48 protein-coding genes and 1 pseudogene are annotated in these 56,981 nt (G+C 73.2%); 21 read left to right on the top strand and 28 right to left on the bottom strand.

The genetic code is table 11. From position 1 onward, the window contains the following. Window positions 1–50: 50 nt before the first annotated feature. Window positions 51–1,676, top strand: coding sequence for an alpha/beta hydrolase (locus ACZ6NC_RS02610; RefSeq protein WP_465728165.1), 1,626 nt, complete (start codon window positions 51–53; stop codon window positions 1,674–1,676). A gap of 179 nt (window positions 1,677–1,855) precedes the next feature. Here ACZ6NC_RS02610 and ACZ6NC_RS02605 read toward each other — a convergent pair whose 3' ends face one another. Beyond that, window positions 1,856–2,404 carry a TIGR03086 family metal-binding protein gene (locus ACZ6NC_RS02605; protein WP_465728163.1) on the bottom strand — a complete coding sequence of 183 codons (549 nt, stop codon included), beginning with the start codon at window positions 2,402–2,404 and terminating at the stop codon, window positions 1,856–1,858. A gap of 112 nt (window positions 2,405–2,516) precedes the next feature. On the opposite strand from ACZ6NC_RS02605, the gene ACZ6NC_RS02600 reads away from it, so the two are divergent. The 7 genes from ACZ6NC_RS02600 (at window position 2,517) to ACZ6NC_RS02570 (ending at window position 10,992) form a co-directional block, all read left to right on the top strand. After that, window positions 2,517–2,858, top strand: coding sequence for an ArsR/SmtB family transcription factor (locus ACZ6NC_RS02600; protein WP_465728161.1), 342 nt, complete (start codon window positions 2,517–2,519; stop codon window positions 2,856–2,858). After that, complete coding sequence (locus ACZ6NC_RS02595) at window positions 2,855–3,295, top strand: SRPBCC family protein (protein WP_465728159.1); 441 nt, start codon at window positions 2,855–2,857, stop codon at window positions 3,293–3,295. The genes ACZ6NC_RS02600 and ACZ6NC_RS02595 overlap by 4 nt, the downstream gene beginning before the upstream one ends. 186 nt (window positions 3,296–3,481) lie before the next feature. Further along, complete coding sequence (locus ACZ6NC_RS02590) at window positions 3,482–4,654, top strand: FAD-dependent oxidoreductase (RefSeq protein WP_465728157.1); 1,173 nt, start codon at window positions 3,482–3,484, stop codon at window positions 4,652–4,654. A gap of 307 nt (window positions 4,655–4,961) precedes the next feature. Then, window positions 4,962–6,626: a sensor histidine kinase gene (locus ACZ6NC_RS02585; protein WP_465728155.1), complete on the top strand. Its 1,665-nt coding sequence runs from the start codon at window positions 4,962–4,964 to the stop codon at window positions 6,624–6,626. Further along, a complete protein-coding gene (locus ACZ6NC_RS02580) occupies window positions 6,623–7,300 on the top strand; it encodes a response regulator (protein WP_465728153.1) in 678 nt (225 codons plus the stop codon). Before ACZ6NC_RS02585 ends, ACZ6NC_RS02580 begins: the two co-directional genes overlap by 4 nt. Window positions 7,301–7,554: 254 nt before the next feature. After that, window positions 7,555–8,331: an ABC transporter ATP-binding protein gene (locus ACZ6NC_RS02575; protein WP_465728151.1), complete on the top strand. Its 777-nt coding sequence runs from the start codon at window positions 7,555–7,557 to the stop codon at window positions 8,329–8,331. 93 nt (window positions 8,332–8,424) lie between these two features. After that, window positions 8,425–10,992 carry an ABC transporter permease gene (locus tag ACZ6NC_RS02570; protein WP_465728149.1) on the top strand — a complete coding sequence of 856 codons (2,568 nt, stop codon included), beginning with the start codon at window positions 8,425–8,427 and terminating at the stop codon, window positions 10,990–10,992. Window positions 10,993–11,066: 74 nt separating this feature from the next. Here the strand turns inward: ACZ6NC_RS02570 and ACZ6NC_RS02565 are convergent, their stop codons facing one another. From ACZ6NC_RS02565 to ACZ6NC_RS02550, 4 genes are read right to left on the bottom strand one after another with little or no spacing between them, the layout of a single operon-like run. Then, entirely contained in the window at window positions 11,067–12,254 is a 1,188-nt protein-coding gene (locus tag ACZ6NC_RS02565) for an ABC transporter ATP-binding protein (protein ID WP_465728147.1), read from the bottom strand. A gap of 34 nt (window positions 12,255–12,288) precedes the next feature. Beyond that, complete coding sequence (locus ACZ6NC_RS02560; RefSeq protein ID WP_465728145.1) at window positions 12,289–13,119, bottom strand: carbohydrate ABC transporter permease; 831 nt, start codon at window positions 13,117–13,119, stop codon at window positions 12,289–12,291. Next, the gene (locus tag ACZ6NC_RS02555) at window positions 13,116–14,009 is read right to left on the bottom strand and encodes a carbohydrate ABC transporter permease (RefSeq protein ID WP_465728317.1); all 894 of its coding nucleotides are present in this window, start codon (window positions 14,007–14,009) and stop codon (window positions 13,116–13,118) included. The genes ACZ6NC_RS02560 and ACZ6NC_RS02555 overlap by 4 nt, the downstream gene beginning before the upstream one ends. A 47-nt stretch (window positions 14,010–14,056) precedes the next feature. Further along, a complete protein-coding gene (locus ACZ6NC_RS02550) occupies window positions 14,057–15,334 on the bottom strand; it encodes an ABC transporter substrate-binding protein (protein ID WP_465728143.1) in 1,278 nt (425 codons plus the stop codon). Window positions 15,335–15,899: 565 nt separating this feature from the next. Here ACZ6NC_RS02550 and helR point away from each other — a divergent pair. Then, on the top strand, window positions 15,900–18,059 hold the full coding sequence (gene helR / locus ACZ6NC_RS02545) for an RNA polymerase recycling motor ATPase HelR (RefSeq protein WP_465728141.1): 2,160 nt from the start codon (window positions 15,900–15,902) through the stop codon (window positions 18,057–18,059). A 110-nt stretch (window positions 18,060–18,169) separates the two neighbouring features. On the opposite strand, the gene ACZ6NC_RS02540 is transcribed toward helR, so the two are convergent. After that, complete coding sequence (locus ACZ6NC_RS02540; RefSeq protein ID WP_465728139.1) at window positions 18,170–19,069, bottom strand: LysR family transcriptional regulator; 900 nt, start codon at window positions 19,067–19,069, stop codon at window positions 18,170–18,172. Between the two features lie 143 nt (window positions 19,070–19,212). Here ACZ6NC_RS02540 and ACZ6NC_RS02535 point away from each other — a divergent pair, with 143 nt between their 5' ends. Next, window positions 19,213–19,722 (top strand): nuclear transport factor 2 family protein, encoded by a 510-nt coding sequence (locus ACZ6NC_RS02535; protein ID WP_465728137.1) that lies wholly within the window; start codon window positions 19,213–19,215, stop codon window positions 19,720–19,722. 183 nt (window positions 19,723–19,905) lie between these two features. After that, on the top strand, window positions 19,906–21,072 hold the full coding sequence (locus ACZ6NC_RS02530) for a low temperature requirement protein A (RefSeq protein WP_465728135.1): 1,167 nt from the start codon (window positions 19,906–19,908) through the stop codon (window positions 21,070–21,072). A gap of 20 nt (window positions 21,073–21,092) precedes the next feature. Here the strand turns inward: ACZ6NC_RS02530 and ACZ6NC_RS02525 are convergent, their stop codons facing one another. From ACZ6NC_RS02525 to ACZ6NC_RS02455, 15 genes are all read right to left on the bottom strand, one after another. Further along, complete coding sequence (locus ACZ6NC_RS02525) at window positions 21,093–21,812, bottom strand: FkbM family methyltransferase (RefSeq protein WP_465728133.1); 720 nt, start codon at window positions 21,810–21,812, stop codon at window positions 21,093–21,095. Then, window positions 21,809–23,116 carry a phytanoyl-CoA dioxygenase family protein gene (locus ACZ6NC_RS02520; RefSeq protein ID WP_465728131.1) on the bottom strand — a complete coding sequence of 436 codons (1,308 nt, stop codon included), beginning with the start codon at window positions 23,114–23,116 and terminating at the stop codon, window positions 21,809–21,811. The genes ACZ6NC_RS02525 and ACZ6NC_RS02520 overlap by 4 nt, the downstream gene beginning before the upstream one ends. Beyond that, complete coding sequence (locus ACZ6NC_RS02515; protein ID WP_465728129.1) at window positions 23,113–23,853, bottom strand: hypothetical protein; 741 nt, start codon at window positions 23,851–23,853, stop codon at window positions 23,113–23,115. The genes ACZ6NC_RS02520 and ACZ6NC_RS02515 overlap by 4 nt, the downstream gene beginning before the upstream one ends. Before the next feature lie 131 nt (window positions 23,854–23,984). Beyond that, on the bottom strand, window positions 23,985–24,965 hold the full coding sequence (gene apyS / locus ACZ6NC_RS02510) for a RiPP biosynthesis methyltransferase ApyS (RefSeq protein ID WP_465728127.1): 981 nt from the start codon (window positions 24,963–24,965) through the stop codon (window positions 23,985–23,987). Then, window positions 24,958–26,928, bottom strand: coding sequence for a RiPP biosynthesis radical SAM protein ApyD (gene apyD, locus ACZ6NC_RS02505; RefSeq protein WP_465728125.1), 1,971 nt, complete (start codon window positions 26,926–26,928; stop codon window positions 24,958–24,960). The genes apyS and apyD overlap by 8 nt, the downstream gene beginning before the upstream one ends. Continuing rightward, on the bottom strand, window positions 26,919–27,884 hold the full coding sequence (locus ACZ6NC_RS02500; RefSeq protein WP_465728123.1) for a hypothetical protein: 966 nt from the start codon (window positions 27,882–27,884) through the stop codon (window positions 26,919–26,921). Before ACZ6NC_RS02500 ends, apyD begins: the two co-directional genes overlap by 10 nt. Next, the gene (gene apyH, locus ACZ6NC_RS02495; RefSeq protein ID WP_465728121.1) at window positions 27,881–28,732 is read right to left on the bottom strand and encodes a multinuclear non-heme iron-dependent oxidative enzyme ApyH; all 852 of its coding nucleotides are present in this window, start codon (window positions 28,730–28,732) and stop codon (window positions 27,881–27,883) included. Before apyH ends, ACZ6NC_RS02500 begins: the two co-directional genes overlap by 4 nt. Before the next feature lie 71 nt (window positions 28,733–28,803). Beyond that, window positions 28,804–29,001, bottom strand: a complete 198-nt coding sequence (gene apyA, locus ACZ6NC_RS02490; protein ID WP_465728119.1) for an aminopyruvatide family RiPP — start codon at window positions 28,999–29,001, stop codon at window positions 28,804–28,806. 231 nt (window positions 29,002–29,232) lie between these two features. Next, complete coding sequence (locus tag ACZ6NC_RS02485; protein WP_465728117.1) at window positions 29,233–30,633, bottom strand: cytochrome P450; 1,401 nt, start codon at window positions 30,631–30,633, stop codon at window positions 29,233–29,235. Between the two features lie 280 nt (window positions 30,634–30,913). Further along, the gene (locus tag ACZ6NC_RS02480) at window positions 30,914–33,280 is read right to left on the bottom strand and encodes an FUSC family protein (RefSeq protein WP_465728115.1); all 2,367 of its coding nucleotides are present in this window, start codon (window positions 33,278–33,280) and stop codon (window positions 30,914–30,916) included. Window positions 33,281–33,619: 339 nt separating this feature from the next. Further along, window positions 33,620–34,090 carry a hypothetical protein gene (locus ACZ6NC_RS02475; RefSeq protein WP_465728113.1) on the bottom strand — a complete coding sequence of 157 codons (471 nt, stop codon included), beginning with the start codon at window positions 34,088–34,090 and terminating at the stop codon, window positions 33,620–33,622. Window positions 34,091–34,413: 323 nt separating this feature from the next. Beyond that, entirely contained in the window at window positions 34,414–35,688 is a 1,275-nt protein-coding gene (locus ACZ6NC_RS02470; protein WP_465728111.1) for an aminotransferase class I/II-fold pyridoxal phosphate-dependent enzyme, read from the bottom strand. 164 nt (window positions 35,689–35,852) lie between these two features. After that, window positions 35,853–37,079: an FAD-dependent monooxygenase gene (locus ACZ6NC_RS02465; RefSeq protein WP_465728109.1), complete on the bottom strand. Its 1,227-nt coding sequence runs from the start codon at window positions 37,077–37,079 to the stop codon at window positions 35,853–35,855. 35 nt (window positions 37,080–37,114) lie between these two features. After that, window positions 37,115–40,006, bottom strand: a complete 2,892-nt coding sequence (locus ACZ6NC_RS02460) for a BTAD domain-containing putative transcriptional regulator (protein WP_465728107.1) — start codon at window positions 40,004–40,006, stop codon at window positions 37,115–37,117. Window positions 40,007–40,031: 25 nt separating this feature from the next. Further along, window positions 40,032–40,811, bottom strand: coding sequence for an SDR family oxidoreductase (locus ACZ6NC_RS02455; RefSeq protein ID WP_465728105.1), 780 nt, complete (start codon window positions 40,809–40,811; stop codon window positions 40,032–40,034). Between the two features lie 266 nt (window positions 40,812–41,077). On the opposite strand from ACZ6NC_RS02455, the gene ACZ6NC_RS02450 reads away from it, so the two are divergent. The 3 genes from ACZ6NC_RS02450 to ACZ6NC_RS02440 all read left to right on the top strand — a co-directional run bounded on the left by ACZ6NC_RS02450 (window position 41,078) and on the right by ACZ6NC_RS02440 (window position 44,337). Next, a complete protein-coding gene (locus ACZ6NC_RS02450; RefSeq protein ID WP_465728103.1) occupies window positions 41,078–42,133 on the top strand; it encodes a magnesium and cobalt transport protein CorA in 1,056 nt (351 codons plus the stop codon). 106 nt (window positions 42,134–42,239) lie between these two features. Beyond that, a complete protein-coding gene (locus tag ACZ6NC_RS02445; RefSeq protein ID WP_465728101.1) occupies window positions 42,240–43,817 on the top strand; it encodes a phytoene desaturase family protein in 1,578 nt (525 codons plus the stop codon). A 139-nt stretch (window positions 43,818–43,956) separates the two neighbouring features. Beyond that, window positions 43,957–44,337 carry a hypothetical protein gene (locus ACZ6NC_RS02440; protein WP_465728099.1) on the top strand — a complete coding sequence of 127 codons (381 nt, stop codon included), beginning with the start codon at window positions 43,957–43,959 and terminating at the stop codon, window positions 44,335–44,337. Window positions 44,338–44,545: 208 nt separating this feature from the next. On the opposite strand, the gene ACZ6NC_RS02435 is transcribed toward ACZ6NC_RS02440, so the two are convergent. The 6 genes and pseudogenes from ACZ6NC_RS02435 to ACZ6NC_RS02410 form a co-directional block, all read right to left on the bottom strand. Further along, a complete protein-coding gene (locus ACZ6NC_RS02435) occupies window positions 44,546–45,037 on the bottom strand; it encodes an FBP domain-containing protein (RefSeq protein ID WP_465728097.1) in 492 nt (163 codons plus the stop codon). A 161-nt stretch (window positions 45,038–45,198) separates the two neighbouring features. After that, window positions 45,199–45,654 carry a hypothetical protein gene (locus ACZ6NC_RS02430; RefSeq protein ID WP_465728095.1) on the bottom strand — a complete coding sequence of 152 codons (456 nt, stop codon included), beginning with the start codon at window positions 45,652–45,654 and terminating at the stop codon, window positions 45,199–45,201. Window positions 45,655–45,861: 207 nt separating this feature from the next. Continuing rightward, window positions 45,862–47,442 (bottom strand): S41 family peptidase, encoded by a 1,581-nt coding sequence (locus tag ACZ6NC_RS02425; protein ID WP_465728093.1) that lies wholly within the window; start codon window positions 47,440–47,442, stop codon window positions 45,862–45,864. A gap of 13 nt (window positions 47,443–47,455) precedes the next feature. Next, window positions 47,456–49,036: an amidohydrolase family protein gene (locus ACZ6NC_RS02420; protein ID WP_465728091.1), complete on the bottom strand. Its 1,581-nt coding sequence runs from the start codon at window positions 49,034–49,036 to the stop codon at window positions 47,456–47,458. After that, window positions 49,036–49,803, bottom strand: coding sequence for a uracil-DNA glycosylase family protein (locus ACZ6NC_RS02415; protein WP_465728089.1), 768 nt, complete (start codon window positions 49,801–49,803; stop codon window positions 49,036–49,038). The genes ACZ6NC_RS02420 and ACZ6NC_RS02415 overlap by 1 nt, the downstream gene beginning before the upstream one ends. Before the next feature lie 286 nt (window positions 49,804–50,089). Then, a pseudogene (locus tag ACZ6NC_RS02410) lies at window positions 50,090–50,221 on the bottom strand (TetR/AcrR family transcriptional regulator); the annotation flags it as partial. On the opposite strand from ACZ6NC_RS02410, the gene ACZ6NC_RS02405 reads away from it, so the two are divergent. Beyond that, complete coding sequence (locus ACZ6NC_RS02405) at window positions 50,196–50,720, top strand: TetR/AcrR family transcriptional regulator (RefSeq protein ID WP_465728087.1); 525 nt, start codon at window positions 50,196–50,198, stop codon at window positions 50,718–50,720. The pseudogene ACZ6NC_RS02410 and the gene ACZ6NC_RS02405 overlap by 26 nt on opposite strands. A gap of 498 nt (window positions 50,721–51,218) precedes the next feature. Beyond that, entirely contained in the window at window positions 51,219–51,614 is a 396-nt protein-coding gene (locus ACZ6NC_RS02400) for a transglycosylase family protein (protein ID WP_465728085.1), read from the top strand. Between the two features lie 305 nt (window positions 51,615–51,919). Here the strand turns inward: ACZ6NC_RS02400 and ACZ6NC_RS02395 are convergent, their stop codons facing one another. Next, the gene (locus ACZ6NC_RS02395; RefSeq protein WP_465728315.1) at window positions 51,920–52,435 is read right to left on the bottom strand and encodes a GNAT family N-acetyltransferase; all 516 of its coding nucleotides are present in this window, start codon (window positions 52,433–52,435) and stop codon (window positions 51,920–51,922) included. Between the two features lie 108 nt (window positions 52,436–52,543). Here ACZ6NC_RS02395 and ACZ6NC_RS02390 point away from each other — a divergent pair, with 108 nt between their 5' ends. The 5 genes from ACZ6NC_RS02390 (at window position 52,544) to ACZ6NC_RS02370 (ending at window position 56,883) form a co-directional block, all read left to right on the top strand. Continuing rightward, a complete protein-coding gene (locus tag ACZ6NC_RS02390; protein ID WP_465728083.1) occupies window positions 52,544–52,987 on the top strand; it encodes an SRPBCC family protein in 444 nt (147 codons plus the stop codon). Window positions 52,988–53,189: 202 nt separating this feature from the next. Next, on the top strand, window positions 53,190–54,146 hold the full coding sequence (locus ACZ6NC_RS02385) for a GlxA family transcriptional regulator (protein ID WP_465728081.1): 957 nt from the start codon (window positions 53,190–53,192) through the stop codon (window positions 54,144–54,146). A 151-nt stretch (window positions 54,147–54,297) separates the two neighbouring features. Continuing rightward, on the top strand, window positions 54,298–55,296 hold the full coding sequence (gene gap, locus ACZ6NC_RS02380) for a type I glyceraldehyde-3-phosphate dehydrogenase (RefSeq protein WP_465728079.1): 999 nt from the start codon (window positions 54,298–54,300) through the stop codon (window positions 55,294–55,296). Between the two features lie 247 nt (window positions 55,297–55,543). Further along, window positions 55,544–55,894 (top strand): PadR family transcriptional regulator, encoded by a 351-nt coding sequence (locus tag ACZ6NC_RS02375; RefSeq protein ID WP_465728077.1) that lies wholly within the window; start codon window positions 55,544–55,546, stop codon window positions 55,892–55,894. Beyond that, window positions 55,891–56,883, top strand: coding sequence for a hypothetical protein (locus ACZ6NC_RS02370; protein WP_465728075.1), 993 nt, complete (start codon window positions 55,891–55,893; stop codon window positions 56,881–56,883). The genes ACZ6NC_RS02375 and ACZ6NC_RS02370 overlap by 4 nt, the downstream gene beginning before the upstream one ends. The last annotated feature ends 98 nt before the right edge of the window (window positions 56,884–56,981 follow it).

Here is a 56,981-nt window from a genome sequence, read left to right as displayed (position 1 = left end):
TCCAGCCAGCCTTCTGGATGTGCCATTGCACATATCACATTATGCTCCTCATGAGAAAAGCCGTAGCCCTGCTCTCGGCGGCCGCAGCCGTCGTCGCTTTCGGCGGAGCGTCCGCCAGTGCCGCATCCGACACACCCGCCCCCGAGGACGTCGGCCAGGGGAAGCTCGTCTGGAGCTCCTGCGACGACGCCGCCACGCCCGCGCTGCAGTGCGCGATGCTCGACGTACCGGTGGACTACGCCGACCCGCACGGCCGCAAGATCAAGATCAAGGTGAACCGCCTCCCCGCCACCGCGCCGAAGGAGAAGCAGCAGGGCCCGATCCTGCTCAACCCCGGCGGCCCCGGGGACTCCGGACTCTGGATGCCCGCCTACATCTCCGGGCAGATCCCGCAGGACGTCGCCTCGACCTACGACTGGATCGGCTTCGACCCGCGCGGCACCAACGGCAGCGATCCCCATGTCGTCTGCGACGCCCACTACTTCGACGGGGAACGCCCCGACTACCAGCCGAGCCAGGGCACGTCGAAGGCCTGGCTGGCGAAGGCGGCCGGGTACGCCGCCGACTGCGCGGCCGACTGGTCCTGGCTGCTGCCGCACATGACCACCGTCGACAACGCGCGCGACATGGACAGCATCCGGCGGGCCCTCGGCGTCCGGCAGATCAACTTCTACGGCGGATCCTGGGGCACGTCGCTGGGCTCCACGTACGGCCAGCTCTTCCCCTCGCACGTGCGGCGGATGGTGCTGGACAGCATCGTCGGCCCGACCATCAGCTGGTACGACCACAACATCCTGCAGGACAAGGAACACCAGCGTCGCTTCGACGCCTTCGCGGCCTGGACGGCCAAGGCCGACTCCACCTACCACCTGGGCACCGACGCCGCCGCGGTCAAGAAGGCGTACGACCAGGTCGAGGCCGCCCTGCGGACCGACCCGGTGGACGCCGCCCCGGCCGCCGGGAAGATCGGCCCGGCCGAGTTCGAGGACACCTTCTACGGCGGCGGCTACAACTTCCTGCGCTGGCCGCGGATGGCCACCGTCCTCTCGGCCTACCTCACCCAGCACGACACCCGGCCGCTGAACATCGCCTACAACCGCTACGCGGCGCCCGGCGGCGACGACGGGGCCTTCCCGGCCTACAACGCGGCACAGTGCACCGAGAACGCCTGGCCGCGCGACTGGGAGTTCTGGAAGAAGGACCAGGCCAAGGTCGACGCGGTCGCGCCCTTCTACACGTACAACAACATGTGGTACAACGCCGCCTGCATGTTCTGGCCCTACCAGGGCAACCCGGCGGGCCGGACGAAGATCACCGGCAAGGGCCTGCCGCCCGTCCTGCTCTTCCAGGCCACCGAGGACGCCGCCACCCCGTACGAGGGCGGGCTCGCCATGCACGACGCGCTGCCCGGCTCGAAGTTGGTCGTCCAGACCGGCGGCAGCTTCCACGAGATCCTCTTCCACGGCAACGCCTGCCTGGACGACACCTTCACCGCCTACCTCCGCGACGGCAGCCTCCCCAAGGGCGGCGGCCGCATCGCCAAGACCTGCGCCCCCGAGCCCGAGCCCGACCCCGTCTACGTGACCCCGCCCCCGGCCCTCACCGGCAGGACCGCCACCGCCCCCACTCCCCTCGCGCCCACCGACCCCGAGGCCGTCCACGGCGTCCTCCGCTGACCGACGGCACACCCCGCGCGCCCGCCGGCGGAGCGCCGTCGGCGGCCGCGCGGGGCCGTCCGGGCCAGCGCGCGCGAGCGAACGGCGCACGGCGGCGGTGGCTGGGAGGTGAGTAAAGGTCGGTGGGTCGGCCCCGGGCGGGCTGCCCACCGACCTTCCGTTATGGGGCAGTTGATGGGTCAGCCGATCCAGCTCGGGCTGCGGCCGCTGAGGGCGAGCGCGCGGTCGAAGGCGGAGGCGTCGACCGGGGCGGTGACGGCCGGGCCGTAGTCGCCGTTGGCGCGGGCCTGGTCCGCGATCTGCTCGACCACGCCGAGCAGCACGGTGGCGGCCTCCTCGCCGACCGGGAACGGCAGGCCGGCCGCGCGGGCCAGGTCCCAGCCGTGCAGGGCGAGCTCCTCCAGGGTGATGGCGGCGGCGACGCTCGCGGGGAGGGTGCCGGAGCCGAAGTCGGTCTCGCCGGTCATCGCGTCCGGCCGCAGCCAGGCCGCGGCCGCGCGCTCGGCGCTGGCCGCCACCGCGGCGGGCTCGGTGACGGGGGTGGGCTCGCCGCTGCGGGGGAGCTTGGCGGCCGCGCGCTCGGCATCGGGGAACACGCCGCCGAGGTGGGCGAGCAGCTCGGCGACGGTGTACCGCTCGCACGGGGTGGCGGCCGCCAGCCGGTCGGCCGGGACGGCCTCGGCGGTGCGGGCGAACAGGGTGGCGAACTCGGTCATTGCGGTCTGCATGGCGGGGTCCTCGGTGCTCTGGGGCTCGTCGAGTCTCGGGCCCATTGGTTAAGTCGAGACTAAAATGACAACGAGCGGAGCGCAAGCTGAAGCCGTGACTAAAATGACAGCCATGGAAGCGGTCCAAGCGATAGCCGAACCCCGACGGCGCGAGATCCTGCGGCTGGTCTGGGAGGACGAGCTGTGCGCGGGCGACATCGCCGAGCGGTTCGAGGTGACCTTCGGCGCGGTCTCCCAGCACCTGAAGGTGCTGCGTGAGGCGGGCCTGGTCACGTTGCGCCAGGAGGGTCGCAAGCGGTACTACCGGGCCGACCGGGAGGCGATGGGACCACTGGCGGCCTACCTGCAGTCGATGTGGGCCGACAAGCTGGACGCGCTCGCCGAACTGGCGGAAGCAGCGGAAGCAGCGGAAGCGGCCGAACGGGCCGAGGAGTCGAAGGGGACCGGCGGATGACGACCGATCAGGTGGTGCTGGAGCGACGGATCGCCGCCCGCCCGGAGACGGTGTTCTCGTTCTTCACCGACCGGGAGAAGTGGCTCTCCTGGATGGGCAAGGACGGCGAATTCTCCTTCACCCCGGGCGGGGCGTACCGGACCAGCATCAACGCCGACCACCGCGTCGCCGGCGAGTTCCTGGCCGTGGACCCGTACCACCGGGTGGTCTTCACCTGGGGCCTGGTGGGCGGTGCCATGGGGGTGCCGCCCGGGGCCAGCACGGTCGAGGTGACCCTCGCCCCCGACGGCGAGGGCACCCTGCTCACCCTGGTCCACCGCAACCTGCCCCCCGAGGCCTGCGCCCCGCACTTCGAGGGCTGGACCCACTACCTGGACCGCCTGGTCGCGCGCGCCGAGGGCGGAGACCCGGGGCCGGACAAGTGGCAGGAGCCGTAGGTCCCTGTTCCGGACCGAAAGCGCGCGACGATACCGGCCGGACTGCGACACGAATGGTCGGACACGCCTAGAATTCCGACCCGAGCGAGGAGTTCGACCCGAGAAGTTCGACCCGAGCGAGGAGTTCGACCCGCCCCGAGCCGTCCCGGCCGGTGGCGGGGACAACACGTCCGAGGGGGACGCGAGTTGACCCGGATCCTGGTCATCGGCGGCGGCATCGCCGGGGCGGCAGCCGCCCTGGCGCTCCACAAGGCGGGCTTCGACGTCACCGTCCACGAGGCGCACCCCGACACCGGGGAGGACATCGGCGCCTTCCTGACCCTGGCCACCAACGGCATGCGCGCGCTCGCCCAGTTCGACGCGGCCGGACACGTCGCCGCGCTCGGCTTCCCCGTCACCGTCATGCACGTGATCGACCAGCACGGCGCCGAGCTGGCCACCGCCCCGCTCGGCGAGCCCGACAACCCGCTCACCCGCTACCGCTGCCTGCGCCGCGCGGAACTCGGCACGGCCCTCCGGTCCGAGGTCCGCCGACGCGGCATCACGATCCGGCACGGTGCCCGGCTCACCGCCGTCACGGAGACCGCCGACGACATCACGGCCCACTTCGCCGACGGCACCACCGCCACCGGCGACCTCCTGGTCGGCGCCGACGGGCTGCGCTCCGCCGTCCGTGCCTGGCTCGACCCCACCGCTCCCGGCCCCGGCTACGCCGGCCAGCGCGTCTTCTACGGATACAGCACCGCCACCCCGCCACCCCCCGGCCCGACCGAGCGGATCACCATGGTCCGCGGCAGCGCCACCGCCTTCGGCTACCTGGTCTCCCCCTCCGGCGAGACCTTCTGGTTCGCCCGCGTGCCCGGCCCGCCCGTGACCGCCGAGGAGGCCGCCGGCACCACTCCCGCCCATTGGCGGGAGCAGCTGGGCCGGCTGCTGCACCCGGACGACACGCCCACCGCGCGAATCGTCGCCACGACGGGCGACCGGCTGATGGTCACCAACGCCCTCCACCTGGGCCCGGGCACCCGCTGGCGCACCGACCGCGCCGTCCTGATCGGCGACGCCGCCCACGCCGCCTCCCCGGCCACCGGCCAGGGCGCCTCGATGGCCCTGGAGGATGCCGTCGTCCTCGCCAAGGCCCTGCGCGACGCGCCCTCCCCCGCCGCCGCCCTGGCCCGCTACGAGCATCACCGCCGGCCCCGGACCGAACAGAACATGGCCACCAGCGCCCGCCTCACCACCGGCCCCACCTCCGGCCGGCCCTCCGCCACGGCCCCGCCGCAGGCCTCCGAGCGCCCGGCCTCCCGCCCCGACGAGGAACTCCTGCACCTCCTCACCTGGGACACCCCGCTGCCCTGAGGCCGACGAGGCGGCGCACCCGCCTGCGTGGACGCCCCCGGGCCGTGCCCAGGCGGGGTGCGGCCCCGAGTCCGGTCGGCTCCCGAGGGGGCAGGCCGCTCACGGACATGGCGCAGCCGTGCCGTCGCCGTCGCGTCTCTGTCTTTCGGTAGAGGCCGGATCCGCCGTGAGGCGCACACCATCGCGACTTCCGGTATCGATACTGGTCAGCGTGGCTCGTCATCGTCCCTTCCGTCGCTCTGTCCGCACTCGTCCGCCCGGAGGGTTTCCGAGCGCGGCCGCACGCGCGGCGGCGGAGACGGCCGGGGTGGTGCTCGCGGGCCTGGGCGTGTGGGGGGCGGTCGCGGGCCTCGGGCTGCTGCGTCACCCGTATCTGCAGCTGCCGGTGCTGGCCGCCGGTGCGGCGCTCTTCCCGCTGCGGCGGCGCTTCCCCGTGGCCGTGCTCCTGGTCCTCGCCGGGCTGACGGGCCTGGCCTCCTGCGTCGGGCCGGTCACAGCGGCGACCGCGTACACGGTGGCGCGGCGGACGACCGGGGCCCGCAGGCGTGCCCGGCTGCCGGCCGCGGCGGCCGCTCTGCTCGTGGTGTGTGCGACGGTGTCCGCTCCCTGGCTCGGTCCGGGATCGGTGCCGTACGGGCTGGCGCTCGGCCTCATCCTCACGCCGACCGCCGTGATCGTCCCCGGTCTGGTCGGCACGTCGTACGGGCAGCAGCGGCGTCTGGTGCGGGCGCTGCGTGAGCGTGCGGACGCGGCGGAGCGGGCCCGCCGGTTCGCCGACAGCGAGGCCCGCCTCCATGAGCGGTCCCGTATCGCCGCCGAGATGCACGATCTGGTGGGGCACCGGCTCAGCCTCATCTCGTTACACGCCGGCGGGCTGGAGCTTGCCCTGGCGCAGGCCGACCCGGAGCTGCGCGAGGAGGCCGTCCTGGTGCGGCGGACCACCCGGGTCGCGATGCACGAGCTTCGGCAGGCGCTCGGGGTGCTCGGGCCGCTGGGCCGGGACACCGGGACGGAGGCGCTCACCGACGCCACCGGTACCCGCGCCGACATCGAGACGCTGGTGGCGGAGTCCCGGGACGGGGGGATCGCCGTGCGGCTCGCCTGGACGGGGCCGGACCTCGACACCCGCCCGGCACGGGTGCGCCGGGCGGTGCACCGGGTGGTGCGGGAGTCGTTGACCAACGTGCACCGGTACGCGAGCGCGGCGCACGTCACCGTGACGGTGGTGCACGACGACGAGACGGTGCGGGTCACCGTCCGCAACGGCGCCCCGCCCACCGTCACGGCCCCCGCCGCGGTCGCGGGCACCGGCCGCGGTCTCACCGGCCTCCGGGAGCGGGTCGAGCTGCTGGGCGGGACGTTCGACGCCGCTGCGCTGCCCTCCGGCGTCTTCCTGGTGGAAGCGGCGGTGCCGGCCGAGCCCGCCGATGCCCCCGGCCCAAAACGGCCCGGCACCGAACGGCCCGGCACCGAACGGCCCGGCACCAACCGGCCCGGCACCGAACCGGCGGGAACGGGCGAGGTGCCCGACGCGGCCGACAGGACCGGCGACGAGGCGGGCGAGGAGGGAGACGCCCCTCCCGAACGGCGGACCGGGCAGGTACTGGCGCTCGCCCTCGGGCTGGTGGCGGTGAGCGTGCTGATGGCCCTCGGAACGGCCTTCGTCTACGCCACCGCGCCGCGGGCGGACGCCGGGCCACGCCCGCTGCCCCGGGCCGGCATGACCTACGCGGACGTGGCGGGGCTGGGTGTCCTGGACAACCTGGCGGTCCGGGCCGCGGCCACCGGCCACGAACCCCCGCGCCCCGCCGGCACGGTGGGCTGCATCTACCCGTTCAACGGCGCCACCGAGTCCCGCCCCGGCGGCCTGACCATCGCCCGCTACTGCTTCGACGCCGAACAGCGTCTCATCGCCATCGACCGTTTCACCGTCCCGTCGGTCCGGGACGCCGCACCCTGGGAGTCTCCGTGACCGAAGCCACCCGCCCGATCCGTGTCCTGCTCGCCGACGACGAGACGATGATCCGGCACGGAGTGCGTCTGATCCTCCGGCACGCCGACGGCATCGAGGTCGTCGCCGAGGCCCCGGACGGACGGCAGGCCGTCGAGATGGCCGCCACACACCGCCCCGACGTGGTGTTGCTGGACATCCGGATGCCGGTGTGCGACGGGCTGGCCGCGATCGCCCCGCTGCTCGCCCTCGATCCCGCGCCGCGCGTGGTGATGCTGACGACCTTCGGCGACGACGACAACGTCGTCCGGGCGCTGCGGGAGGGCGCCGCCGGGTTCCTGCTGAAGGACGAGGGCCCGCAGGAGCTGATCAGCGCGGTACGGGCCGCCGCCGCCGGAGACGCCGTGCTCTCCCCGGGTGTGACCGGGGCGGTGATCTCCCGGATGCTGCGCGCCGGTGACGGGCCGCAGGCAGGCGGCGCGCTCGCGGACGAGCGGATCGCCCGGCTCACCGGCCGCGAGCGGGAGGTCCTGGCGATGCTCGGCGAGGGGCTGTCGAACCAGGACATCGCCGCGCGGCTCGGCATCGGGACGGGCACGGTGAAGACCCATGTGGGCGCGATCCTGGACAAGACCGGTTCGGCGAGCCGCGTCCAGGCCGCGCTGCTGGCCCACCGGACCGGCCTGGCCACCTGACAGCACCGCTCACCGGGCCGGCCTGCGACCGGCCCGGTGCGCCGGCGAGGCTCTCGCCGTCTCCGTCCCGGGGCAGAGTCCCGACGGCCTGGTCTCTGCCCTTCGGCAGAGACGAGCCTGTTGCCGTCGCCCCTTCGGCAGAGGTCGGCTCCCGCCTTCAGAACGACGTTTTCGCAGTTCAGGGCCGCGAGGATGGACTCATCCCCCGGCTCGCGGAACTCCTCGCGGGCCGTCGCACGCCAGGCGGAGAATCCATGTCACAGACCTTCCCTTCCTCCAGCACCACTGCCGCGGAGCCGGCCGCCCGCGCGTCGGGCCTGACCAAGACGTACGGGAAGGGCGAGACCATGGTCACCGCGCTGGACGCGGTGTCCGTGGAGTTCGCGCGGGGCCGGTTCACCGCCGTCATGGGGCCGTCCGGGTCCGGTAAGTCCACGCTGATGCACTGCATGGCCGGCCTGGATCCGGTGACCTCGGGATCGGCCCGGATCGGCGGGGTCGAGCTGTCCTCCCTGAGCGACCGGCAGCTCACCCGGTTGCGCCGGGGGAAGGTCGGGTTCGTCTTCCAGGGCTTCAACCTGCTGCCGGCCCTCACCGCGCTGGAGAACATCACGCTGCCCCTGAGGCTGGCCGGACGGCGGCCCGACGCCGCGTGGCTGGACACCGTCGTCGCCACCGTCGGCCTCGCGGACCGGCTCACACACCGCCCCTCCCAGCTCTCCGGAGGTCAGCAGCAGCGCGTCGCCGTGGCCCGCGCCCTGGTCTCCCGTCCGGAGATCGTCTTCGCCGACGAGCCGACCGGCAACCTCGACTCCCGCGCCGGCGCCGAGATGCTCGGGTTCCTCCGCGACTCGGTGCGGGAGCTGGGCCAGACCGTGGTGATGGTCACTCACGATCCGGTGGCCGCCGCCCACGCCGACCGCGTGGTGTTCCTCGCCGACGGGCGCCTGGTGGACGAGCTGCACGAGCCGACCTCCGGTGCCGTCCTGGACCGGATGCTCGCGTTCGAAGCCCAGGGCCGCGCCTCCTGACCGGTTCGCCGACCCGCCGTCGCCCTCTCGCCGCGTCGAACCCACCCCCGTCCAAACCACACCCGTCGAACCCACACCTGTCGAAAGCTCACCATGCTGCGAACAGCCCTGCGCAATGTCCTCGCGCACAAGGCCCGTCTGATCATGACCGTCCTCGCGGTCTGCCTCGGGGTCGCCTTCATCTCCGGCTCGCTCGTCTTCGCCGACTCCACCACCGCCGCCTACCGCGCCTCCATGGCGAAGAACTACGCCGGCGTCGCGGTCACCGTGGAGCCGAAGTACCCCCCGGGCGCCCCCGCCGACGAACGCGCCACCGTCCTCGACGACGCGCTCGTGGCCAGGCTGGCGGCAGTGCCCGGGGTCACGGCGGCCCGTCCGGCGGTCGACGGCTCGGTCACCCTGGCCGCCAAGGACGGCAGCCCGATGCACGCCGACAACCCGATGGGCAGGCTGGCCGCCGGCTACCTCCCCGGTACCGACGGCCGGGACGGCCGCTACCCGCTGACGGCCGGCCGCGCACCGCGCACCGGCGACGAGGTGGCCCTGGACCGCACCACCGCGGCAGCCGGCGCCTACTCCGTGGGTGACACCGTCACCCTGGCCACCGACGGCCCTGTTCTGCGGCTGCGGCTGGTCGGCATCGTCTCGACCGCCGACACCCGGGTCACCTCCGGCGGCACCCTCGCGGTGTTCGACAGGGCCACCGCGCAGAAGCTGTTCGCCACCCCCGGCCACTACACCGGCATCAGCCTGTCCGCCGCGCCCGGCACCGACCAGTTCGACCTGGCCCAGCGCATCGACGCGCTGCTGCCGGCCGACCGCGCCGAGGCGACCACCGCGACCGCGCAGGTCAACCAGCAGTCGGTCTTCATCGACACCAAGACCCACAGCTACTCCCGGCTGCCCATGGTCTTCGCCGCGGTGTCGCTGTTCATCGGTTCGTTCCTCATCGTCAACACCTTCACCATGCTCATCACGCGCCGTTCCCGGGAGATCGCGCTGCTCCGCGCGATCGGCGCCACCCGCCGGCAGGTGGTCGGCTCCGTACTCGCCGAGGCGGCCCTGGTCGGCCTCGGCGCCTCCGTGCTCGGGTTCGCCCTCGGGCTCGCTGTCGCCACCGTCCTGCCCACCGTGCTCGGCACCGCGCACGATGCGCTGCCCCAGGGCCCGCTGGTGATCGGCCCCGCCCCGGTCCTCGCCTCCCTCGCCGTCGGTGTCGGCGTCACGGTCCTCGCCGCGTGGCTGCCCTCCCGGCGCGCGGCCGGGATCGCGCCGATCGAAGCGATGCGCAGCGCCGAACAGGCTCCCTCCGCGGCACTGTCCCGGCTCAGGGGCGCGGCCGGCGCGGCCCTGCTCCTCCTCGGCGCAGGCCTGCTGGTCTCCTTGAGCGACGCGAAGGACGCCTCGGACGAGAACCTGCAGACCGCGATGCTCGGCTGCGGCGTCCTCGTGACCGGGCTGATCATGCTGGCCCCGCTGCTGGCGGGCCCGGTGATCCGCCCCCTCGGCCGGCTCACCGCCAGGCTCGGCGTCGTGGGCGACCTCGCGCGGCAGAACGCCCTGCGGGATCCTCGCCGCACCGCGGCCACCGCCGTCGCCCTGATGATCAGCACCGCGCTGGTCTCCGGACTCGCCGTCATCGACCACTCCTCCAGCCGGGCCCTGGACTCCCAGGCAGCCGCCGGCCTGAGCGCCGACTACGTCATCAGCACCCGCAACACCACCACCGCCATCGACCCGGCCGCCGTCCAACGGGTCGCGGCCCTCCCCGGCATCACGACCGCCTCCGCCGTCGCGGACTCCACCCTCTCCACCGGTGCTTTCGCCCGGCAGGTCTCCGGCGTCGACCCGAAGACCGTGGGGAACGTCATGAAGCTCCACTTCACCAGCGGCTCCGCCACCGACCTCGGACCGGGCCGGATCGCCGTCTCCAGCAGCTTCGCCCGCGACAACCGGATCACCACCGGCGAGAGGATCGACGCGAGCATCGGCCCCGGCGAGGGCGACCACGACCGGCCCTACACCGTCGTCGGGATCTACCAGGACAACCCCACCGCCCAGGACGTCCTCGCCTACCGCGGCGATGTCCAGCAGCACAGCTACCTGCGCGACTCCGTCCAGCGCATCCTGGTGACCACCGACCACGACACCGCCTCCCCGGAGCTTGAGAGGCGGCTGCGCGGCGCCGTCGACAACAGCCCCCTGCTGAAGGTCCAGAACCGCGCCCAGCTCGTCCGGGAGCAGGCCGGCGTCGCCGGCGACCTGATCACGTTGGGTCTCGGGCTGCTCGCCATCGGCGTGATCATCTCCGCGCTCGGCATGATCAACACGCTCGCCATGTCCGTCACCGAACGCACCCGGGAGATCGGAGTCCTGCGCGCCGTCGGCATGGACCGCAGCGGCATCCGCCGCATGATCCGCCTCGAATCCCTCGCCGTCGCCGCCTACGGCACCCTGCTGGGCCTCGCCGGCGGCCTGTTCGGAGCCTGGAGGATCAGCGGACTCGCCAACGGGGCCGTTCCCCAGTACACGTTCGCCCTCCCCTGGGGCACCCTCGCCCTCATCGTCGTGCTCTCCCTCGCCGTGAGCGCCGTCGCGGCCGCACTCCCCGCCCGCCGGGCCGCCGCACTCGGCCCCCTCCAGGCGGTCGCCGAGGCGTGACACGCACCGCCGGGCCGCTGCCCGTGACAGCCGGGCCGCTCACGGCCCCGTCCTCGGGCCCCGCGGCCGCGGGGTCAGGCCCCGGAGTCCTCCGACCGGGTCAGGTTGGCCCCGGTGCCGGGGTCGAAGACGTGCATCCGGGCAGCGTCGACCCACAGCCGCAGGACGGCGCCCTCGGTGGCACGGGTCGCGGTGTTCAACCGGGCGACCACGCGGTGCTCCTGCATCCCCGTGTCGGCCCGGCCGGAGTCGGCGGCCAGCTCGGCGAGCTCCTCGGTCCGGGCGGGCCCGCCCTCCTCGGCGAAGTGGACGTACACATCGGAGCCGACGGACTCCCGGACCTCCACGGTGACGGTGCTCGTGATGCCGCTCCCGTGGTCGTCGACCAGAGAGGCGTCCTCGAAGTCCTCGGGGCGGATGCCCACGATGAGGTCGCGCGGCGCGTCCGCCCGCTCCAGGGCCTGCCGCTTCCGGTCGTCCAGCGGGAGGTCGCCCAGCGAGGTGCGCAGCGCGTTCTGCTCCAGGGTCGCGCCGAGGAAGTTCATGCCGGGCGAGCCGATGAAGCCCGCGACGAAGAGGTTCACGGGCGCGTCGTACAGGTGCTGGGGGCTGCCGACCTGCTGGACGACGCCTCCGCGCATGACGACCACCCGGTCGCCGAGGGTCATGGCCTCGACCTGGTCGTGGGTGACGTAGACGGTGGTGGTGCCCAGCCGCCGTTGCAGGGCGGCGATCTGGGTCCGCATCTGGACCCGCAGCTTGGCGTCGAGGTTGGACAGCGGCTCGTCCATCAGGAACACCTTCGGGTCCCGGACGATGGCACGGCCCATCGCGACGCGCTGGCGCTGTCCGCCGGAGAGGTTGGCGGGCTTGCGGTCGAGGTGCTGGGTCAGGTCGAGGATCCGGGCGGCCTCCTCGACCTTGGCCGCGATGGCCGTCTTGTCCACCTTGGCCAGGCGCAGCGCGAAGCCCATGTTCTCGCGGACGCTCATGTGCGGGTAGAGAGCGTAGCTCTGGAACACCATGGCGATGTCCCGGTCCTTGGGAGCGCGGTCGTTGACGACCTGTCCGCCGATCCGCAGGGTGCCCTCCGTGATGTCCTCCAGCCCGGCGATCATGTTGAGGGTGGTGGACTTGCCACAGCCGGACGGGCCGACCAGGATCACGAACTCGCCGTCGGCGATGGTGAGGTTGAAATCACGGACGGCGAGGGCGCCGTCCGGGTAACGCTTGGTGATGCCGTCGAGGACGATCTCGGCCACGATTCGCCTTCCTGGTCCGCCCGGTGGGGCGGTCTCATCCCTTGACTGCGCCGGCGGTGAGGCCGGCGACGATGCGGCGCTGGAACAGCAGAACGAAGATCACGATCGGAATGGTGATCACCACGGCGGCCGCGGCGATGGAGCCGGTCGGCTGCTGGAACTGCGAACTCCCGGTGAAGAAGGCGATCGCCGCCGGCACGGTCCTGGCCGAGGTCGTCGAGGTCAGCGAGATGGCGAACAGGAAGTCGTTCCAGCAGAAGATGAAGACGAGGATGCCGGTGGTGAACACCCCCGGAGCGGCCAGCGGCGCGATGACCAGCCGGAAGGCCTGCCACGGGGTGGCGCCGTCCACCTTCGCCGCCTTCTCCAGGTCCCAGGGGATCTCACGGAAGAAGGCCGACAGGGTGTAGATCGCGAGCGGGAGCGAGAACGTCATGTAGGGGATGATCAGACCGGCCCAGGTGTCGAAGAGACCGAGTGCGCGCTCGATGTTGAACAGCGGCGAGACGAGCGAGATCGGCGGGAACATCGCGATCAGCAGCGACACCCCGATCAGCAGCCGCTTGCCGGGAAACCGCAGCCTGGCCACCGCGTAGGCCGCCATGGTGCCGAGCACCACGGCGATGGTGGTGGCGATCACCGCGATCCCGATCGAATTGACCAGGGCGCGGGTGAACTCCGACGTCTCGAAGATCCCCCGGTAGTTCTCCAAGGTCCACTTGCGCGGGACGAAGTCGCCGTCGGTGAGGGTGCTCGGGTCCTTGAACGAGAGCGCCACGATCCACCACACCGGGAACAGCGCGTAGAGGATGACGACCAGGTTGGCGACGCCCCAGCCGGTCAGTGTCCGCGTCCGGCTGGTCATCGGCGCTCCGGGTCGCCACCCGGCGCGGCGGCACCGAAGACCTTGACGAACACGAAGGCGATGATCGCCACACAGATGAAGATCAGCACCGAGATCGCCGACCCGATTCCCAGGTTGAGGGCGGTGAAGAGGTTGTCGTAGCCGAGGATCGACACCGATCCGGTGTCGTTGGAGCCACCGGTCAGCACGTAGATGTTGTCGAAGACGCGGAAGGCGTCCAGGGTGCGGAAGAGCAGGGCCACCAGGATCGCCGGCTTCATCAGGGGCAGGATCACCAACCGCATGCGCTGTCCGAAGGTCGCGCCGTCCACCATCGCCGCCCGGACCGTCTCGTCGGGCACGAGGGCGAGGCCCGCCAGCAGGAGGAGGGCCATGAACGGCGTGGTCTTCCACACCTCGGCCAGGATGATCAGTCCGATCGCCTGCCACTGGTCGGTCAGCGGGGCACTGCCCTCGGGCAGGAGAGCCGCCAGGTAGCCGACCCCCGGCGTCCAGGCGTACTGCCACGAGTAGGCGGCGACCACGGTCACGATGCCGTAGGGGATCAGGACCGCGGTGCGGACGGTGCCGCGTCCGAACACCGCACGGTGCATCACCAGGGCCAGGACCATGCCGAGGACCAGCTCGATCGCCACCGACACGACCGTGATCAGCACGGTGACCCAGAGCGCCTGCCACCAGAACGGCGAGCTGAGAACCGCGCCGTAGTTGGCGAGCCCCACCCAGTGGGCCTGTTGCGGGAACCGCAGGTCGTACCGCTGCAGCGAGAGGTAGACCGCGTAGCCGATGGGGTACGCCGTGACCGCCAGCATGACGATCGCGGCGGGCGCACAGAGCAGCAGACCCAGCCGCCGCTCCTGCCGGGCGCCCTCGGACAGCCGGTCGGTCAGCTGATCGGTCTTCTGCCCGGCGGTGTCGGCGGGCGCGTTGGACGGTCTCACGGAATCAGCCCCTTGGACCCGAGCGCGTCCTCGATCTGCCCGCGGAGACCGGCCACGGTGCTCTCCGGCCGGATGTCGGCGGGCGGTGAGAGGGAGTGCGAGATGGCGATGGACACGTTCTGGTAGGCGGGGGTCTGCGGCCGCACGCTGGCGTTGTCCAGCGCGGCCAGCACGTCCGCGGCGAACGGATAGCTCTCGGTGAGCTCGGCCGCCTGGTACAGGCTGCGCAGGGAGGGCGGCAGCCCGCCCTTGAGCGCGTTGGTGAGCTGGTTCTCGCGGTCCCGCAGACAGAGCGTGGCCTCGAACGCGAGGTCCGGACGGCGGCTGTACGCGCCCACGGCGAGATCGATCCCGCCGATGGTGACGGTGGCCGGCCGGTCGGGCAGCACGGCGGGGTACGGCGCCCAGCGGAAGTGCTTGAACAGCTCGGGCTGATTGGCCTTCATCGATGGGTACACAAAAGGGTAGTTGAGCTCGAAAGCGGCCGTTCCGGACTCCATGGCCAGGCGGTTCTGGTCCTCCATCTGATTCGGCAGGGAGGGGTCGGCGGCCGCCGACACGGCGGTGTCGTGCATCACCCCGGCGGCGACGACTGCGGGCGCACCCAGCGAGGGGGCCTGGGCGTCCGGGGTGAGGATGGAGCCGCCCGCGCTGGTCACCAGGGTGTTGAACCAGACCGTCAGCCCCTCGTACTGGGCGCCCTGGATCTCGACGTAGTGCGGCTTCCCCTGCTCCGCCAGCGCGTCGGCCCGGGCCAGCATCTCCGCCCAGGTCTTCGGCGGAGTCGGCACCAGGTCGTCCCGGTACCAGAGGAGCTGCGTGTTGGAGTTGTACGGCGCCGCGTACAGGTGCCCCTGCCAGGTCGCGGTCTGCACCGCCGCGGTCAGGGTGTCCGCAACGGCCTGCTCCTTCATCGGCCCGGTCCACTCCCGGATCCACCCGGCCTGGGCGAACTCGGCCGGCCAGGTGACGTCCAGGCCCAGGATGTCCACCCCCGCGTCGTGCGCGGCCATGCGGCGGACGAGCTGCTGGCGCTGGCCGTCGGCCCCGCGCGGCAGTTTGTTGTACTTGACGGTGTACCGGCCGCCGGACTGCCGGCCGCAGCGGTCGGCGGCCTCCTGGAGAGCACCGGAGTCGTCGGGGAAGTTGTACCAGTTCAACGTCACCGGCCCGCCCTGCCCGCCGCTCCCGCAGCCGGTCAGGACGGACGCGACCACGCAGAACCCCATGGCGACGCCCAGCCACCGTGAGCGGAACGTGCGGCTCCTCGGCATCGCTCTCCCGACGTGAAGCTGAACGGACCTGCCGACAGTAGCCACGCGCGGTTTCGGGGGCGGTGCGCGCCGCGCCGGTCGATCAGCCGGACGGAGCAGTCCAGGCCGCGGGCCGACAGCTCCGGACGGATCCTCGTCGGCGGCCGGCCGACGGCGGCGGCCCGGCCGGCCTCGTCCGCCACCGCCACGGACGACCGCCACGAGAACAGGGTCCGGCTTCCCCGGAAGCCCGGTGGCTCCGAACGAGTCCCGGGGCTCTGGTGCGCAGCGAGTGCGACGGGAGCGAGGGCATGGGAGGAGTACTCACTCCTTGCCACTCTCAACTTATAGCGCACCGGGGGGCTTGCGGCAAGGCCCCGGTGGTGGGGCAGAATCGCGGGCCGAGGTCAGTACCTGCAGAAACGGGAGATTCACAAGGTGCGTGTGTTGTTGTCGGTTGACGGGTCGTTCGGTGACGCCGAGGCGGTGGTGGGAGGCGCGCTGCGCCTGCGGGCAACCGGCGCCGAGATCCGGGTGTGCGCGCAACCGGGCTTCGCGGGGACGACCTCGGATTGGAGCTGCTGACATGAACCCTCTGACCACCAGCGCGTTCGACCTTCCCGACCGCCTCTCCCCCAAGGCCGACCCGGCGCTGATCTCCGGCGACGATCAGCACTTCGCGGCGATCGCGGAGAGCCTTGAGCAGACGATCGCCGAACTGTCCGACCGCCTCGACGACGTGCGCAAGGCGCCCGGCGGCCTCGGCCGGGAGGCGATGGACCGGGACACGGAGATCCACCGGCTGACCGGCCGCCTGCGCGCCTTGCGTCGCTTCGGTCTGGACCTGTGTCTCGGGCACATCGTCAGTGCGGACGACTCCGAGCCCGTCTACATCGGACGGCTCGGCCTCACCGACAGTGAGGGCCGCCGGCTGCTGCTCGACTGGCGCTCCCCCGCGGCCGAGCCGTTCTTCGCGGCGACCCACGCCAACCCGATGGGCCTGGTGAGCCGCCGCAGGTACCGGTGGACCCGCGGCCGGATCGGCGACTACTGGGACGAGGTGTTCACCGCCGACGGGCTGGAGGGGCACGCCGCGCTCGACGACCAGTCCGCGTTCATCGCCAGCCTGGGCAGCAACCGGTCGTCCCGGATGCGGGACGTGCTCGCCACCATCCAGGCCGACCAGGACGCGATCATCCGCGCGGGTTCCCGCGGCGCTCTGGTCGTCGACGGCGGTCCGGGCACGGGCAAGACCGTCGTCGCCCTGCACCGCTCCGCCCACCTCCTCTACTCCGACCCCCGCCTCGGTCACCGTCGGGGCGGCGTGCTGTTCGTCGGTCCGCACCAGCCCTACCTGGCCTACGTCGCCGACGTCCTGCCCAGCCTCGGGGAGGAGGGCGTGCAGACCTGCACCGTTCGCGAGCTCGTCGCCGAGGGCGCCGGAGCGGCGATCGAGACCGACCCGGAGGTGGCCCTGCTGAAGTCGTCCGCGGACATGGTGAAGGCGATCGAGCCGGCCGTCGGCATCTACGAGGAGCCGCCCACCGAGGGGATGACCGTCTCGAGCCACTGGTCCGACCTCTGGCTGTCCGCCGACGACTGGGCGGCGGCGTTCGAAGCGGTCGAGCCCGGCACCCCGCACAACGAGGCGCGCGACCAGATCCGCGAGGAGCTGCTCGCGATCCTGATGGAGAAGGACGAGAGCGACGCCTCGCCCGAGCTGCTCCGCAGGTCGCTGCTGCAGGACCGGGACTTCATCACGACCCTCAACCGCGCGTGGCCGATGCTCGAAGCGACCGACCTCGTCGGAGACCTCTGGACGGTGCCCGCCTACCTGCGCAAGTGCGCCCCCTGGCTCAGCCCCGACGACGTCCGCAAGCTGCAGCGCAAGGACGCCCAGGCCTGGACGGTGTCCGACCTGCCGCTCCTGGACGCGGCACGGCAGCGGCTCGGTGACCCGGAGGTCTCGGTGCGCAAGCGCCGGCACGACGCCGCTGTCGCCGCCGAACGTGCGCGCAGGGCCGACGTGATCTCCGGCCTGCTCGACGCCGACGACGACGGCGAAGGCGCGGTGACGATGCTGCGCGGACAGGACCTGCAGGACACCCTGATCGACGAGACCGCCCTGCCCGCCACCGACCCGGACCGGCTCGCCGGCCCGTTCGCGCACATCGTCGTGGACGAGGCGCAGGAGCTGACCGACGCGGAGTGGCAGATGCTGCTGCTCCGCTGCCCGTCCCGCAGCTTCACCATCGTCGGGGACCGCGCCCAGGCCAGGCACGGGTTCACGGAGTCGTGGCAGGAACGGCTCGAGCGGGTCGGGCTCGACCGGATCACGATGGCCTCCCTGAGCGTCAACTACCGGACGCCGGAGGAGGTCATGGCGCAGGCCGAGCCGGTCATCCGGGCCGCGCTCCCGGACGCCAATGTGCCGACCTCCATCCGCAGCAGCGGCATCCCCGTCGTGCACGGATCCGTGTCCGATCTGGACTCGGTCCTCGGCACGTGGCTCGATGCGCATGCCGAGGGGATCGCCTGCGTCATCAGCGCCGGTGGCATCGACGGCACGTTCCGGGCGACGCCCCGCGTCCGGTCGCTGACCCCTGGGCTGTCGAAGGGGCTCGAGTTCGACCTGGTCGTCCTCATCGACCCGGAGGCGTTCGGCGAGGGAATCGAAGGAGCGGTCGACCGCTACGTCGCGATGACCCGGGCGACCCAGCAGCTCGTCGTCCTCACGAGCTCCTAACATCGGCGGAGTCCTCGTGATCGCCGCCCCGACGATCACGAGGACCGTCGCCGAAGGAGCCCGCCGGGCTGCACGGTCCGCGCCGGGGTGGGACGCAACGGGCCGGGCCGTCAGCCGTGGCCGTCGACCAGGTCGACGGCGGCTTCGGCGAACGCGCGGACGCGGGCGGTAGCGCGGTCCGCCGGCCAGATCAGGCCCCATTCCAGCGGCGGGGCGTCACTGATCGGTACGTAGGTGACGTCGGGGCGCGCGTAGTAGCGCCTGGTGTGCGCGCCGACGGCCAGTGCTCCCTGCCCGGCTCCGACGAGCGTGAGTGCCTCCTGGAAGGTCCCGGCTGCCGGGCCGGGAGTGGCGGGCGTGGCGCTGCGGGCGGCGGCCGGTGGCCGGCCCGATCGCCGCGGCGGTACGGCAGCGTGATCCGGCAGGTGCACCAGCCGGACGCGGGCCAGGTCGTCGACCGGGATGCTGCTGCGGCGGGCGAGGGGATGTTCGGTGGAGACGGCGAGCATCCATGCCTCGCGTACCAGGGCCGGGCCATGGGCGATGCCGGGTTGGCCGACGGGGAAGGCGCTGAGCGCGAGGTCCACCTCGCCCGAGTGCAGCCAGTGCGGCAGCTGCCCCGCCTGTACCTCCCGGATCCGCACCTCGCAGTCGGGGACCCGGTCGCGGAACAGCTTGGTCACCCCGGCCAGGAGCTGTGCGGCGGCCGCGCTGACGAAGGCGACGTGCAAGGTGCCGGACACGCCTCGTCCCGTCTCGATCGCCCGCTCCAGTGCCGTACACACTCCCACCCAGGCAGGACGCAGCTCACTCTGCAACTGTGCACCCGTGGAGGTGAGTTCGACGCGGCGGCTGGTGCGGTGGAACAGCGGCACGCCCACCCTCCGCTCCAGCTTGCGGATGGTCTGGCTGACGCGGGCGGTGGACACGCCCAGCCGCTCGGCGGTGCGGCCGAAGTGCAGCACCTCCGCGAGCGTCAGGAACGCCTCCACCTCGTGCCGCTCGATCACGTGCCCCTCCCGTCGTTAAGCCTGGGTTCACGATCATTGCGCAGACGGCCGTTGGTCGCCAGTGATCACCGCACCAGAATGGGTGACGTCGAACGCGACGTCGAACACGACGTCAGTCACTGACCGATTCACCGGAGGACACGATGGACACCACCGCCCACTACGCCCTGGCCGCTCAGCCCGCCGACACCGCCGCGGTGGTCGCCGAACTCCGCGACCGCGCCGAAATCACCGACGCCCTCTACCGGTTCGGCCTCGGCCAGGACCTCAAGGACCGCGAGCTGTTCGCCTCGGCCTTCACCGCCGACGCGGAGCTGGACTTCCGCCCGGCCGCCGCTCGCTGGGGTGGCAAGCCGCCGCTCATGAGCGGCCGGGACACCATCGTCGACGCCATCCTCGCCATGTTCACCGGCCGGGTGGACACCACCCACCAGGTCACCAACCCGCGCATCACCATCGACGGGGACACCGCCCGCCTCACCGCGCTCGTCGAGGCCCAGCACCTGCTCACGGCCGACCCGGGCACGCACGCCCTGCTCAAGAACCCCTACACCGTGGACCTGGTGCGCGACGGCAGCCGCTGGCTCATCCGCCGGATGCACATCGACAACACCTGGCTCACCGGCGACCCCGTCGCCGTCTTCGGTGCCTGACGGCGGCACGGCCGGAGGAGGCGGCCCATCGCCTTCCGTCGGGGGATCCGTTTCGCTCCCACCCTCGCGGCCGGGCGGTCCCATGTCCCGCTCGGGCGTTCGGGTGCTCGTGGGCCGGCCGGCGCCCCGGCCCGACGGCGCGCCCTCCCCCGCCGGGCGCCGGTGGGCGGGCACAGTGGTGGGGTGAGGGCACAAGAGGCGGTGCCGGAGGAGCAGCGGGCGGGCTGGTTCGAGCTCTTCTTCGACCTGGTGTTCGTCGTCACCGTGAGCGTGCTGGCGCACGACCTGCACGGCGATCCGGGGGCGAAACAGTTCGGCACCTTTCTGGTGCTGTTCTTCCCGGCCTGGTGGGCCTGGGCCAACCTGACGATCACGATCAACGTGTTCGGCTCCGACCGTCCCCACAGCCAGGCAATGCTGCTGGGCGCGATGCCCGCCCTCGGACTGATGGCGGCCGCGGCGCCGGACGGGCTGGGCGACCGGGCGTGGGCGTATGCGCTGGGGGCGGCGTGGGTGCGGCTCGCGTTCTTCGGCATCTGGTTCGGCCGGGCGCGGCAGCCCGGCAGTCCGCTGCCGGTCTGGCGGCCGGTGCTGTACTGCCTGACGCCGGCCGTGCTCTGGGCGGTCTCGGCCGTGGTGCCGAGCCCGGGCAGGTTCGTGCTCTGGATCGCGGCGGTCGTGCTGGAAGTGACACTGCTGGTGATCCGCGCCGGCATCAGCACGCAGTTCTACGCCCGGCTCTCCACCGAGCACCTGGTCGAGCGAATCGGCCTGTTCGTCGTCATCGTGCTCGGCGAGAGCGTCTTCACCGTCGTCGTCACCCTCGCCGACCATTTCACCGGTCCGTCCGGCGCCGCCGCGCTGCTCGGTTTCGTGGTGGTGGCCGAGCTCGCGATGATCTTCTTCGTCTGGGGCACCGCGGAGGCCGCCCGCGGGCTGCTGCGGGCGCAGGCCGGCGGCTCCGACCGGGCCATCCGCGACACCGTGATGTACCTGCCGTTCGTTCTGGTCTCCGGTATCACCGTGATCGCCGCCGCCCTCGGCACCGCGGTGGCCGAGCCCGACCATCCGCTGCCGCCCGGCTCCCGGTGGGCGCTGTGCGGTGGCATCCTCGCCTTCTACTCCGCCAACGCCGCCATCTCCCTGCGGTACGGGGACGCCGTGCGCACCGTTCTCGGCTGGTACCTGCCCTGTCTGCTGCTCACCTTGGCAGGCCTGGTACCCGCGTCCGTGTTCCTGCCGGCGTGGGCCGCCGTGGGCTGCGCCGCCGTGGTGGTGTTCGCGCTGGCCAAGCTCGCCAAGCACCGCAGCGCCGCCCGGCGAGGGGCCACCGGAGCGTCCGCGTCGTAGGCCGCCCCTGCTCCGGACCGTCAGCCGCGCCGCCAGACCGAGCTGCGCCAGGCGCTGCCGACGGTTCCGTCGTCAAGGAGGCCGCCTTCGGCCCCGAAGCCTTCGCCCGGGCGGGCGCCGGCCACCGCGCCGCTCACGTAGCAGTCGTCGCAGCCGAGCGCCGCGGCCCAGCGGAAGCCCCGGGCCTCAAGGAACCGCCGGACGAGCGCGCGGGCGGGCAGCCAGTTGTGCTCGACGGTCAGGACCCGCACGGTGTATTCGTCGAAGGGGAAGCTGCGCAGGATCGTAAGCTCCGAGCCCTCGGTGTCGAGGCTCCAGTAGTCGATGACGGGCGGCGCGCCGTACTCGCGCAGCACCGAGCGGGCGGTGCGGGCGGGCTTGCGGACGGTCGGCGGCGGCCCGCCGGGGGCGGCGCCGAGGAGGCCGCGGGCCCGGTCGAGCAGGGCGGGGTGGTACTCGTCGAGGATGCCGCCGATGGTCCCGGCCTCGACGAACTCGACGACGTCGTCCCGCTCGTAGAGGCAGCAGTTGACGCAGTGACAGGACCGGTTCGCGACGAGCCCGGCGTACAGGGCGGCGTCCGGCTCCACACAGATGCCCGTCCAGCCGAACGAACGCTCCAGCAGGCGGGTGTTGCTGACCTCGACGCCGTCGGACGCCCCGGAGTCGAGGAAGAAGCCGCCGCGCAGGCCGTTCAACGCCCGGAGCACGAAGCGGTCCTGCCCGTACTGCGAGCTCACCTGCGGGCGCCGCGGGCGCGGGCGAACGCCGCCGAGCGCCAGGCTCCGGTGGCGGCCGTCGCAGCCGCGCGGGCACCGACGTCCGGGTCCGCCTGCGGGTTGCGGTGGTGGACATCGTCGGCGCGTTCGCCGTAGAGCATGGTGATGTTGATCCGCCGGTTCTCGTAGCCGGGTTTGAAGCGGACGCCGGCGGTGCCGTGGAAGAGGTCGGAGTTGAAGACGATGGCCCGGTTGGCCCGGTAGGGGATCTCGACCGAGCGGACGTGCCGGCTGCGCAGGTAGGAGCCGATGACGTCCGGACTGCCGTTGTAGGTGTCGAAGTCCCAGTCGGGCGGGGCGTCCGCGCGGTGCACCAGGAGCCCGCCGCTGCCGGGGTCGAGGTTGGCCTCGGTCGGGGTGATCCAGAAGTTGACGTTGACGGCCGCGAAGTCGGCGTGCGTGTTCCCGCCCGGAGGGAGGAGGTGACCGTTCTTGAACGCCCAGAGCTGGCGCAGCGGGTAGCGCGCCCCGATGACGCGCGGCAGCGCGTTGCGGAGTTCCTGGGCGATCTGGAGCAGCAGCGGACTGTTGAAACCGTCCCGGAAGAACGCGCCGAGCCGGCCGTGCGCGTAGCGGTTGGCCGACCAGACGGTCGACTCCAGGCAGAAGGACCGCAGGCTCTCCAGGGCCTGCGGGGTGAGGAGGTCGTCGATGACCACCACGCCGGCCTGGTCGCCCAGGTAACGGTCCTCCACCTCGGCGGGGTCCCAGCTGTCCGAGAGCGCCCGCTCCAGCCGGGGCGCGGTGCCCAGGTGCACGAGCCTGTTGTAGACGCGCCCGATCGCCTCGTCGTCCGCGCCGGTCAGCGGCACCTGGCCGGACGTCCCCTGTTCGGTGAGCCGGTCGGCGATCCGCCGGTAGCGATCGATGACGGCGTCGAAGCCGCTGCCGAGCAGGCCGCGCTCCCGCAGGTGGCGGAACTGCTCGATGTCGTGGTGCAGCTTGGGGACGGACAGGTAGGGAACGGGCACCGGGGGCAGCGGCCCCTCCCCGGGCGCGGTCGGACGGCCCTGCGGATCGAGGCCGCTGCGCCAGCGGGCGTGGGCGAAGAGGCGGCCGTAGTCGCCGCCGAGGGCGAGGTCCCCGGCGTCCAGTGCCCGCCAGGCCACCTGGTCCAGCCAGGCGAGGTTCCCGGGGGTGGCGACGTCGGGCCGGCGCCACAGGTCGAAGCACTGGTCGATCCGGCCGCTGCGGGTGAGCCCGGTCGTCAGGTCGCGGGCCTCCGCGGCGGGGGCCTGCGCGGCGGCGGCCGGCGCAGCGTTCACCGGTTGGCCCCGGCCGGGCCGAGCAGGCCCCGGTCGCGGAGCCGGGTCGCGAACCTCATCAGCTCCGCCAGGGCCACGGAGTGCCGGCCGGACCCGAGGATCTCCCTCAGGTCGCCGAGGTCCTCCAGCATCGACACGTGGGTGCCGCTCTGCTCGGTGAGGGGGTCGGTCCCTCCGCCCGTCGAGATGTGGGTGCCGCTCTGCTCGGTGAGCGGGTCGGCGAGCTCGACGGGGGCCGACACGTGGGTGCCGCTCTGCTCGGTCAGCGGGTCGGCGCCCGTGGACATCTCGGTCCCGGCGAGCTCGCGGAAGACCTCGCTGCCGACCAGGACCGACGGCACGAAGGAGTCGAGCCCGACGATCGGCTCCTGGTCGGCGGAGCTGCGCAGCAGCGCCCCGACGACGTGCTCCGCCCGGTGCTCGACCACCGCGCGGCCGAAGTCCGCCAGCAGCCCGTCCGGCCGGCGGCCCTCGCGGCGGTGCGTCAGGATCTGCTCGCGGAGCCAGCGGACGAGGTCGGGGTTGGACATCACGGCGTAGATGAAGTGGTTGGCGGTGTCCGCCTGCTGCGGTGTCAGCCTGGTGCCGCGCACGTACTCCGCGATGATCTGCGCGGGATCCGTGACGAACTGCTCGCGCAGCAGGAAGTCCGTCGACATCGCCTTGAAGAGCGCGTCCAGGCGCCGGGCCGACGCGGCCTCGCGCAGAGTCGGCGTCCCGTTCTCGGTGTTCCCCATCGTGTCCCTGCCTGTCTGTCGGTCGATTACCGCTGTTGGTCGATTGATCCCGTCGCCCGGCCAGGGCGCCCGGCCATGGGCGCGCGGCCGTGGGCAGCCGGTCGTAGGTGCCCGGCCGTGGGCGCCGGGTGTCAGAGCCGCAGGATGTGCACGAAGAAGGTGCTCCGCCCGTCCTCGATCAGGTGGACGGGCACACACCCCGCCTCCTGGTAGACCTCCTCCCAGCCGGCGCGATCGCCCGGGGGCACGCCCTGGCCGGAGATGACCTGGACGACGTCGTGCAGGGCGTGCATGCGGGGCCACGGCGGCTCCCGGCGGCCGACCTGGCCGTAGTAGTCCGCCACGATCAGCGCCCGGCCCGGGAACAGCTCGCGCAGCCGCCGGAGCCACGCGACGGCCGCGGACCGGCCGTCCCCGAAGAACTCGTTCAGCATGCTGGTGGCGGAGAGCGTCTCGACCTGTTGCCTGACCTCGGCCGTCAGCGCCTGCTCCAGACGGGAGCAGTCGCCGTGCACGACCGTCACCCGGCCGGCCAGGCCCGCTCCGGCGAGCCGGCGGCGGGCCGCCTCGCACATGGCGGCGTTGGCATCGACGCCCCAGCCGGTGAAGTCCGGGACACGCCCGGCGAGGTCCTGGAGCAGCGTGCCCGCCCCGCAGCCGAGGTCGAGCAGGTGGCCGAGGCCGAGTTGGGCGATGAGCTCGGCCATCAGCCCGAGCGCCGGGGAGCGGTCGAGCCCGGCGAAGGCGGCGGCGTGCCGGGCACGGTCCACGGTGGCGGCGGCGTGCCGGGGCTCGCGCAGCAGGGTGCGCAGCTGCCGTGCGTTCGGCCCGTAGGCGCCGATGTACTGATCGAGCAGGCCGCGGGCCTGCGCGTCGTAGTGCGGCGTGGCGCGGTAGCCGTCGGGGGTGTGTTCCAGCAGTTCGGTGCGGGCCGCCGTGTAGTCGAGCAGGGTGCGCAGCCAGACGGCGTCGAGGCCGGCCCGCTCGGCCAGGTGCTCGGCGGGGCCGGGGCGGTCCAGCGCCGCGAGGATGCCCTCCTCGTGGAGGGCGGCCACCGCGTGGGCCAGGTGGAACCCTTCGACGAGGTCGAGGGCGGTCCAGCGCTCAGCCATGGACGCCCGCCTCCGCCCGCCGGCCGGAGGGGACGATGACCCCGGTGTCGGCCAGCTGTCGCAGGTGGTCGGCGCCGGGCTCCCAGCCGCCGGTGAGCTCGCCGAGCGCGCTGCGGACCTCGCCCATCGTCCGGGGCTCACGGAACAGGCTCAGGACGGCGTGGGTCGCCGGGTCGATCGCGTAGTCGTGGCAGCCGGCGTCCGCGGCGAGCACCACGCGACAGCCGACCCCGCCCGCCTCGCGCTCGCCGAGCGGCGGGCCGCCGGCCGGCAGGTCGGCGATGCGCCCGAGCAGCGCGGCGCAGTCGTGGATCCCGTCGAACAAGACGGCGCGGGGCGCCAGCGAGTAGCGCCGTCCGCCGTCCTCGGGGGCAGCGGGCCGGGGTGGCCGGCCGGCCGCGCGGAGGTCCCGGACGTACCGGACGAGCGAGTGCGCGTGGTGCTCCGCGCCGAGCGTGTCGGCGACGAAGGCCCGGACGAACCCGGTGTCCACCGGGCCTGTCCAGCCGGTGCGTTCGTGCCACTCGCGGGCCCGGCGGGCGAACGTGCTCAGCCGGCCGTCGAAGTGGCGCAGCAGGTAGGCGGCAACGGTGTGCCCGAGTTCCGTGACGGCGCGGTGCAGGTCGACGGCGAAGACGTGGTGCTCGCGCGGCATCGCGCCCGGGTAGTAGTGGTAGGTGGGGAAAAGGTCCGGGTGCTCGCGGACGCAGGTCTCGTCGGCCTCTTCGAGAAGCCAGCCGTTGAACTCGGTGCGGTAGCCGTCGTATCGCACCCGGCCGCCGAGCGCGGCGTGCTGCGCGGTGCCGGGTTCGGGCAGCAGGACGTGCAGCTGGGTGGTGCAGGCCTTCCGCGGCCGGCGGAAGCAGTCGCCGAGGAGGTCGAGGGTGGCGTCCTGGTCGGCGGGTTCCTCCTCGGGGTGGCCGGTGATGAAGGAGACCGTGCCGGCGATGCCGAGGCGTTCGGTGTGGTCGAGGACCGCTCCGAGGAGTCCGAGGTCCAGCCGCTTCTTGATGACCTGCTGCAGGCGCGGCGACCCGGTCTCGATGCCCAGGTAGAGGGCGACACACCCGGCCTCGGCCATCCGCTCCAGCAACTCGGCGTCCACGCAGTCGACCCGGGCGGAGACCCGCCAGGTGTAGCCGCGGTCGCGGACGGCGTCGCAGAAGTCCAGCACCTTGCGGCGGTTGACGGTGAAGAGGTCGTGTTCGAGCTTGAAGTCCCGTGCGCCGTACCGCTGGTGGAGCCGGTCGAGGTCTGCGACCAGGCGGGCGGGGGACTTCAGCCGGTACGAGCGCTGGAAGAAGGTCGCGGTCGAGCAGAAGGTGCAGCTGAACGGGCAGCCCCGGCCGGCCTCCACCCGCAGGTAGTCCAGCGGGAGTTCGTCGACCGGATACAGGTCGTAGGCCGGCTCCGGCAGGGTGTCCAGGTCGGTGACGAGCGGGCGCCCCTCGGTGGCCCGCACGTCGGCGGCGAACGGCGCGGTCCGCCACGAGACTCCGGGGATGTGGGAGAACCGGCGGTCTTCCAGGGCCTCCAGGACGAGCGGGAGGGTCTCCTCGGCCTCGTGGCGCACGACGACGTCGAAGCAACCGAAGCGTTCCAGGATCTCGCGGTGCAGCATGGTCGCGTGCGGTCCGCCGAGCAGCACGGGCAGGTCGGGCGCGGTGCGCTTGAGGTGTTCGGCGACCCGCAGCGCGAAGATGAAGCTGCAGCCGAGCGTGGTGAAGCCGACGGCGTCCGGCCGGCCCGCGAGCAGCGCGTCGGCCACCCGCCGGTAGAGGGAGGCGTCGTAGTCGAGCTGCCCGGAGCGGACCAGGCGCTTCGGGTCGTACACGGTGACGTGGTGGCCGGCCCGGCGGGCGACGGCGGCGAGCGAGACGAGCCCGAGGTGGGGGTGGACGTCGAGGGCGCCGAGGTCGTGGTGGCCGGGCAGGACCATGTTGTCGACGAGGATCAGGCGCACGGGCGCTCTCCGATCGGGGGTGGGGCCGCGCCGGTGAAGGTCAGCAGGCGCAGTTCGGTGAAACCCTGGAGGACGGCGAGCAGACCGCCCGGATCACAGCGCTCGCCGGTGGCCGCGCCCAGCCGGTGGGCGAGCTCCTCGACGGTCGCGTCGCCGTCGACCAGGCCGAGCAGGTAGCCGGCGAGCGGTGTGACCTCGGTGACCTGCACGCGGTGGGTGTACTCGTCACGCCAGTAGAGCAGGGTGGGGCCGACCTCGTCGCGACGAACGTCGGACGGGGCGGCGGAAGCGGCGGCGGGCGGGACCGCGGAGGGGACCGCGGAGGGGACCGCGGTCGGAACGGCGGACGCGACGGCGCCGGATTCGATCAACCGGGCGAGCGCGCGCGGGTGGTGGCGCGCCTCCCGGACGGCGAGTGCGCCGGTCACGCGGGGTACGGAGTCCGGTCGCGGCTCGTCGGGGGCGGTGAAGGGCCTGCCGACGGCATGGCGCAGCCGCTCGACGGTGAGCTCGTGTCCCAGGGCGTCCAGCACCACGGCGTGCGCCGGGTCGTCCCCGGCGAGCCTGCTCTCCAGGAAGTCGGCGAAGGCGGTCAGCCGCCGGCGCAGGTCCAGCCCTCCGCGCCGGGACAGGCGGGCGAAGTGGGGCGCGTAGTCCGCGAACACCTCGATCTCCAGGTCGGCCCGGGCGAGGGCGTCGAGGGTGAGCGGCAGGACGCGGCGCAGCGGGTTCTGCCGCACCATCGTGACGAAGCCGGCGAATCTGCGCAGGCCGTCCAGGTCGAGGGAGCGGGTGATCGCCGCGTCGGCGTCCCGCCCCGCTCCCCCGGCCGGCCAGGTGCCGATGATCCCGGGGTCCGCCAGCCCGGCGGCGATGTACGCGTGGACACGGGGTGCGGCGAGCAGCCGGTCGCCCTCCGCCTCCGCCGGCCTGCCCGCGCCGCTCACCCCGCTCATGCCTCCACCAGGTCGCGCACGCGCCGGAACTGCTGCTGGAGAAGGGAGAGTTCGGGCAGTTCCGGCGCCCAGTTGTACTCGAACGTGACCGCGCGGGGCCGCGCCCGGCGCACGGCCTGGGCCAGCAGCTCGAAGACCGGCTCGGGGGCCGGCTGCGCGTGGTCGTCCCAGGCGATCCCGGACTGCTTCTTCAGCCCGGAGAGGTGGAACTCCACCACCCGCTCCAGCGGGAGCCGTTCCAGCTCACGAGCGGCGTCGAAGCCCATGTTGGTGGCGGAGATCAGGAAGTGCGTGAGGTCCAGCAGCAGGTCCAGCCGGTCGTTGCGCTCGCACAGGCGGCTGGTGAAGTCGACCAGCGACATGGTGCTGCCCGGCACCTGGAAGTACTGGGGCGGGTTCTCCAGGATGATCGGCACGGGGTAGCGGTCCTGGAGCGGCTTGAGGTTGTCCAGGACCTGCTCAAGGGTCTGTTCGCTCAGCTGCGGGCAGACCGTGTAGCTGAGCGAGGTGGGGTCGGCGTCCTCCGCGCCCGGCCCGGCGGCCTCGGCGCGGATGTAGGCGAGGTGCTCGCCGATCCAGGGGGTGCGCGTGCGCTCCCGCCACTGCTCGATGGCCTCCAGCGTGCTCTCCTCCGGCCGGACGAAGCCGCCGACCGACATGCTCGCGCAATGCAGGACGAGCGGGATCTGCCGCTGGATGTCCGCGGTGGCGGGGGCGTGCCGCAACTGCTCGAACGGGATCTCCACATAGTCGAGGGCGCCGGGCAGCCGCTCCACGAGCTCCGCGACGTACGGGCTGTGGGCCAGCCCGACGGCGGTGCCGGCGCGGTCCGGGTCGAAGTACTCCACGCGTCTCCTGCTCTCCCGGTGTGGCCGGTGGCCTCCCCCCGCCGCGCGAGAGGAGGCCACCGGCGTGACGGTCAGTCCCAGATGTAGCCGTCCTCGGCGCGGATGTCGCCGTCGAGGATGTCGATGCTGGCGTTGTGCGCGGTCATCCGGAGTTTGCCGTTGCGCAGGCAGGTGGTGATGGCCTGCTTCCGCTCCTCCGTGAGCTCGAAGCCGAGCTCGATCTTCGGGGACCGCAGCTGGATGCTGTGCTCCGCCGCGCGTCCGTTCACCGTCGGACCTCGCGCCGAGGACTTGCCTCCGGCGTTCGATGGATTGCCCATACAGATCACCCCAATCAGGTGGAAACATGCTGGAGTTGTCCATATGTGCACGAACAGTGACGGATCGTCAAGAACAAGTGACGAGTCGTCAAGTCGATGTCGGCCGTACGGGTCAACGCAGTCGGCCGTCCGGGTCGATACAGCCGGCCCCGTCCGGGTCGGGGCGGTGGGCCCCGCGGGTCAGGGCAGCCGGACCAGCCTGCGCAGGGGCCCGCCGACCCGCCCTCCCCCGGCCGGGCCGCGGCCGGGCTCGTGGACCAGCAGTCGCACCTCCTCGGCCGGCACCAGGGTCGCGCGCAGCCGCCAGTCGATCTCCTGGTCCCCGGCCAGGCCGAGGTCCCACCGGCCGAGGATCACGGCCAGGGCGCCTGTCAGTGCCGTCATGGCCAGTTGGCGGCCGAGGCAGTAGCGGCCCCCGCCCCCGAACGGCAGGTAGTCGAAGGCCCGGGGACGCGCCGAACTCCACCGGCCCGGATCGAATGCCGCCGCCTGCGCCTCGCCGGCGAACGCCCGGTGGGCGACGAACGGGGAGACCAACAGCTCGCACCGGGGCGGAAGCCGGTGCCCGCCGAGAAGGGCCTCCCGCGTGGTCACCCGCACCATCACGGCATTCGAGGGCAGGACGCGAAGGCTCTCCCGGACCACGGCTTCGAGCAGCTCCGGCCCTCGGCCGCCGGCCCCCTCTCCCGAACGCAGCCGTTCGCACAACTCACCGCGTAGATCGTCGAGTTGGGTGAGAAGCAGAATCGTCCAGACGAGCGCGGCGGCCAACGGTTCGCTGCCGGCCAGGAAGAACGCGTTGGCGTGGGCGGCGAGCTCCCCCTCCGGCAGCAGCCGTCCGGACTCGTCACGGACCTGGCCCAGCCGCGCCAGCAGGCAGCCGGCCTCACCGACCGGGCGGCCCGACGCCCGGTGGTACCCGATCCGGGCCCGCAGGGCGGCGTGGAGGTCGCCGCCCACGGTGGCGATCTCGGCGTGCAGCCCGGACCGAAGTCCGCGGTCCGACGGGCCGGTTGCGGCGTACCGGCGGCGCAGGGCCAGCAGGCGGTGGCAACCGTCGCCGAGGCCGCGGACCTCGGCGGTGGTACCGAACAGCAGTCCGCCCACCAGCACCCGCGCCAGCCGGTTCATCTCCTCACAGAGCCCGACGACGCCGCCCGGCCGCCAACTCCCGGTCAGCGCAGCGGTTTCACCAGCCACCAGGTCGGCAGACCGGTCGGCGAGCCGGCGGGTGAACACCGGCCCGAACGCCCGCCGGCGCTGTCGGTGGACGGCGCCGCCCATACTGAACAGACCCGAGCTCAGCGCACCGACCACCGGCGGCAGCCCGTCACGCTCGGCCATGGTGGCCGGTCGTCCGAAGGTCTCGGCATCCAGCAGGACTTCGCGTACGTTGGCGGCGCCGAAGACCGCGACGCAGCCCGCCGTACCCAGCCCCCGGGAGAACACCGGCACCCCGTCCGTCAGCACAGCGAGGTCGCCGTGCAGACGCCGGGCAGCCATCAACGTCGCCAACGGATCGGCGAGCAGCGGCGCGTGCCAGTCCGCCCCGCCGAGCCGGCCGGTGTGGTGAGCGAGCATGGGCACAGCTTCACACCCCCGGCGGGCCGCGCCGGACCAACGCGCCGACGACGCTCGCCCGGACCTCCGCAACTGCCCGACGCCCGCCCTCCGGCGGGCGCCCACCGCCAACGGCGACCTCGCAGCCGTGCTCTGCCGCAGGCCCCGGTGGCCCCGGTCCCGACCGGGCGACGGGCAGCCGCCCACCCATGACGGTGGCGACCTCGCACGCGACGGCCCCGCCGGGCGGCGGGCGGCGGGCGGCGGGCGGCGGGCGGCGGGCGGCGGGCGGCGGGCGGCGTCAGTGTGTGTCGTCGGGGGCCGACCGGGCGCCGTCCTGCACCCGGGCCAGGTCGTCGAGCAGCCCGGTGAGCCAGAGCGCCACATCGACGGTGTGCAGCGACGCCGGGTCGGCGGGCATCCGGGTGGCCGTCACGCGCTCGTCGCGCAGGGCGGCACGGGCGTCGGCCAGCGCCCGGTCGATGGTGCCGGCGGGGCTGCGCTCCAGCAACGCCGTACCCTGCCGGCGGAACGCCGCGGCGACCTGCTCCGCACGGCTCACCAGCGTCGCCGCCCCGTCCGGGCCGGTAGCCGCGGTGCCGGGCGGGATGCGGGCCAGCAGTGGCTCGGCGCCCCGAACGGTGTGCTGCCCGGTGAGCACGGCGGCCTGCCAGTTCGGCCCGTCCTCTGCCGGATCGTGCCGCTCGCTGCGGTACTGGGCGTACAGCGCCTCGGTGAGCAGCCCGGAGTGCCGGGCCCGGCGCAGGGCTCCCCGCGCCGGGCCTGTCCCGGTGACCACGGCGACGGTCTCGCTCAGTGCCGCCGCGCTCTGGTCGAGCAGTTCGGCGGTACGCCGCCGCAGGTCGTGGCCGCCGCCACGGGGCCAGGCACAGAGCCCGGCGAGAATGCCGACCGCCGCCCCGGTGGCCACGTTGACCAGCCTGGCCTCGGCCAGCCGCCAGCCGGCCGGGGCCAGCTGGGTGAAGACCATGGAGACCACGACGGTGAACATCCCCTGCGCCCAGGCCAGCCCGAGCACCGGGCCGACGGTGAACGCGAACAGCATCACCGGCGGCAGGGCTGCCGCGTAGAAGACCGGGTGCTCGCCGACCCCCAGCAGCAGCACGGCCGTCACGGCGGCGCCGCAGGCCGTGCCGACCAGGGCCGGACGCAGCGTCATCCGGGTGTCGGCGGCGCTGGTGCGCATCAGGGTGAGGGTCGCCAGCAGCACCCAGAAGCCGTGGGTGAGGTCGAGGGCGCCGGCCAGCAGGCGGGCCGCGCTCAGAGCCCCGGCCGTGCGCAGGGCGTTGCGGAAGTACACCGAGCGGGTCGTCAGGTTGCCGCGGATGCGGCGCCACCAGAGCATCGCGGCCGGCTCGTGGGCGTACCAGAACGGGCCGGGGCGCCGGTCGGGAGGCGTGTCGTCGGCCGGTGGCGGCGCGTGGCGGGCGGTGCGGGTGGCGAGGGTGAGGAAGCGGGCGCCCTCGGCTGCGTTCAGGGCGACCGTGCCGAGCCCCAGCCGGGCCGCCGCCGTCCGCCCGGGGCCCGCCACGCCGCCCACCACGGCCCCCGCCCCGGCCACAGCGTCGGGGCCTGGGGCGGGGCCTGAGCCAGGGGCGGGGCCGGAGTCGGCCCCGGGTGAGGTGCGGGCGGCCTCGAAAGCGGCGATCCGCGCCTCGATCGGCGCGGAGGAGGGGACCGGCCCGCCCGCCGGCACCCCGGCTCCCGCCTTGCGCAGGGCGTCGGCGGTGGCCGCCACCAGGACGGCCGCCTGCGGGTAGGGCCCGCCGACGGGGGCGAGCCGGCGGACCCGCAGCAACTCGGCGCCGATGTAGTGCAGGGTGGTCGCGCAGTGGGTGAGGGCGCGATCGACGGCACCCGGCCCGGCGGGCCGCTCCATCATCGGGATCCGGGAGAACCGCAGCTGATCGAGGAGGGCCAGGGCCCGCTCCGGCACGTCCGCCGAGTCGTCCGGCGCCTCGGTCGGGCTGCCGGGCAGGGCCCCCGGCGGGGCGCGGCCGTCGGGCGGCGCCCCGGGCAGGAGTGCGGTGAGCGGGCCCGCCGTGGGCGGGCGGCCGGCGCAGTCGGCGGCGGCCAGGTCCGCCAGCCGCGCCAGCGCCTGGGCGGCGCGGGCCAGGTGGTCGCGGTAGTCCGTCGGGGGTGGCTCCGGCCACAGCAGCCGCTCCGCCGCGGCGAGCAGCAGGAGACCCACCGCCACGCCCGCCAGCCGTTGCGGCAGGGTGTCCGGGGCATAGGGCGGGAAGCACGGGAGGATGTAGAAGAGCTGGAGCCCGTTCGCCAGCCCGACCAGCCGCGGCCCGCCCACCGAGCCGAAGGCCACCGCGAAGCCCACGCCCGCCATCCCCAGCGCCGCCGTCCCGGTGTGCACGGCCAGGACGGTGCCCAGGCACACCAGCACCCAGGCGAACGGCAGCGTCAGCAGCAGCGTGCGCGCCCGGGTTCGCGCGTCACCGTCCACCCGGGCGAGGACACCGACCGCCACCGCCCCGAACAGCGCGTAGGTGGCCGTCACCGGCTGGTGGAGGCCGTAGCGGAAGGTGTAGAAGCCGACGCACGCGGCCGCGGTGACCCGGACCGCGCGGTGCACCACCGCCGGATCGGGGCGGGCTCGGCGCGGGTGCTCCGGCCGGCCGGGCAATCGGCGCATCGCACCTCGCTCCCGTGGGGCGTCAGGACCGGGCGGCCGCGCCCGCCTGGGGAGCGGCGCGGCCGACGCGGTGGCGCGGTCCAGGCGAGGACGCTTCAGGCAGGGACGGTGCAGGTGAGGACGGTGCCGTCGACGTCCGGCCGCGGCCTGGTCCGGGCACCTGCCGGCACACCGGCCGCCCGGGGCGCCACACATCTCCACCCTAGGGGGACGGGACGCCGCGCGCAGGCCCGGCGGCGTGATCGCCGGGGACGGCCGCCCGGTGGATCACCGGGGCACTCGCCAGGCGTTCGGCGGAGCCTGTCGCCCTCGGATTCGGGCCGGTTCCCAGGAGCGGTTTCAGTCGGGTGTGCTGAGGTAATGCGGCAGGCCCACTTCGCCGATCCGCTCGAGGACGAAGGGGCCGGCCGACGCGGCCGTCGCACCGCCGACCGCCCCCATCACCGCCGCCGCCTCACGGTCGACACCGGAGTTCGCGCCGATCGCCGCGTACGCGCCGAGGACCGCGCCGAGCATGACCTGCCCGCTCCCGGTCTGCTCGACGATGCCGGCGATCGCCACGGCGAGAGCGCCGGCACCGGCCCGCTGCTTGATCCGGGCCGACTGCTCGGAGGTGTCGGCGTTCGAGAGCGCGAGGCGGCCGAGCTCGCTCAGCTCTCTCATGTCCTCCTGGGTGAGGCCGACAACGGTCAGCCGCAGAAGGTGGTAGTGAAGCCGCCGCTGCGCCGCGTCCTCCATGGCGAGTTCCCTCCCGAGGCGGAACAGCGGGCCTGCCTCGCGGGCAACGTCCTCGGAACTGCTCGTAGACACTTCGCCGTCCATTCCGGGCAGTTCCGGCAGCCGGATCTCGGCGTGGCCCTGACCACCCTCGTTGCCATTGCACCGGCCGGCGGGCCGCCTGTCCCGCCGGCCGGCGCCAACCGGGCGACGCGGCGATGTCACGGCCGCGGGGTCTCGGGTATCGGGGTGGTGACGCCCCCGGCAGGGCGGGGGGTCGGGCCCGCGCCCGGAACCCGCACGACGAGCACGCCGCATCGCTGCCGCCCTCCTGGCGGCGGAACGGGCCTGAGGCCACCGGAAGCCGGCCGCCGCCCCTCCCGCCGCCGCACCGGCCAAGGACTGTCAGGCGCGCCTTAAGGCAGCATGGGCCCGAACGCCGACCGGACGTCGGCCATCGTGCGGCCGGCTTCGTGGAGCGCCGGCGGGAGATGGCGCGCCACGGCCTCGACCAGCCCCCGGATGTGCTCACGGTCGACATGCCGGGTGAGGGTGAAGCGCAGGCCCGACTTCTTGAGGGGGACGACGGGGAAGGAGGACTGGTTCACGTAGAACCCCTCGTCGAGCATGCGCCGCACCATGCCGTAACTCACCTCCGGTTCACCGAGACCGATGAAGTAGATCGGCGTCCGGGGGTCGGAGACGACGGGCAGGCCGGCGGCGGCGAGGAGCTCATTGCAGTAGTCCCGGCGCTGTGTCAGTTCCGCCTGGACGGCCTCGATCCGGGCGGAGAGATGGATCCGCGCGGAGGCGATCGCTGCCCCGAGCATCGGGGGCGGCAGCGGGTGGGAGTACATCAGCGGACCCCCGTTGATCCGGACCTTGCCGAAGGCCTCCTCGGTGGGGAACACGGCGACGCCGCCGATGGTCCCGAAACCCTTGGCGAGCGTCGTGACGAGCAGCACGCGCTCGCCCAGGCGCCGGCCGAGCTTCTCGAAGACGTAGCCCGCGCCGTGCCGCCCGTACCAGCTCATGCCGTGCGCGTCGTCCACGTAGAGGTGCAGCGAGGGGTACGCCTCCATCAGCCGGACGAGGTCCTCGACCGGCGCGACGTCACCGAACATCGAGTACACGCCGTCGATCAGGTACCAGACCCTCTCGCCGGTGGCCTCCGAGCGCCGGAGCCGCCGCTCCAGCGCGTCCAGGTCGCCGTGCCGCACCATCGCGAGCTCGACCCCCTGCTGCCGCACGAGTTGGGCGGCCGTCTGGACGCTGAAGTGGACCTGCTGATCCAGCACGGCGGTGTCGCCGGCCCCCAGCAGTGCCGGCAGTACGGAGATGTGGCACAGCGAGGTCGAGGAGTACACGAGCACGGGGTGACCGGCGTACATCTCCCGCAGCAGCTCTTCGAGTTCGAGGTTCAGTCCGGACGCCACGTACGACCGTGAGACCGAGAACTGGACGCCGAAGCGCCTGATCGCGTCCATGGCGCCACGCTGGATGCTCTCGTCCTGTTCGAGGGAGAGGTAGCCACAGGTACCGAAGTTGACCAGGTCCCTGCCCCCGATCCGCAGGTACGTGCCCGGTGGCGCGTCCAGCCCGGTCGTCAGATGGCTGGTGCCCTGCCTCATCGCCTCGGCTATCAGCCTCTCGGCGGTTTCGGCAGAAGTCTGGTACGGCACGGTGGCCACAGCGGATTCCCCTCAGCCCATAGGTCGGTCGGACCATGGGATAAACGGCTCGCGTACGCAGAGGTTACGGGGAGTCAGGCAGGCAAGGCGCGACCCTCCCTCCCGCACGCCCCCGGCGCAGGGCGTACGGGCGTGGCCAGCGCCGGGCCACGCCGGGCCGGATGTTAGCCGACTGCCGTACCCCGCCGCGGAAAGGATCCCGGCCGGCCGACGGGGTAGTCCGGGAGCGTGATGTTCTCGGCGGCCCTGCGGGCGATCCTGGCGGCCATGTTCTTTCCCGGCAGGTAGGGCATGACCTTGTAGTAGCGGTTGAGCACGGAGGCCATCAGGCGGCTGTCGGGGACCATGAGCTTGGCGACGCCGTCACCCATCTTCTGGCAGCCGGTCGCGTACGCGCGCACCTGCTCCTGGTAGCGGGCGTAGGCGACGCGGTGGTCACCGTCGGCGGCGGCCAGTTCTCCGGCCAGGACGTACGCGCCGACCAGGGCGAGACCCGAGCCCATGCCCGACAGGGAGGAGGGGCAGTAGGCGGCGTCGCCGACCAGGGCGACCCGGCCACGCGTCCAGGCGTCCATGTGCACCTGCCCGACGGAGTCGAAGTAGAAGTCGGGCGCGTACCGCATGTCGTGGAGCAGCCGGTCGCTCTGCCAGCCGCTGCCGGTGAAGTGCTCGGCGAGGACGGCCTGCTGGCGCACCACGTCCCGGCGGTCCAGCCCCAGCCGCGGCGAGCCGAAGTAGAAGACGGCCTTGGCCTCGGAGTTGTGGCGCGCGCTGTACATCGCGACGAGCTTGCCGGCGGTGCGGTAGGCGTGCCCGGTGTGGTCGAGGCCGAGGTGGTTCTCGGTGGTGAAGATCGCGCAGTAGACGCCGAGGTGCCTGACGAACTCCTCCTCGGGACCGAAGGCCAGGCGGCGGGTGTTGGAGTGCAGCCCGTCGGCGCCGATCACCAGGTCGAACCTGCGGGGGGCGGCACGCTCGAAGGTGACGGTCACGCCGTCGGCGTCCTCGGTGAGCGAGGTGACGGAGTCTCCGAAGAGGTACTCGGTGTGGTCCTTGGTGGCGTCGTAGAGGATGCGCGCGAGGTCTCCGCGGAGGATCTCGAGATCCCCGGCGAACAGGTCGGCGGGCAGCTTGGCCTGCGGCTTTCCGGCGCTGTTGACGTAGGACATCGAGCCCGTGCCGGTACGGGCGCGTTCGAGCTCGGGCAGGATGCCCATCCGGCGCAGGATCGATAGGTGCGCCTCACCGCGGAAGTCGACGGCGTAGCCGCCGTCGCGCAGCGCGGGGGCGCGCTCCACGATGACGGGGTTGAAGCCGTGGCGGTGGAGCCAGTAGGCGAGGGCGGGGCCGGCGACGGAGGCGCCGGAGATCAGTACGTTGCGGTTCTTCATGGTGGTGAGCCTGCCCGAGGGTGCTCACCGCGGGCTCACCGCCGGCTCACCGCCTCGACGACGGCCTCGGGAAGGCCGAGCAGGCTCAGCACGGCCGGGGCGTCGTGGCCCGCCTCGGCCGCGGACTCGGCAGCCGTACGGTAGCGCGTCCGGGCCGTGGCGTGGTCGCCGCGCAGTTCGGCGACGCGGGCCAGCCCGGCGAGCGCGCGCACCCGGTTGCCGAGGGCCTTGATCCAGTGCGGGTCGATCCGTTCCAGCGCCTCGGCGTAGAGCCGTTCCGCCGAGGCCAGGTCGCCTTCGGACAGGGCGAGGTCGGCCTGCCCCCGCAGGGCGGCCGCGAGGCCGTCGGCGCTGCCGGCGCCGACGGCCAGCTCCGCGGCCCGCGCGTAGTCGGCTCCGGCCGCCGGACGGTCGTCGGCGGCGAACTGGTCACCCCGGTTGACGAGCAGGTCGGCGGCGTCCTCCAGGGCGCCGAGCTGTTCGGTCAGGGCGATGGCCCGATCGGTCAGCGCGACCGCCTCCACCCGGTCGCCGCGCCCGGCCGCCACTCCGGCGAGCATGTCCAGGGCCAACGCGGCTCCCCAGCGGTCGCCGAGCGCACCGAACTCGTCGGCGGCCAGGGCGAAGGCGCGCTCGGCCCCCGGGCTGTCGCCCGCACCGAGGAAGCCGAATCCCGACACGTACCGGGCCACCGCGCGCGCCCACGGCTCGGGGCAGTCACGCTGGGCCGAGACCAGCTCGAACGCGCTCTGCCGGTCCTCGGCCTGAGCCTGGCCGGCGCTCCGCATCATCCACACCAGCAGCGCGACCGGGTACCGGCCCGCCCGCTCGCCCGGCCAGGCCTCGGCCAGCGCCTGTCGGGCCGCGGCATGGTGCTGCTGCCAGAGCGGCCGCCCGGCGCTGCCGGACGCCGCGAGCAGCACGCACACCGCGTACTCCTCACCGCGCCCGGCCGGGGGCCGGTCACCGACCTCCTGCAGCAGCGCGGCGGCGTGGGCCGCCACCGACGTGGAGGCGCCCCGGATCCACAGGTAGGCCGAGGCCGAGGCCAGCAGCTCCAGGGCCGTCTCCACCTCCTGTGCCGCGACGGCCCAACGCACCGCCGTCAGGAGGTCGTCGTGCACGGCGGAGACGACCGGCAGCCATTCCAGCTGTCCGGCCGTGCGCAGGTACGGGTCGGCGGTCCGGACCAGCTGCCGGACGTACCGGGCGTGGGCGCGGCCGGCCACGTCCTGCTCGCCCGCCGCCGCCAGCTGTTCGGCGGCGAAGGTACGGATCGTCTCCAGCATCCGGTACCGGCCGCGGCCGGCCTGCAGGAAGGACTTGTCCGCCAGCGACTCCAGCGTCTCGCCGTCGGCCTCGCACACCTGCGCCGCCGCCTCGGCCGACGCGCCGCCGGCGAAGACCGCGAACCGCCGGGCGGCCCGCCGTTCGGGTTCGGAGAGCAGGTCCCAGCCCCAGGCGACCACCGAGCGCAGGGTCCGGTGGCGCTGGTCGGCCGTACGGGTGCCGCGCGCGGCGATCCCGAGCACGTCGTCCAGCCGTCCCGCGAGGTCGGCGATCTCCAGCGTGCGCAGCCGGGCCGCGGTCAGTTCGATGGCCAGCGGCAGGCCGTCCAGCGCCGTGCAGATCCTCCGCAGGAGAGCGGGATCGGCGGCGAAGCCGCGCCGCACGGCGGCGGCCCGGTCGGTGAACAGCCGTACCGCCGCGTCCTCGTCGAGCGGCCCGACGTACTGCAGGCTCTCGCCGATGATGCCGAGCGGTTCGCGGCTGGTGGCCAGGACCCGCAGCCGCGGGCAGGTCGCCAGCAGCCGCGCCACCAGCGTGGCGGTCTCCTCGACCAGGTGCTCGCAGTTGTCCAGGACGAGCAGGAGCACCCGGTCCGACAGCGCCGTGATCAGGCGGTCGAGCGGTGCCCGCGCTCCGTCCAGGTGGAGCCCGCTCTCGCGCAGGCCGAGCGCGCCCAGCAGCAGCTGCGGCAGCGCGGCGCCGTCGCGCAGCGGGGCCAGCTCGACGAAGCACACCTCGTCGGTCACGCCACCGGCGAGCTCGACGGCCAGCCGGGTCTTCCCGACACCGCCGGGGCCGACCAGGGTGACCAGGCGGGCCACCCGCAGCAGCTCCGCTGTCTCGTCCACCTCGCCGGCGCGGCCCACGAAGGAGGTCAGTTGTGCCGGCGGTGCGGCCGGCGCCGGCGCCCGATCGGCGCTCAGCAACTCCCGGTGAAGGGCGGCCAGTTCGGCCGACGGGTCGGCGCCGAGCTCGTCGGCCAGGTGGCGCCTGGTCTCCTCGAAGACCACCAGCGCCTCGGCCTGGCCGCCCTCGGCGAACAGCGCGCGCATCAGCAGCGCCGCCAGATGTTCCCGGAGCGGGTGGCGGCCGACGAGTTCGCGCAGTTCCGGTACGGCCGCGCGGTGCTCGCCGAGGCGAAGCGCCCCCTCGAACCGGTCCTCAAGCGCTGCGAGCCGCAGCTCCTCCAGCCGTACCGCCGCCGCCCGGGCCGTCTCGCGTTCTGCGACCTCGGCCAGCGCGGGCCCCCGCCACAGCCCGAGCGCCTCGCGCAGCAGCGCGACCGCCCGTTCCGCATCGCCGTCCCGCAGTGCGGCACGGCCCTGGCCGGCCAGCCGCTCGAACCGGCGGGCGTCCACGGCGTCCGGCTCGACCACGATCCGGTAGCCCGCCCCGGCCCGTTCGATCGCCGCCGTCTGCCCCAGGGCCGCCCGCAGCCGGGACACCTGGGACTGCACCGCGTGCGCCGACAGCTCCGCGTCCGGGTCGACCTCCTCGGCCAGCCGGTCGGCGGAGACCACCTCACCGGGGCGGACCAGCAACAGTGCCAGCAGCGCCCGCCGGGCCGGCCCGCCGAGCGGAACCTCGGCCCCGTCGTCACGCCACGCCTTGGTCTCTCCGAGGATTCCGAACCGCATGCGGGTGATTATCCCTCAGAGATGATCACGCCGGCACGATGGGGCCGAGGTAGGTGCCGCCCGACACGTCGACCGTCTGGCCGGTCACCCAACGCCCCTGCGGGCCCGCCAGGAAGCCGACGACGTCGGCGACGTCCTCCGGCTCGCCGAGCCGGCCCAGCGCGGTGATGGACTCCAGCCCCGCGACCACCTCCGGAATCGCGGTGTGACCCGCCGTCATGTCGGTCCGCACCGCGCCGGGTGCCACCGTGTTCACCGTGATCCCCCGCCGGCCGAGCTCATTGGCCAGCGACGGCGCCATCGACTCCAGTGCCGCCTTGGTGATGGTGTACGCGATCTGCGTGGAGACCGCGAACCGGCTGGCCGTCGAGCCCATGTTGATGATGCGGCCACCGTCGTTGAGCAGCGGCAGCGCCCGCTTGATCACGAAGAACGGCGTGCTGACGTTGACCGCCAGCAGTGCGGTGAACTCCTCCTCGGTGACCTGTCCGATCGAACTGCCGGAGATGATGCCCGCGTTGTTGACCAGGATGTCCAGGCCGTCCGCACCGTGTGCCGCCAGCCCCGCGGTCAGCCCCTCGAAGAGCCGGTCCAGCGCGCCGCCCTCGCCGAAGCGGGCCCGGACGGCGAACGCCCGGCCACCCGCGGCCTCGATCCGCGCCACGGTCTCCTTGGCGGCGTCCTCGTTGCCGCCGTAGTGCACGGCGACCAGGGCACCCTCCGCGGCCAGCCGCAGCGCCACCGCCCGGCCGATCCCCCGCGATCCACCCGTCACCAGCGCCGTCTTGCCGGTCAGCTCACCCATGATCATGCTCCCTCTGTCGTGGCCGGGCCCTCGGCGGTTCCGGCGATGACCAAAGACTGCCGACGACCGCTCACCGCGCCCTCACCGCCCGCTCACCGCCCACGAGGACCTGGGCCCCTTCCGGGCGGGGCCGGGCTCCCGGGCCCGCGCCGTGGAGCAGGTCCGGCCGAATCGGAGGAGCATCGATTGCGGGAGGCGACCACGGCGCGCTACGCCGCCGGCGGGGCGGCACACGGCGTGGTCGGCCGGGTGCGAGGAGGAAGGCCATGATCGTCGACTGCGCGCACTACCGTGACGGACGCCGGCAGCACGAGGGCCCCATGCGGCTGGAGGAGGCGGCCGCGCGCTGCGCGCAGGGCGGATTCGTCTGGCTGGGCATGTTCGAGCCGGGCCCCGAGGAGCTGGCCAGGGTCCGCGAGAGCTTCGGACTGCACGAGCTCGCCGTCGAGGACGCCCAGGCCTTCCACCTGCGGCCGAAGGCCGAGCAGTACGAGGACGGCACCGAGCTGATCATCCTGCGGACCGCACGCTACGACGACGAACGCGAGGAGATCGATACCGGCGAGATCAGCATCTTCCTGGCCGAGCACTTCGTGATCACCGTCCGCCAGGGCATCGCCAGTGAGCTGGCCGGCGCCCGCGGCCGGCTCGAACGCAGCCCCGAACTGCTGCGCACCGGCAGCGCCTCGACGCTGTGGGCGATCCTCGACCAGGTGGTCGACAGCTACGCGCCCGTGGTGACCGAACTCGAACGCGACATCGAGCAGATCGAGGCCACCGTGTTCTCCGGCGCGGTCGCCCCGACCGAACGGATCTACTTCCTGCGCCGCGAGGCCACCGACTTCTACCGTGCCGTCCACCCCCTTCTCGCCGTGCTCGCCAGGCGGCTCCAGGGCGGCAGGTCGGCGGCCGAACTGCTGCCGTACTTCCGCGACGTGCACGACCACCTCCTGCTGGTCAACGAGGAGGTCGCCGCCCAGCGCGACCTGCTGACCACCGTCCTGGAAGCGAACATCGCGGTGATCTCCGTCGAGCAGAACAGGATCAACCTCCGGCAGAGCGCCACGATGGAGCGGCTCACCATCATCGCGACCGTGTTCCTCCCGCTGTCCTTCGTGGTCGGCTTCTTCGGGCAGAACTTCGGCTGGCTCGTCGAGCACATCGACAGCCTCCCGGCGTTCATCGCCCTCAGCGCCGTCGGCCTGCTGCTGCCGTGCCTGCTGCTGTACATCTGGCTGCACCGGCAGCGCGACCACCCGGCCACGTCGATGCCGGAGGCGAACAACGCCGTCCGTCACACGCCGAGATCCTCCACGGGGTAAGGACGGCACGACCCGGCGACGGGGACGCGCCACCCGCCGGGATCCGGGCGCAACGCGTCGGTGCGCGGCTGTTCCCCGGCGTTCCGGAGTGCCGTAGCGTGGCCGAGTGAACGCGAACTCGTCGGCGCGGTACGACGCGGTAATCGTCGGTGGTGGGCACAACGGACTGGTGGCGGCGGCGTACCTCGCGCGGGCCGGCCACCGGGTGCTGGTGCTGGAACGGCTGCCCGAGGTGGGCGGGGCGGCGGTGTCGGCCCAGGCGTTCGCGGGGGTGGACGCCCGGCTGTCGCGGTACTCGTACCTGGTGAGCCTGCTGCCGCAGAAGGTGATCCGGGAGCTGGGGCTGCGGCTGGACCTGCGCCGGCGCCGGATCGCCTCGTACACCCCCACCGTCCGGGACGGGAAACCCACCGGACTACTGGTGGACGCGGCCGACCCGAGCCGGACGCGGGACTCGTTCCGGGCGCTGACCGGTTCGGAGCGGGAGTGGAAGGCCTGGCGGCGCTTCTACGGGATGACCGGGCAGGTCGCCCGGCAGGTGTTCCCGACGCTCACCGAGCCGCTGCCCTCACGCGCCGGGCTGCGCCGGCGGGTCGCGGACGACGCCGCCTGGGAGGCGCTGTTCGAACGGCCGCTGGGCGAGACGATCGAACAGGGCTTCGCCGACGACCTGGTGCGCGGAGTCGTGCTCACGGACGCCCTGATCGGTACCTTCACCCACGCCCACGACCCCTCGCTCCGGCAGAACCGCTGCTTCCTCTACCACGTCATCGGCAACGGGACGGGCGACTGGGACGTCCCGGTCGGCGGCATGGGCGCGGTGACGGGCGCGCTGGCCGAGGCGGCGCTCGCGGCCGGGGCGGAGATCCGGACCGGCTGCGAGGTCACCTCCATCGCCACCGACGGCGTCGGCGAGGCCGAGGTGACGTACCGTCATCAGGGCGGGGAGGTGCGGGCGGTGGGCAGCCGGGTGCTGGTGAACGCCGCCCCGGTGACCCTGGCACGGCTGCTGGGCGAGGAGCCCGGGCCCGCACCGGAAGGCGCTCAGCTGAAGGTCAACATGGTGCTGCGACGGCTGCCGCGGCTCAGGGACGCCGCCACGGATCCGCGCGACGCCTTCGCGGGAACCTTCCACATCGCCGAGGCCTACGGGCAGTTGGAGACGGCGTACGCCGAGGCGCAGGCGGGCCGGATGCCCTCGGCGCCACCGTCGGAGATCTACTGCCACACACTCACCGACTCGTCGATCCTGGGGCCCGAGGCGGTCCGACAGGGGTTCCAGACACTGACCCTGTTCGGCCTGCACATGCCCGCACGGCTGTTCACCGATCCGGCGGCCAAGGAGCGGGCGCTGACGGCGAGCCTGGCGCAGCTGGACGAGGTGCTGGCCGAGCCGATCGCCGACTGCCTGGCAACGGACGCCGCCGGGCTGCCCTGCGTCGAGGCCAGGACGCCGCTCGATCTGGAGCGGGAGGTCGGCCTGCCGGGCGGTCACATCTTCCACCAGGACCTCTCGTTCCCCTTCGCAACCGAGGATCCGGAAGGGGCCGCGGCCCGCTGGGGCGTGGCGACGGCGCACCGGAACGTGCTGCTGTGCGGCGCGGGAGCGATCCGCGGCGGCGGCGTCAGCGGCATTCCGGGGCACAACGCCGCGCAGGCCGTCCTCGAGGACCTGGCCCGGTAGCCGCCGCCCCGGTCGAGGGGCGAGCGGCGGAGGTCGGGCCCGCCGGGGCGTCGAGGCCGGTCATGCGCGGGGGCGGGGAGTCACAGCCCACGACGGTACGGCTCTGGTGCCACCGGCCGATGGAAGCCAGAATGCGGGCATGCGGAAACGGCTCCTGGTCGGCGTGGTCGCGGTCGCGGTGGCGTCCGGGTGCAGCGGAGGCAAACCCGCTGCAGCGCCCCGCGCGGCCGTCACGACGGAGCCGCCGCCGTCGAACAGCCCTCTGGCGGACTGCGTCCTGAGCATCACGCCGTGGTTGCAGACGTACCTCGACGGCGGCACGGACCTCGGCGACTACCAGGAGATGGGCCTCTCCAGCGCTCAGGGCGGCGCGCTGCGCGACCTGCAGCGGCAGGCCACCGCCCTCAGGGCGCATGGGCCGCTGCCGTCCGGCTGGGTGGCCACGGAGGTCGGGCGGGCGTGCGCCTCGATCGTCGCGGCCCGGGCCACCATCACCTCGAAGCCGACGGGCTGGCCGTAGGCGTCCGGGTCGCGTTCCTTCCCGGCGCGTCGGTCCGCCCGGACTCCCCCGCCCTCGCCGGCTCGCCGGCCCGCTGCGCCCGTTCCGCCCGGCGGGCCCGGCGATCGCGACCTGCCGGTGCGGGTCACCGCCGACTGCACCGAGCCGACAGCAACGAGCCGCCGGCACCGAGCCAGCCCAGACCGGACCGGCAGCCCTGCGCGGGCGGTCAGGTCGTGACCTTGGCGATGAACGCGGCGACGTTCGACGCGGTGCGCCGGATCTTCTCCTCCAGGGTGAGCGACTCGTGCAGCCGGGAGCCGGCGCCCGCGTCCTTGCGCCCCCGCACGTACAGCGAGCAGGCCAGGTCACTGCACATGTAGGCGCCCACCGAATTGCCCTGGCGGCCGGCCGGCCCGGCCTTCGGCGCGACCATGAGGGAGACCCCGCCGGTGTGGGTGGTCACGCACAGGGAGCAGATGCTGCGCCGGGCCTGCCATGCGGCGGCGGCCGGGCTGCGCAGCACGAGCCCCTGCGGGCGGCCGTCGAGCTCGGTGACGAGGTAGGCGCGGTCCGGGGCCTGCTGGTCCCGCCAGCCGAGGAAGTCCAGGTCATCCCAGGGCTGTTCGGCCAGGTCACGGGGAAGATTCAGGCGCTTCGCCTCGCCCTTGGTGCAGTTCAGGAAGGAGTTACGGATGTCTTGTTCGGCCAGCTGCTTCATGACACGGAAGGCTAATTTCCCTAAAGCCTTTAGGCAAATGGATAAACAGTGATGCCGGAGAGGCGAAGGACCATGACTCGGGCAGGACCCCCGGGGGCGGCCGGCTCCCGGGACCACCCCGGGGCGCGCAGCAGCGCCCCGGGACGGCTCCCGGCGAAGGGTCAGCAGGTGACGGCCACGTCCACGACCGAGGTGGGCGGGGGCGTGCCGAAGTCCGTCAGCGAGAAGGACGCCCGAACCGTCGAGCCGCAGGGGACGACGGCGCTCGGGCCGCTGATGTAGGCGGTTCCGGAGCCGAGGAAGGCGGAGTCGCTCTCCGTGCCGAGCGACGCGCCGTCGACGACGGTCGCGGACACCTTGTAGATGAAGCTCCGACCGGGCCCGGCGATCAGCTGCGTGCTGACGCCGTAGACACGGACGGAGGGACCGTCGACCGTCACGCAGACGGTGTTCAGCCGGTTGATCATCCGCACGGAGGGGCCGCAGGTCGTCGTCGCAGCGGACGCAGTGGCAGCCGGGGGGACTGCGGCCACCGGGGCGGCGGCTGCCGCCGGGGCGGTCGCGACGGGCAGGCCGAGGACGGCCAGGGCGGCAAGGGCGGGGACGGTTCGGTTCACGGGTCTTCTCCTGAGAGTCGGCGAGGCATGCCGTGTGGGGCCGACACCCTGTGAGCAATGTGATATGTCACATCTGACACTGATGCTCCCATGGCCGCGGAGCCGTCAGAACGCATCCGGGCGACCAGCGGCGGAACGGTCCGTAAACCGTCCCCTCGTGACCGAAACCGACCGCCCGGCCGCACCTCGATTCAGGACGGCCCCGGTTCAGGACAGCAGCGCGGCGGCCCCCGTCAGCAGGTCCTGGTTTCGTCGGGTGAGGTCGCGCCGGGTGAGGCGGTGTACCTCGTCCGCCTGCACGCCGAAGTCCTCCAGCGGGACGCCGGCGCTGTGGCCGGCCCGGGTGGCGCGCCGCAGTGCGACGCGGAACCCGGCGCCGCGCGGCAGCGGTCCGAGCAGCTCGGGCAGCCAGACGCTCAGCAGGTCGTACGTCCACACGTTGGCGCCGCCGGCCCCGGTGAACTCGGAAGTCCCGAGGACGCGCCCGAGCCCGTTGTCCTGGAAGCCGGCGGCGAAGATGTCGGCGGCCGAGTAGGTCAGGGCGTCGATGATCAGGACCTTTGGGCCCGGGTAGTGCGGTAACCCGGCCGTGATCGCCTCCGGGTCGCTGAGCGGGAACGCCTGCGAGTACAGTTCGCCGGTCTCCACGGCGGTGCGGATCGAGCTCGTCCAGTCGCGGAAGCCCGGGTTGGAGCGTGCCAGCGCGAGCGCCGCGCGCGTCGTCGGCAGTGAGAAGCGGACCGGGGCGACGGGTTGCCCGCTGAGGACTTGCAGGGCGGCCTCGGCGGCCAGGATGTTGCCGCCCGGGTTGCCGCGGATGTCCACGATCAGCCCTTCCTCCGGGGCCTTCGCGGCGATCTCCGCCACCTGCTCGGCGAACAGCCGTGCGCTCGCCACGTTGAACGAGAAGATCCGCAGGTGGCCGTACGGACCGGCGCGGCCCGGCGCGGGCCGGTAGGCCAGGACGCCCCGGGAGCCGCGTGCGGACGGGCGCGGCGCCCGGCTCCCGGTGAACAGCGCACGTTTGATGTGGCGGGTGGCCTCGTTGCCCGCGTCGATGCCGAGGTGCGGCGTGAGCGTCGGGACGGGATCCTGCGCCCGCCCGGCGTGCCACTCGGCGGCGCGCACACGCCACGGGATCCTGGTCTCCCGGGGCCTGCCGTCGGGCGTGCGGTAGGAGATCAGCACCCGGCGCTCGTCGGGCGGGGGGCTGGTCCGCAGCGGGCGCAGCGTCAGCGACTCCAGCCCGCGCGCCAGCCGCGCGTCGGGGCTGCAGCCCACCTGTGCGGTCACGCTGCGCTCGATCGCGCGCTCGATCTCGACCCCGTTCCAGAACTCCAGCTCGACTCCGGCGCCGAAGTCCGCGTGGTCGAGGGACCGGTCGGTCTTCGAGACGATGTAGTGCGGCGTCCCGTCCTGGTCGACGTAGCGCTCGACGAGGAAACCCAGCGTGGCCACGTGCCCGCGGTACGGGTCGGGGAGCTGGTAGACGGTGTGCAGGTCGCGCAGGTCCCGGAAGACGCCGGCGAGCTCGGAGTGGAACTGCAGCTCGCTGAGGGCGGGAACGCGGCGTTCCAGCAGGCGCAGGCGCTGGACCGGGTCGGTGGCGTACCTCGCGCGCTTGAGCGGGAGGTGGACGTAGAGCTCCTCGACGAGGACGCGGGCGGCGGCCACCAGTTGGTAGCGGGCCGCGACCGGCAGCGGGTCGGCGCCGGCCTGCGCCAGGAACTCGTCGAGCCCGGTCGAGTCCGGCAGGGGCCGCGTCGGCTGCGTGATCCTCGGGCTCATGTGGAGTGGGCGCTCATGTGTAGTAGGCCTTGAGGCGCTCGAGTTGGGGCACCTTGCTGCGTGCCACGGCGGCGAAGTAGGCCTTGTCGTGGGTCAGAGAGTCCGGGCTCGGAACGACCAGGCCCGGCGGGACGTCGCCGGTGCCGCCGACGGCAGCCGACTCGCCCTCCGGCATGTCTCCGAACAGTGCGAGCGGCGCGCCGGGATCGCCGGCCGGCCCGCCCCAGGCGGCCAGCGCGATCTGCGCGCCGCGCCAGGCGGCCTCCGGGTCGCGGCAGACCTTGGCCAGGGCCTGCTTGACGCCGCGCCAGTCCAGGGTGGCGTCGGCGCGGCCAGGCTGACGCACCGCCACGCTGCGCTTCGGTCCGACCTCCGGGATCGTGTTGGTGTCCGTCGCCCCGACGGCGGTCATCAGGGCCGACGTGCCGTAGCACGGCCGGCCGCGCACCAGCACCAGCAGCACGTGGTCCTCGGTCGCGTCGATGAGGTTGCGGTATGGGTCCTTGGCCGGGTCGTGGCGTTCGAGCACGAGCAGGTCCGCGGCGCTGCCGCGCTCCAGGCGCCCCACCTGCGGCCCCCATGCGGTCGCCAGCGCGTCGCCGGGGTTGGCGGTGACCATGTCGCAGAGGTCCCGGTCGTCGAAATGGCGGCCGAGCTCGTGGCGGTTGAGGGCGTCGGCGACCTTGAGCTCGCCGAGCACGTGCTTGGTCCCCGACGGCGACCAGTCGGACCCGAGCGCGATCCGCAGCCCCTTCGCGGCCGCTTCGACCACGTCGGTCGTCTCCTGGTAGAGCCAGTAGTTGGAGAACGGCGACCACACGACGGCGCCCTGCTCGGCGCCGTCGATCTCGGCCACCGAGGCCTGCCACCTCGCGAACTCGGCGGAAGTCAGAGCGGTGCCGTGCACGCCGATCAGGCCCGGCTTCAGGCAGGGTTCGAGGTCCGCGAACTCGCGGTGGACAACCGACTTCGGACTCGCCGCGTCCGCCTCCTCGACGCGCCGGCCCTCCGCGACGTGGTAGATCAGCAGACGGGTCCCGTCGAGCTTCGGCGCCTTGTCGTCGCGCAGCACGTCGGCGTCGAGCTGGAGCGCCGAGGTCATCACCAGGTCGCGGCCCGCCGGCAGCTTCTCGTTGTCGATGATCCGCAGGAGCCAGCCGTCGACCGGGCGGGTCGAGTGAGGGGGCCCCTGGATGGACGTGGTCCCGCCGATCAGTGCCTTGACCTCGACGTACTTGATCAGCGCCTCGGGCGCGGCCTGGCCGAGCACCCTGGCGGGCCAGGTGACCGTCGTCGAGTAGTCGGGCGCGTCCTTCTCGTCCACCCAGCGGTCGTGGTGCAGGTAGGGGACGCCGACCGCCTCCCACAGCGGAAGGGTGTTGTAGCCGAGGTGGTTGTGCAGGTCGATCAACCCCGGGAGGATCAGGGCGCCCGTGTCGATCCGCGGTGCGCCGGCGAACCCCGTGGGCGGATCCGCCCCGGCCGGCAGGACCGCGTCCAGGCGGCCGTCGTCGCCGACGTACACGGCGCCGGGGTCGAGGATCCGGTGGTGGCGGTCGAAGGTGACGACGGTGCCGAGCAGGACGAGTGCCATCAGCCCGGCGCCTTCCAGATCAGCGTGTGCCCGTCGTCCGGCAGCGGGCGGTTGACGGAGTTCTGCGCCCCGCCGGGCGTGGCGCGCACCCAGGCGTCGTCGCCCAGGAACGCCGGTGCGCCGAAGGGCATGTCCCGCCGGGGGATCGGGCTGTAGTCGGACTCCTCGAAGGCGGCGCCGTAGTTGGGGCCGGTGTTGTCCCCGTCGTCGTCCGGGTCGACCGCCAGGCGCAGCGTCGTGACCGCCTCGCGCCAGGCATCCAGTAACGCCACCGGGTCATGACTCGACGGGTGCGGCACCTTCACGAGCGTGGCCTGGGGCCGGGTGCTCCACAGCCGCACCGCTTCCTGGGCCATGAACCCCATGGCGACGACGGCCTGGAGGTGAGTGCCCACCGCCCGGTCGAAGACCTCGTTGCGCCACTGCGCCTGCGCAGGATCGGCGAGCCGCTCCTTCATCGCCATGGCCTGCGCGGGGTGGACCGCGTACGCCCAGGCGTTGAGGCAGACGTAGGAGCGGGTCAGCCCCAGCTTGGCGAGGAAGCCCTGCACCCGCTGGCCGGCGTTGCCGACGAGGCTGCGCCCGGCGATCCGTTCGGTCGGTCCGGGGTCGGAGGCCACGATCAGCACGCGGGCCGAACCGTCGAGCCGGCCACGGTAGAAGATCGGGCCCCAGTCGGCCCAGAACGCTTCCGCGACGGGCGGGTCGGGCACCTGGGCGAACAGCTTCGCGAAATCGGTCGTCGGTCCACGATCGAACTCCGGCATCGGTCAGCACCTCCTCACCGGGGGTTCACCGGCCGGACCGTGCACGCCGGCGGCCGGGCGGCACCCTGACGATCTGGTGCCGTCCGCGGCGCCGGAGGCGGCCCGGGGCACTGCGCACCCGGGCAACGACCACGCCAAAGCCCGTTGGGGCTCTGGTGGTTCGAGGGGGGAACCGAACCTGGGGTGGTTCGAGGGGGTCGAACCGGGCGCGTCGGGCGATCCGGTGTCCTTCCAATGGATCACACGACTCCCGCTCTCGCAAACCGCCGCGTGCCGGTCGGAGCCGTCAGCTGTCGGACGCCTGTGGCGGAGTGGGTTTCAGCCCGTCCAGGGTCAGGTCGAGCAGGCGTTCGGCCTGCGCTCGCTGCTCCGGCCGTGCCGAGGTGAGGGCGATGCCGGCGAGGGCGGCGAACATGTCCCCGAGCCGCCACTTCAAGGACCGGCGCGCCCTGCTCGACGCACTGGCGCTCACCGGCATCCAGCGACTGACCGCCACGGCCCGCAGCGGCCTCTCAAGGAGCGGGGACGACTTCCGCGAGCGGGCGTTCGCGTTCGGCCGCGCCTACGTCGACTTCGCCGCCGAACACGCCGAGCTCCTGGAACTGGCCTTCGTCCGCAAGCACGACGCCGCAGTCGCGGACGAACTGCACCGCGCCTGGCAACCGCTGAAGTCCGACCTCCACGCGGTGATCGCCCACGGCCGGCGCGAGGGAAGGATCCGCGCCGGAAACGCCGACCGGATCGGCGCCGTCCTCTTCACCACCGTCCATGGCGTGGCCACCCAGGCCGCGGGCGGGCAGCTCACCGGACCGGCCCTGGACGAGGTCTTCGACGACCTGCTCACCCATCTGCTCCGCGGCCTCGCGCCGAGCACCGGCGACGAGCCCCTGACGGAGCCCGCCGCTCCCGCCTGCTGAACCCCCGGGCACCTCCGGCCCCGCACCGGGCGGACTGCCACCCGTCACCAAGAGTGCGGGGCCGGCCCCCCGAGAGTGAGGGCTGTGGTGCGGGCCACCCCCGACCCGGCCACCACCCCACCACTTCGGCACGCGCGGCCGAGGGCCCGTCACACACCGTCGACGATGTGCGCGGCCTCACAGCACCACCGGTGTGGCCCGGACCACTTTCCGGCCATGTTCGATCTTGAAAAATGGGGCATTTGGCTTCAAAACAGCCCATTTCCTTGATTCATACCGCCGGTAACAACACCCTGACGTGCCTAAACCTACGAATCCTTGAAACCCCCACCACCACCCCCGTAACTTCGAACCCGTTGCACCGAGCAAACCGCTCCCAAGGGCCACCACCCCGGAGCACCCACGGTGCAGGACCACGCGAGCGACGCGCCCCCCGAAACCGACGGCCCACCCAGGGCCTGGTTCCGCACGCCCGCACACCCCTCCGAAAGGAACCACATGACCTTCCGCAACGAGACCACCACCGCCACCACCACCACCGCCACCAAGCGCCGCAACCGCGTCCGGATGGCCCTGATGGCCGGGGCCCTCACCGCCCTGCCGGTGGCCGGCCTCGTCGCGGCCAACACCGCCTCCGCCGCACCCGCCTCCGTCTGGGACAAGGTCGCGGCCTGCGAGGCCACCGGCAACTGGGCCATCAACTCCGGCAACGGCTTCTACGGCGGCCTCCAGTTCACCTCCAGCACCTGGGCCGCCTTCGGCGGCACCGCCTACGCCCCCCAGGCCCACCAGGCCACCAAGGCCCAGCAGATCACCATCGGCGAGAAGGTCCTCGCCGCCCAGGGCCCCGGCGCCTGGCCCGTCTGCTCCGTCAAGGCCGGCCTCACCAAGTAACACCCGGCCCAAGCACCACCCGGCCCAAGCAACACCCGGCCCACCCCGGCCACCCCACGACAACGCCGCTGCACCCGACCGATCACACCACCGGTCCGGTACAGCGGCGTCGTGCGTTTCCGACGTCGACAAGCCCTCAAGCCCCGCACCAAGGGCTACGACGGCTTCACCCTCGCCCTCGTCACCGCGTAGCGGAGCCGGGACGGCGCCCATGGCCCGGGCCGTCGCTCCTGGGCCCTGCTACGGCTCGGCCGTTGCACGTCCGGCGAACCGGGTGGCCGTGCGGGAGGCGTTGCCCCTGGCGGTCAGCGGACCGCCAGCTGCCACCTGACCTCTCCGTCGTGCCACTGCTCGGTGGGAGCGAGGCCGGCCGCGGTGGCGACGGCGGCGGACGCCCGGTGGTCAGGGTGGATGTGGGCGACGACCGTGTGCACCGCGTGCCGGGGGAGCCACGTGACGAGGCCTCGGGCCGCCTCGGCAGCGATGCCGCGCCGCTGCCAGGGGGTTCCGACCACCCAGGCGATCTCCGCGGTGGCCCCGCGGTCGTCGGCGGTGACCGTCGCCTGGAGCGTGCCGGTCAGACAGGCCTCGTCGCGCAACTGGATCACCCAGTTGCACCAGGATTCGGAGGGGTCGGGCGAGCCGGCGGCCCAGCGTTCGTAGCGGGCCCGCAGGGCCTCGGTGGTTTCCGGAGCGCCGCCGATGAAGGTGTGCAGGCCGGGGTCGGCCAGCACGGCGGCCATCTCCTCGGCGTGCTCGACCGCCAGAGGCAGGAGGTTCAGGCGGTCGGTGTGAATGGTCTCGGGCCGGAAGGCGCTCATGCGACCTGTCGGTTGGTACATCGGACGAGTATGACGGGCTCGCGACCGGCGGCCGCAGCCTCGGCCCGGCGCCGAAGGGCGGGCGGCGGCCGTTCAGTACGGTGGGGCATGGCCCGCTTCGTCCTGACCCGCCGTTCGCCCCTGCCTCCGGACGTCTGCTGGGCGCGGCTGACCGACTGGCCCCGGCACGGCGAACGGGTGCCGTTCACCCGGGTTTCGGTCGGCTCGGGGAACGGCCGACAGGCAGGTGACACGGTCGTCGCCCGGACCGCCGTCGGGGCGTTCCGGCTGTTCGACGACCCGATGGAGATCGTCGAGATCGCCGGACCGGTGCCCGGGCGCGACGGGGTGTGCCGGCTGGAGAAGCGCGGGCGGCCGATCCGTGGCGGGGCCGAGCTCCGGGTGCGGGCGGTGGGCGCGCGGGGCGAATGGAGCGAGGTGACCTGGGCGGAGGAGGTCGTGGTGGCGGGCCTGCCGGGCGTTCTCGATCCGGCGGTGGCCCGCCTCGGGCGGCTCGTCTTCGGCCGGGTTCTGGACCGGCTGCTGGGCTGAGCCTGTACGCCGCCCCACGGACCGGTCTCCCGCCCGCCGGCGCCGTTCGGGGCGACCGTGGGGACGGCGCCCACCCGGGAGCCGGTGCGCCCGGGCGTCCGGCGGGGCAATGGCAGTGGCAGTGGCAGGATGCTTGCGGTAGGTGGCGTCCAGGTCACGGGTACGACGAAGGGCCCGTCCGGCCGGTGGGAGGGAAGGTCCGATGACTCGCAGGAAACACCGCGTCGCCGTGCTCGTGCTGGAGGGCGCGAAACCGCTCGACGTGGGCATTCCCGCGCAGGTGTTCTCCAGCCGGCCGAGCATGCCCTACGAGGTGCGGGTGTGCGGCGCGGCGCCCGGGCTGGTGACCGGCGGTGACGGGCTCGCCTACCACGTGGCCGACGGGCTCGACGCCCTGGAACACGCGGACACCGTCTTCGTACCCGGGTACCGGGATCCGGCGACCACCGAGCCGCCGGCGGCGGTGGTCGAGGCACTGGTGGCCGCACACCGGCGGGGGGCACGGCTGGCGGCGATCTCGACAGGGGCGTTCGCGCTGGCGGCGACGGGGCTGCTCGACGGGAAGAAGGCGACGACCCACTGGCACTACACCAAGGCCCTCGCCGAGCAGCACCCGCTGGTCTCGGTGGACGAGAACGTGCTCTTCGTGGACGAGGGCGACGTCCTCACATCGGCGGGCGCGGCCTCGGGCATCGACCTCTGCCTGCACCTGGTACGGCGTGACCACGGCGTCGGGCTCTCCAACCACGTCGCGCGGCGCCTGGTGGCCGCGCCGTACCGCAGTGGCGGGCAGGCGCAGTACGTCCCCCGGAGCGTGCCGGAGCCGCTCGGCGACCTGTTCGCCGGCACCCGCGAATGGGCCTTGGAGCACCTGGCCGAGCCGCTGACCCTGGAGACGCTCGCCGGGATCGCGCGGGTGTCGGCGCGTACGTTCTCGCGGCGGTTCGTGGAGGACACCGGCTACACGCCGATGCAGTGGGTGCTGCGGGCGCGGGTGGACCAGGCGCGCGAGTTGCTCGAACGCACGGATCTGGGTGTGGAGCAGATCGCCGACCGGGTGGGGCTCGGCACGGGCGCGAACCTGCGGCTGCACTTCCACCGGATCCTCGGTACCTCGCCGACGGAGTACCGCCACACCTTTGGCACCCCGGCCCCGTGATGCCCGTCCCTCGGGGGACGCTGGCGAGATCCTTGCGGTCGGTGGCAACAAGTGTGGCGGGATACTTGCGCACCCTGTCGATCCAGCCCCTGTCCGGGTCTCGTTCGAACGCCGAGCATGGATGGCGAAACGAACGAAAGGGAAGACCTCCATGACCCGCATCGCCATCAACGGTTTCGGTCGTATCGGACGCAACAGCCTGCGTGCGCTGCTCGAGCGCGGCAGCGACCTCGAAGTGGTCGCCATCAACGACCTCACTGCGCCCGAATCCCTTGCCCACCTGCTCAAGTTCGACAGCTCGCTCGGGCGTCTCAACCGCCCGGTCTCGATCGACGGAACCGACCTGGTGGTCGACGGGCGCCGCATCAAGGTGCTCGCCGAGCGCGACCCCGCCGCCCTGCCGTGGGCCGAGCTCGGTGTCGAGCTCGTACTCGAGTCCACCGGCCGCTTCACCTCGGCCGAGGCCGCCCGCGCGCACATCAAGGCCGGTGCCCGGCGGGTCCTGGTCAGCGCTCCCGCCGACGGCGCCGACGTCACGCTCGCCTACGGCGTGAACACCGACGCCTACGACCCGGCCGAGCACGTCATCGTCTCGAACGCCTCGTGCACCACCAACGCGCTGGCCCCGCTGGCGTCGGTGCTGGACGAACTGGCCGGCATCGAGCACGGCTTCATGACCACGGTGCACGCCTACACCCAGGAGCAGAACCTCCAGGACGGCCCGCACCGCGACATGCGCCGCGCCCGCGCCGCCGGTGTGAACATCGTGCCCACCACCACCGGCGCCGCCAAGGCCATCGGCCTGGTCCTCCCGAACCTCGACGGCAAGCTGTCCGGCGACTCCATCCGCGTGCCGGTCCCGGTGGGCTCGATCGTCGAGCTGAACACCACGGTGGCCCGCGAGGTCACCCGCGAGGAGATCCTCGCCGCCTACCGCGAGGCCGCCGACGGCCGACTGAAGGGCATCCTCGACTACGCCGACGAGCCGCTGGTCTCCGGTGACATCACCGGCGAGCCCGCCTCCTCGATCTTCGACGCCGCCCTGACCCGTGTGGACGGCAAGCACGTCAAGGTCGTCGCCTGGTACGACAACGAGTGGGGCTTCTCCAACCGCGTCATCGACACCCTCGAACTCCTCGCGCAGAACTGAGCGGGTCCTCGCGCGCACAACCGAGCGCGTCCTCGCGCCGGGGGCCGACCGTCAGGGTCGGCCCCCGCTGCGGCGAAGGCCCCGCCCCTGGAGGACCCGCCCGTTCGCCAGGGCGGCGATCCGGCCGGCCGCTGCCACTGGCTGCCTGCCGGTCCGCCCTCCGAAACCCGTTCCGACATCGATGAATTGATGGGTGATCAACTGACCTCTTGCCAGACACTACAGTGACCGTACTATGGTGACTGCCATGAAGAACAAACGCTCCATGCAGGAGCCAACCTTCCTTCTTCTCACCGCCCTTGCCGACCAGCCGCGGCACGGCTACGCCCTCGGCGAGGAGGTCGCCGCGATCTCGGAGGGCCAAGTACGGCTCGGAGCCGGCACCTTGTACGGCACCCTCGACCGCCTGCTGAGCGAGGGGCTGATCCGCATCGAGCGGGAGGAAACGGTGGACGGGCGCCCCCGGCGGGTGTTCGCCCTCACCAACGAGGGCGCCCAGGCACTGCGCGACGAGAGCGAGCGTCTGCGGACCGCCCTCCGCGAAGCCGACCGGCGCCTGGGGACGACCCGGACCCGTCTCGTGGGAGGCACGGCATGACCCCTGACCGGCACCCCCTGGCCGCACGACTGCTGCGGTGGGCCCTCGCGCTGTACCCGGCCTCGTACGACGCCGGCGCCTTGACGGAGGTCGCCGACCACGCCGAACGCCACATCGCCCGAGCGGGCCGGCTCGCCGGGCTGCGCGAGGTGGCCGACGTCGCCGGGCACGGGGCCCGCACCAGGCTCGGCCTGGTCTCCCACCGCCCCATGGGCCGGGCGTTCGCCACCGCCGCCCCGCTCGCCGCGGTGCTGGCCGGGACCTTCGCGGCGGCCCATCTCTGGTGGGCCGGACGGCTGGTCACCGACCCCGACTTCCACACGTTCTCCGTCGACGGCGCCGAGAAGGCCGGCCCGCTCGCCGCAGCGGCGGCCCTGTTGATCCCCGCGACACTGATGGCGGGCGCCGTCCTGACCAACCGCTGGTCGGCGGCCAGGGCCCTGGCCCTGGCCACCATCGTGGTAGCACCGTTGCTTCACGTCCTCTCCCGGCCCGACCTGCTCGGCCTGTCGGTCGACATCGCGGCCACCTTCGGCCTGACCAAGCAGGAGTCCGGGCTGCTCGTGCTCAACGCCCTCATCCTCCTGATCGCGCCGCCGGGCCGGACACGCCCGCGCTCCGTGGTGCCCTGGGCGGTCGCCGTCCCCATCCTGGCCGCGGTCGTCATCACCACGCTCACGGACGGCTTCGCGCAGAGGACTTTCCTCTCCGGATTCGACATCGTCGCCCCCGTCGCCACCGGCGCCGCCATCGCAGTCACCGCCCGCACCGCGGTCCGCGCGGCACTGGCCACCGCCCTCCTGGCCGTGCCGCCCCTGCTCGTCCCCGCCCTCACCCACGGGCGCATGGAGATCCCGATGATGGAGCGGCTGGTCGTCCTGTTCTCCTTCGGCTACCTGATCGCCCTCTGCACCGTCCGGCTCACGGCCCGGTTCACGGATCGGCCCACGGAGCGGCGCTCCCGGCCCACGGGCCTCACCCGCCCCTGACCGACCCCGGCGGGGGGGGGGGGAGGGGGGGGGGGGGGGGGGTGGGGGAGGGGGGGGGGGGGGGGGGGGGGGGGGGGGGGGGGGGGGGGGGGGGGTGG

It is taken from the genome of Kitasatospora sp. NPDC041988 (assembly GCF_055588525.1).
Note: the sequence above shows the minus strand (reverse complement) of the source record. Positions and strands in the feature narration are given on the sequence as shown.

What these genes read in the sequence shown, in the direction of transcription:
- ACZ6NC_RS02425 (WP_465728093.1), bottom strand. Translation starts at nt 47,442, where the DNA reads ATGAGCCCGAGGATCACGCAGCCGACGCGGCCCCTGCCGGACTCGACC.
- ACZ6NC_RS02550 (WP_465728143.1), bottom strand. Translation starts at nt 15,334, where the DNA reads ATGCCGAGGAGCCGCACGTTCCGCTCACGGTGGCTGGGCGTCGCCATG.
- ACZ6NC_RS02460 (WP_465728107.1), bottom strand. Translation starts at nt 40,006, where the DNA reads ATGCGGTTCGGAATCCTCGGAGAGACCAAGGCGTGGCGTGACGACGGG.
- ACZ6NC_RS02600 (WP_465728161.1), top strand. Translation starts at nt 2,517, where the DNA reads ATGGAAGCGGTCCAAGCGATAGCCGAACCCCGACGGCGCGAGATCCTG.
- ACZ6NC_RS02405 (WP_465728087.1), top strand. Translation starts at nt 50,196, where the DNA reads ATGCCGGCGAGGGCGGCGAACATGTCCCCGAGCCGCCACTTCAAGGAC.
- ACZ6NC_RS02610 (WP_465728165.1), top strand. Translation starts at nt 51, where the DNA reads ATGAGAAAAGCCGTAGCCCTGCTCTCGGCGGCCGCAGCCGTCGTCGCT.
- ACZ6NC_RS02385 (WP_465728081.1), top strand. Translation starts at nt 53,190, where the DNA reads ATGACTCGCAGGAAACACCGCGTCGCCGTGCTCGTGCTGGAGGGCGCG.
- ACZ6NC_RS02595 (WP_465728159.1), top strand. Translation starts at nt 2,855, where the DNA reads ATGACGACCGATCAGGTGGTGCTGGAGCGACGGATCGCCGCCCGCCCG.
- ACZ6NC_RS02465 (WP_465728109.1), bottom strand. Translation starts at nt 37,079, where the DNA reads ATGAAGAACCGCAACGTACTGATCTCCGGCGCCTCCGTCGCCGGCCCC.
- apyS (WP_465728127.1), bottom strand. Translation starts at nt 24,965, where the DNA reads ATGGCTGAGCGCTGGACCGCCCTCGACCTCGTCGAAGGGTTCCACCTG.
- ACZ6NC_RS02575 (WP_465728151.1), top strand. Translation starts at nt 7,555, where the DNA reads ATGTCACAGACCTTCCCTTCCTCCAGCACCACTGCCGCGGAGCCGGCC.
- ACZ6NC_RS02455 (WP_465728105.1), bottom strand. Translation starts at nt 40,811, where the DNA reads ATGGGTGAGCTGACCGGCAAGACGGCGCTGGTGACGGGTGGATCGCGG.
- ACZ6NC_RS02560 (WP_465728145.1), bottom strand. Translation starts at nt 13,119, where the DNA reads ATGACCAGCCGGACGCGGACACTGACCGGCTGGGGCGTCGCCAACCTG.
- ACZ6NC_RS02440 (WP_465728099.1), top strand. Translation starts at nt 43,957, where the DNA reads ATGCGGAAACGGCTCCTGGTCGGCGTGGTCGCGGTCGCGGTGGCGTCC.
- ACZ6NC_RS02400 (WP_465728085.1), top strand. Translation starts at nt 51,219, where the DNA reads ATGACCTTCCGCAACGAGACCACCACCGCCACCACCACCACCGCCACC.
- ACZ6NC_RS02415 (WP_465728089.1), bottom strand. Translation starts at nt 49,803, where the DNA reads ATGCCGGAGTTCGATCGTGGACCGACGACCGATTTCGCGAAGCTGTTC.
- ACZ6NC_RS02480 (WP_465728115.1), bottom strand. Translation starts at nt 33,280, where the DNA reads ATGCGCCGATTGCCCGGCCGGCCGGAGCACCCGCGCCGAGCCCGCCCC.
- helR (WP_465728141.1), top strand. Translation starts at nt 15,900, where the DNA reads ATGAACCCTCTGACCACCAGCGCGTTCGACCTTCCCGACCGCCTCTCC.
- ACZ6NC_RS02390 (WP_465728083.1), top strand. Translation starts at nt 52,544, where the DNA reads ATGGCCCGCTTCGTCCTGACCCGCCGTTCGCCCCTGCCTCCGGACGTC.
- ACZ6NC_RS02435 (WP_465728097.1), bottom strand. Translation starts at nt 45,037, where the DNA reads ATGAAGCAGCTGGCCGAACAAGACATCCGTAACTCCTTCCTGAACTGC.
- ACZ6NC_RS02535 (WP_465728137.1), top strand. Translation starts at nt 19,213, where the DNA reads ATGGACACCACCGCCCACTACGCCCTGGCCGCTCAGCCCGCCGACACC.
- ACZ6NC_RS02500 (WP_465728123.1), bottom strand. Translation starts at nt 27,884, where the DNA reads ATGAGCGGGGTGAGCGGCGCGGGCAGGCCGGCGGAGGCGGAGGGCGAC.
- ACZ6NC_RS02450 (WP_465728103.1), top strand. Translation starts at nt 41,078, where the DNA reads ATGATCGTCGACTGCGCGCACTACCGTGACGGACGCCGGCAGCACGAG.
- ACZ6NC_RS02605 (WP_465728163.1), bottom strand. Translation starts at nt 2,404, where the DNA reads ATGCAGACCGCAATGACCGAGTTCGCCACCCTGTTCGCCCGCACCGCC.
- ACZ6NC_RS02515 (WP_465728129.1), bottom strand. Translation starts at nt 23,853, where the DNA reads ATGGGGAACACCGAGAACGGGACGCCGACTCTGCGCGAGGCCGCGTCG.
- ACZ6NC_RS02420 (WP_465728091.1), bottom strand. Translation starts at nt 49,036, where the DNA reads ATGGCACTCGTCCTGCTCGGCACCGTCGTCACCTTCGACCGCCACCAC.
- ACZ6NC_RS02485 (WP_465728117.1), bottom strand. Translation starts at nt 30,633, where the DNA reads ATGCTCGCTCACCACACCGGCCGGCTCGGCGGGGCGGACTGGCACGCG.
- ACZ6NC_RS02395 (WP_465728315.1), bottom strand. Translation starts at nt 52,435, where the DNA reads ATGAGCGCCTTCCGGCCCGAGACCATTCACACCGACCGCCTGAACCTC.
- gap (WP_465728079.1), top strand. Translation starts at nt 54,298, where the DNA reads ATGACCCGCATCGCCATCAACGGTTTCGGTCGTATCGGACGCAACAGC.
- ACZ6NC_RS02570 (WP_465728149.1), top strand. Translation starts at nt 8,425, where the DNA reads ATGCTGCGAACAGCCCTGCGCAATGTCCTCGCGCACAAGGCCCGTCTG.
- ACZ6NC_RS02370 (WP_465728075.1), top strand. Translation starts at nt 55,891, where the DNA reads ATGACCCCTGACCGGCACCCCCTGGCCGCACGACTGCTGCGGTGGGCC.
- ACZ6NC_RS02375 (WP_465728077.1), top strand. Translation starts at nt 55,544, where the DNA reads ATGAAGAACAAACGCTCCATGCAGGAGCCAACCTTCCTTCTTCTCACC.